This window comes from Magnetospirillum fulvum MGU-K5, assembly GCF_000442515.1.
Lineage (GTDB): Bacteria > Pseudomonadota > Alphaproteobacteria > Rhodospirillales > Magnetospirillaceae > Phaeospirillum > Phaeospirillum fulvum_B.
The window spans coordinates 57,672-112,415 of the sequence record NZ_AQPH01000002.1 but is presented as its reverse complement, the minus strand read 5'-3'; the positions used below and the strand labels follow the sequence as shown (position 1 = coordinate 112,415).

Annotated in this window: 58 protein-coding genes and 2 pseudogenes (2 of these 60 running past the window's edge); 28 read left to right on the top strand and 32 right to left on the bottom strand. The window is 64.6% G+C overall.

Features of this window, described 5'->3' with window-relative positions:
* The 7 genes from nusA to pnp form a co-directional block, all read left to right on the top strand.
* Window positions 1-436: the 3' portion of a transcription termination factor NusA gene (gene nusA / locus K678_RS01210; protein ID WP_021130632.1), read on the top strand. The gene continues 1,082 nt to the left of window position 1, outside the view; 436 of the gene's 1,518 nt are visible here — the last part of the coding sequence; its start codon lies off the left edge, out of view; the stop codon is at window positions 434-436.
* Window positions 437-453: 17 nt separating this feature from the next.
* Window positions 454-1,092 carry an RNA-binding protein gene (locus tag K678_RS01205; protein WP_021130631.1) on the top strand — a complete coding sequence of 213 codons (639 nt, stop codon included), beginning with the start codon at window positions 454-456 and terminating at the stop codon, window positions 1,090-1,092.
* Window positions 1,093-1,227: 135 nt separating this feature from the next.
* Window positions 1,228-3,837, top strand: coding sequence for a translation initiation factor IF-2 (gene infB, locus K678_RS01200; RefSeq protein WP_021130630.1), 2,610 nt, complete (start codon window positions 1,228-1,230; stop codon window positions 3,835-3,837).
* A gap of 44 nt (window positions 3,838-3,881) precedes the next feature.
* On the top strand, window positions 3,882-4,277 hold the full coding sequence (gene rbfA, locus K678_RS01195; protein WP_021130629.1) for a 30S ribosome-binding factor RbfA: 396 nt from the start codon (window positions 3,882-3,884) through the stop codon (window positions 4,275-4,277).
* 152 nt (window positions 4,278-4,429) lie between these two features.
* Window positions 4,430-5,392 (top strand): tRNA pseudouridine(55) synthase TruB, encoded by a 963-nt coding sequence (truB, locus tag K678_RS01190; protein WP_021130628.1) that lies wholly within the window; start codon window positions 4,430-4,432, stop codon window positions 5,390-5,392.
* Window positions 5,376-5,645 carry a 30S ribosomal protein S15 gene (gene rpsO, locus K678_RS01185; RefSeq protein WP_021130627.1) on the top strand — a complete coding sequence of 90 codons (270 nt, stop codon included), beginning with the start codon at window positions 5,376-5,378 and terminating at the stop codon, window positions 5,643-5,645. Before truB ends, rpsO begins: the two co-directional genes overlap by 17 nt.
* A gap of 144 nt (window positions 5,646-5,789) precedes the next feature.
* The gene (gene pnp / locus K678_RS01180; protein ID WP_021130626.1) at window positions 5,790-7,949 is read left to right on the top strand and encodes a polyribonucleotide nucleotidyltransferase; all 2,160 of its coding nucleotides are present in this window, start codon (window positions 5,790-5,792) and stop codon (window positions 7,947-7,949) included.
* Window positions 7,950-8,263: 314 nt separating this feature from the next.
* Here pnp and K678_RS01175 read toward each other — a convergent pair whose 3' ends face one another.
* Together K678_RS01175 and K678_RS01170 are read right to left on the bottom strand one after the other, a co-directional pair.
* Entirely contained in the window at window positions 8,264-8,731 is a 468-nt protein-coding gene (locus K678_RS01175; RefSeq protein WP_021130625.1) for a PH domain-containing protein, read from the bottom strand.
* Window positions 8,732-8,986: 255 nt separating this feature from the next.
* Complete coding sequence (locus K678_RS01170; protein ID WP_021130624.1) at window positions 8,987-10,207, bottom strand: NADP-dependent isocitrate dehydrogenase; 1,221 nt, start codon at window positions 10,205-10,207, stop codon at window positions 8,987-8,989.
* 237 nt (window positions 10,208-10,444) lie between these two features.
* Between K678_RS01170 and K678_RS01165 the strand changes: the two genes are divergently transcribed.
* The 4 genes from K678_RS01165 to K678_RS01150 are packed head-to-tail and all read left to right on the top strand — an operon-like array spanning window position 10,445 to window position 12,985.
* Window positions 10,445-10,909, top strand: coding sequence for a cytochrome c (locus K678_RS01165; protein WP_021130623.1), 465 nt, complete (start codon window positions 10,445-10,447; stop codon window positions 10,907-10,909).
* Between the two features lie 54 nt (window positions 10,910-10,963).
* Window positions 10,964-11,803: a bifunctional DNA-formamidopyrimidine glycosylase/DNA-(apurinic or apyrimidinic site) lyase gene (mutM, locus tag K678_RS01160; RefSeq protein ID WP_021130622.1), complete on the top strand. Its 840-nt coding sequence runs from the start codon at window positions 10,964-10,966 to the stop codon at window positions 11,801-11,803.
* Window positions 11,804-11,813: 10 nt separating this feature from the next.
* Window positions 11,814-12,179: a hypothetical protein gene (locus K678_RS01155; RefSeq protein WP_231376182.1), complete on the top strand. Its 366-nt coding sequence runs from the start codon at window positions 11,814-11,816 to the stop codon at window positions 12,177-12,179.
* Window positions 12,180-12,208: 29 nt separating this feature from the next.
* Window positions 12,209-12,985 (top strand): enoyl-CoA hydratase, encoded by a 777-nt coding sequence (locus K678_RS01150; RefSeq protein WP_021130620.1) that lies wholly within the window; start codon window positions 12,209-12,211, stop codon window positions 12,983-12,985.
* Between the two features lie 140 nt (window positions 12,986-13,125).
* On the opposite strand, the gene nifK is transcribed toward K678_RS01150, so the two are convergent.
* The 3 genes from nifK to nifH all read right to left on the bottom strand — a co-directional run bounded on the left by nifK (window position 13,126) and on the right by nifH (window position 17,187).
* Window positions 13,126-14,661, bottom strand: a complete 1,536-nt coding sequence (gene nifK / locus K678_RS01145) for a nitrogenase molybdenum-iron protein subunit beta (protein ID WP_021130619.1) — start codon at window positions 14,659-14,661, stop codon at window positions 13,126-13,128.
* A gap of 105 nt (window positions 14,662-14,766) precedes the next feature.
* Entirely contained in the window at window positions 14,767-16,221 is a 1,455-nt protein-coding gene (gene nifD, locus K678_RS01140; RefSeq protein ID WP_021130618.1) for a nitrogenase molybdenum-iron protein alpha chain, read from the bottom strand.
* Window positions 16,222-16,308: 87 nt separating this feature from the next.
* Complete coding sequence (gene nifH, locus K678_RS01135; protein WP_021130617.1) at window positions 16,309-17,187, bottom strand: nitrogenase iron protein; 879 nt, start codon at window positions 17,185-17,187, stop codon at window positions 16,309-16,311.
* A 341-nt stretch (window positions 17,188-17,528) separates the two neighbouring features.
* Between nifH and K678_RS01130 the strand changes: the two genes are divergently transcribed.
* From K678_RS01130 to K678_RS01120, 3 genes are read left to right on the top strand one after another with little or no spacing between them, the layout of a single operon-like run.
* A complete protein-coding gene (locus K678_RS01130; protein ID WP_021130616.1) occupies window positions 17,529-18,356 on the top strand; it encodes an NAD(+)--dinitrogen-reductase ADP-D-ribosyltransferase in 828 nt (275 codons plus the stop codon).
* Window positions 18,357-18,416: 60 nt separating this feature from the next.
* On the top strand, window positions 18,417-19,352 hold the full coding sequence (draG, locus tag K678_RS01125; RefSeq protein WP_021130615.1) for an ADP-ribosyl-[dinitrogen reductase] hydrolase: 936 nt from the start codon (window positions 18,417-18,419) through the stop codon (window positions 19,350-19,352).
* Window positions 19,330-19,737: an ArsC/Spx/MgsR family protein gene (locus tag K678_RS01120; protein WP_021130614.1), complete on the top strand. Its 408-nt coding sequence runs from the start codon at window positions 19,330-19,332 to the stop codon at window positions 19,735-19,737. The genes draG and K678_RS01120 overlap by 23 nt, the downstream gene beginning before the upstream one ends.
* 188 nt (window positions 19,738-19,925) lie before the next feature.
* On the opposite strand, the gene modD is transcribed toward K678_RS01120, so the two are convergent.
* Window positions 19,926-20,777, bottom strand: a complete 852-nt coding sequence (gene modD, locus K678_RS01115) for a ModD protein (RefSeq protein ID WP_021130613.1) — start codon at window positions 20,775-20,777, stop codon at window positions 19,926-19,928.
* Window positions 20,778-20,930: 153 nt separating this feature from the next.
* Between modD and crcB the strand changes: the two genes are divergently transcribed.
* The gene (gene crcB / locus K678_RS01110) at window positions 20,931-21,317 is read left to right on the top strand and encodes a fluoride efflux transporter CrcB (protein WP_021130612.1); all 387 of its coding nucleotides are present in this window, start codon (window positions 20,931-20,933) and stop codon (window positions 21,315-21,317) included.
* A gap of 9 nt (window positions 21,318-21,326) precedes the next feature.
* The gene (locus tag K678_RS01105; protein WP_021130611.1) at window positions 21,327-21,662 is read left to right on the top strand and encodes a DUF190 domain-containing protein; all 336 of its coding nucleotides are present in this window, start codon (window positions 21,327-21,329) and stop codon (window positions 21,660-21,662) included.
* 109 nt (window positions 21,663-21,771) lie between these two features.
* Here the strand turns inward: K678_RS01105 and K678_RS01100 are convergent, their stop codons facing one another.
* From K678_RS01100 to K678_RS18465, 5 genes are all read right to left on the bottom strand, one after another.
* Window positions 21,772-22,485, bottom strand: a complete 714-nt coding sequence (locus tag K678_RS01100) for an RluA family pseudouridine synthase (protein WP_021130610.1) — start codon at window positions 22,483-22,485, stop codon at window positions 21,772-21,774.
* Entirely contained in the window at window positions 22,482-25,544 is a 3,063-nt protein-coding gene (locus K678_RS01095; RefSeq protein WP_021130609.1) for an efflux RND transporter permease subunit, read from the bottom strand. The genes K678_RS01100 and K678_RS01095 overlap by 4 nt, the downstream gene beginning before the upstream one ends.
* 74 nt (window positions 25,545-25,618) lie before the next feature.
* Window positions 25,619-26,734, bottom strand: coding sequence for an efflux RND transporter periplasmic adaptor subunit (locus K678_RS01090; RefSeq protein WP_021130608.1), 1,116 nt, complete (start codon window positions 26,732-26,734; stop codon window positions 25,619-25,621).
* Window positions 26,735-26,910: 176 nt separating this feature from the next.
* Window positions 26,911-27,216 carry a hypothetical protein gene (locus K678_RS01085; RefSeq protein WP_021130607.1) on the bottom strand — a complete coding sequence of 102 codons (306 nt, stop codon included), beginning with the start codon at window positions 27,214-27,216 and terminating at the stop codon, window positions 26,911-26,913.
* Complete coding sequence (locus K678_RS18465; protein WP_021130606.1) at window positions 27,213-27,395, bottom strand: CPXCG motif-containing cysteine-rich protein; 183 nt, start codon at window positions 27,393-27,395, stop codon at window positions 27,213-27,215. Before K678_RS18465 ends, K678_RS01085 begins: the two co-directional genes overlap by 4 nt.
* A gap of 262 nt (window positions 27,396-27,657) precedes the next feature.
* On the opposite strand from K678_RS18465, the gene guaB reads away from it, so the two are divergent.
* Window positions 27,658-29,118, top strand: coding sequence for an IMP dehydrogenase (guaB, locus tag K678_RS01080; protein ID WP_021130605.1), 1,461 nt, complete (start codon window positions 27,658-27,660; stop codon window positions 29,116-29,118).
* 228 nt (window positions 29,119-29,346) lie between these two features.
* Here guaB and K678_RS01075 read toward each other — a convergent pair whose 3' ends face one another.
* The 11 genes from K678_RS01075 to K678_RS01025 form a co-directional block, all read right to left on the bottom strand.
* Window positions 29,347-29,862, bottom strand: coding sequence for a DUF6803 family protein (locus K678_RS01075; RefSeq protein WP_021130604.1), 516 nt, complete (start codon window positions 29,860-29,862; stop codon window positions 29,347-29,349).
* A gap of 87 nt (window positions 29,863-29,949) precedes the next feature.
* Window positions 29,950-30,279, bottom strand: coding sequence for a hypothetical protein (locus K678_RS01070; protein ID WP_021130603.1), 330 nt, complete (start codon window positions 30,277-30,279; stop codon window positions 29,950-29,952).
* 155 nt (window positions 30,280-30,434) lie between these two features.
* On the bottom strand, window positions 30,435-31,289 hold the full coding sequence (locus tag K678_RS01065) for an OmpA family protein (protein ID WP_039851774.1): 855 nt from the start codon (window positions 31,287-31,289) through the stop codon (window positions 30,435-30,437).
* A 124-nt stretch (window positions 31,290-31,413) separates the two neighbouring features.
* On the bottom strand, window positions 31,414-33,285 hold the full coding sequence (gene cysC / locus K678_RS01060; protein WP_021130601.1) for an adenylyl-sulfate kinase: 1,872 nt from the start codon (window positions 33,283-33,285) through the stop codon (window positions 31,414-31,416).
* An 18-nt stretch (window positions 33,286-33,303) separates the two neighbouring features.
* Complete coding sequence (cysD, locus tag K678_RS01055; RefSeq protein ID WP_021130600.1) at window positions 33,304-34,104, bottom strand: sulfate adenylyltransferase subunit CysD; 801 nt, start codon at window positions 34,102-34,104, stop codon at window positions 33,304-33,306.
* Entirely contained in the window at window positions 34,101-34,844 is a 744-nt protein-coding gene (locus K678_RS01050; RefSeq protein ID WP_021130599.1) for a phosphoadenylyl-sulfate reductase, read from the bottom strand. Before K678_RS01050 ends, cysD begins: the two co-directional genes overlap by 4 nt.
* Window positions 34,841-36,880 carry a nitrite/sulfite reductase gene (locus tag K678_RS01045; RefSeq protein WP_021130598.1) on the bottom strand — a complete coding sequence of 680 codons (2,040 nt, stop codon included), beginning with the start codon at window positions 36,878-36,880 and terminating at the stop codon, window positions 34,841-34,843. The genes K678_RS01050 and K678_RS01045 overlap by 4 nt, the downstream gene beginning before the upstream one ends.
* Window positions 36,881-37,130: 250 nt before the next feature.
* The gene (locus K678_RS01040) at window positions 37,131-38,180 is read right to left on the bottom strand and encodes a sulfate/molybdate ABC transporter ATP-binding protein (RefSeq protein WP_021130597.1); all 1,050 of its coding nucleotides are present in this window, start codon (window positions 38,178-38,180) and stop codon (window positions 37,131-37,133) included.
* 8 nt (window positions 38,181-38,188) lie between these two features.
* Window positions 38,189-39,022 carry a sulfate ABC transporter permease subunit CysW gene (gene cysW, locus K678_RS01035; protein ID WP_021130596.1) on the bottom strand — a complete coding sequence of 278 codons (834 nt, stop codon included), beginning with the start codon at window positions 39,020-39,022 and terminating at the stop codon, window positions 38,189-38,191.
* On the bottom strand, window positions 39,022-39,870 hold the full coding sequence (cysT, locus tag K678_RS01030) for a sulfate ABC transporter permease subunit CysT (RefSeq protein ID WP_021130595.1): 849 nt from the start codon (window positions 39,868-39,870) through the stop codon (window positions 39,022-39,024). Before cysT ends, cysW begins: the two co-directional genes overlap by 1 nt.
* Window positions 39,857-40,903 (bottom strand): sulfate ABC transporter substrate-binding protein, encoded by a 1,047-nt coding sequence (locus K678_RS01025; protein WP_039851763.1) that lies wholly within the window; start codon window positions 40,901-40,903, stop codon window positions 39,857-39,859. The genes cysT and K678_RS01025 overlap by 14 nt, the downstream gene beginning before the upstream one ends.
* Window positions 40,904-41,116: 213 nt before the next feature.
* Here K678_RS01025 and K678_RS01020 point away from each other — a divergent pair, with 213 nt between their 5' ends.
* From K678_RS01020 to K678_RS00990, 7 genes are all read left to right on the top strand, one after another.
* Window positions 41,117-41,362 carry a hypothetical protein gene (locus tag K678_RS01020; protein ID WP_021130593.1) on the top strand — a complete coding sequence of 82 codons (246 nt, stop codon included), beginning with the start codon at window positions 41,117-41,119 and terminating at the stop codon, window positions 41,360-41,362.
* A gap of 103 nt (window positions 41,363-41,465) precedes the next feature.
* On the top strand, window positions 41,466-41,699 hold the full coding sequence (locus K678_RS01015; RefSeq protein WP_021130592.1) for an FmdB family zinc ribbon protein: 234 nt from the start codon (window positions 41,466-41,468) through the stop codon (window positions 41,697-41,699).
* A 116-nt stretch (window positions 41,700-41,815) separates the two neighbouring features.
* On the top strand, window positions 41,816-42,871 hold the full coding sequence (locus tag K678_RS01010) for a methionine ABC transporter ATP-binding protein (protein WP_021130591.1): 1,056 nt from the start codon (window positions 41,816-41,818) through the stop codon (window positions 42,869-42,871).
* A complete protein-coding gene (locus tag K678_RS01005) occupies window positions 42,840-43,502 on the top strand; it encodes a methionine ABC transporter permease (protein ID WP_021130590.1) in 663 nt (220 codons plus the stop codon). The genes K678_RS01010 and K678_RS01005 overlap by 32 nt, the downstream gene beginning before the upstream one ends.
* Window positions 43,503-43,531: 29 nt before the next feature.
* Window positions 43,532-44,872, top strand: coding sequence for a phenylacetate--CoA ligase family protein (locus K678_RS01000; protein WP_021130589.1), 1,341 nt, complete (start codon window positions 43,532-43,534; stop codon window positions 44,870-44,872).
* 36 nt (window positions 44,873-44,908) lie between these two features.
* On the top strand, window positions 44,909-45,694 hold the full coding sequence (locus tag K678_RS00995) for a MetQ/NlpA family ABC transporter substrate-binding protein (RefSeq protein WP_021130588.1): 786 nt from the start codon (window positions 44,909-44,911) through the stop codon (window positions 45,692-45,694).
* Window positions 45,695-45,764: 70 nt separating this feature from the next.
* Window positions 45,765-46,265 (top strand): disulfide bond formation protein B, encoded by a 501-nt coding sequence (locus tag K678_RS00990; protein WP_021130587.1) that lies wholly within the window; start codon window positions 45,765-45,767, stop codon window positions 46,263-46,265.
* Between the two features lie 3 nt (window positions 46,266-46,268).
* Here K678_RS00990 and K678_RS20005 read toward each other — a convergent pair whose 3' ends face one another.
* Both K678_RS20005 and K678_RS20000 read right to left on the bottom strand, forming a co-directional pair.
* Window positions 46,269-46,601 (bottom strand): malonic semialdehyde reductase, encoded by a 333-nt coding sequence (locus K678_RS20005; RefSeq protein ID WP_462442545.1) that lies wholly within the window; start codon window positions 46,599-46,601, stop codon window positions 46,269-46,271.
* A 65-nt stretch (window positions 46,602-46,666) separates the two neighbouring features.
* Window positions 46,667-46,735: pseudogene (locus tag K678_RS20000) on the bottom strand (malonic semialdehyde reductase); the annotation flags it as partial.
* Between the two features lie 221 nt (window positions 46,736-46,956).
* Here K678_RS20000 and K678_RS00980 point away from each other — a divergent pair.
* Entirely contained in the window at window positions 46,957-47,973 is a 1,017-nt protein-coding gene (locus K678_RS00980) for a polysaccharide deacetylase family protein (protein WP_021130585.1), read from the top strand.
* A 127-nt stretch (window positions 47,974-48,100) separates the two neighbouring features.
* On the opposite strand, the pseudogene fliP reads toward K678_RS00980, so the two are convergent.
* The 4 genes and pseudogenes from fliP to K678_RS00960 all read right to left on the bottom strand — a co-directional run bounded on the left by fliP (window position 48,101) and on the right by K678_RS00960 (window position 49,790).
* Window positions 48,101-48,857, bottom strand: a pseudogene (gene fliP, locus K678_RS00975) (flagellar type III secretion system pore protein FliP).
* A complete protein-coding gene (locus K678_RS00970; RefSeq protein ID WP_021130583.1) occupies window positions 48,857-49,165 on the bottom strand; it encodes a FliO/MopB family protein in 309 nt (102 codons plus the stop codon). Before K678_RS00970 ends, fliP begins: the two are co-directional and overlap by 1 nt.
* The gene (locus K678_RS00965; RefSeq protein WP_021130582.1) at window positions 49,165-49,470 is read right to left on the bottom strand and encodes a hypothetical protein; all 306 of its coding nucleotides are present in this window, start codon (window positions 49,468-49,470) and stop codon (window positions 49,165-49,167) included. The genes K678_RS00970 and K678_RS00965 overlap by 1 nt, the downstream gene beginning before the upstream one ends.
* The gene (locus K678_RS00960; RefSeq protein WP_021130581.1) at window positions 49,467-49,790 is read right to left on the bottom strand and encodes an EscU/YscU/HrcU family type III secretion system export apparatus switch protein; all 324 of its coding nucleotides are present in this window, start codon (window positions 49,788-49,790) and stop codon (window positions 49,467-49,469) included. The genes K678_RS00965 and K678_RS00960 overlap by 4 nt, the downstream gene beginning before the upstream one ends.
* Before the next feature lie 178 nt (window positions 49,791-49,968).
* On the opposite strand from K678_RS00960, the gene K678_RS00955 reads away from it, so the two are divergent.
* Window positions 49,969-50,166, top strand: a complete 198-nt coding sequence (locus K678_RS00955; RefSeq protein ID WP_021130580.1) for a CCE_0567 family metalloprotein — start codon at window positions 49,969-49,971, stop codon at window positions 50,164-50,166.
* On the opposite strand, the gene lipB is transcribed toward K678_RS00955, so the two are convergent.
* Window positions 50,147-50,794: a lipoyl(octanoyl) transferase LipB gene (gene lipB / locus K678_RS00950; RefSeq protein WP_021130579.1), complete on the bottom strand. Its 648-nt coding sequence runs from the start codon at window positions 50,792-50,794 to the stop codon at window positions 50,147-50,149. The two genes, K678_RS00955 and lipB, sit on opposite strands and share 20 nt — an antisense overlap.
* Before the next feature lie 6 nt (window positions 50,795-50,800).
* A complete protein-coding gene (locus tag K678_RS00945) occupies window positions 50,801-51,454 on the bottom strand; it encodes an outer membrane protein (protein ID WP_021130578.1) in 654 nt (217 codons plus the stop codon).
* Window positions 51,455-51,566: 112 nt separating this feature from the next.
* Here K678_RS00945 and queA point away from each other — a divergent pair, with 112 nt between their 5' ends.
* Both queA and tgt read left to right on the top strand, forming a co-directional pair.
* The gene (gene queA, locus K678_RS00940) at window positions 51,567-52,610 is read left to right on the top strand and encodes a tRNA preQ1(34) S-adenosylmethionine ribosyltransferase-isomerase QueA (RefSeq protein WP_039851762.1); all 1,044 of its coding nucleotides are present in this window, start codon (window positions 51,567-51,569) and stop codon (window positions 52,608-52,610) included.
* Window positions 52,597-53,724 carry a tRNA guanosine(34) transglycosylase Tgt gene (gene tgt, locus K678_RS00935; protein WP_021130576.1) on the top strand — a complete coding sequence of 376 codons (1,128 nt, stop codon included), beginning with the start codon at window positions 52,597-52,599 and terminating at the stop codon, window positions 53,722-53,724. The genes queA and tgt overlap by 14 nt, the downstream gene beginning before the upstream one ends.
* A 54-nt stretch (window positions 53,725-53,778) precedes the next feature.
* On the opposite strand, the gene K678_RS00930 is transcribed toward tgt, so the two are convergent.
* A complete protein-coding gene (locus K678_RS00930) occupies window positions 53,779-54,108 on the bottom strand; it encodes a hypothetical protein (RefSeq protein ID WP_021130575.1) in 330 nt (109 codons plus the stop codon).
* Window positions 54,109-54,291: 183 nt separating this feature from the next.
* On the bottom strand, window positions 54,292-54,744 hold the 3' portion of the coding sequence (locus K678_RS00925; protein WP_021130574.1) for an EF-hand domain-containing protein. 267 nt of this gene lie beyond the right edge of the window; the window shows 453 of its 720 coding nt (coding positions 268-720); its start codon lies beyond the right edge, outside the window; the stop codon is at window positions 54,292-54,294.

The following is a 54,744-nucleotide window of genomic DNA, read 5'->3' as shown; positions in this document are numbered from 1 at the left end:
CTCCAACATGTTCATCCAGGCGCTCGACGTCGATGACGTCATTGCCCACCTGCTCGTCACCGAAGGGTTCTCTTCGGTCGAGGAAGTGGCCTATGTGCCGCTGGAGGATCTGGCCAGCATCGAAGGCTTTGACGAAGGCGTCGCCGAAGAGCTTCAGAATCGCGGTCGTGTGTTCCTGTCCGAGCAGGACGAGCGTTATACTCAGATGCGCCGGGATATCGGTGTCGTCGACGAGGTTGCCGCGATCGAGGGGCTGACCCCGGCGCTGCTGGTCAAGCTGGGCAATCGCGGGGTCAAGACCCTGGACGATCTCGGCGATCTGGCCAGTGACGAACTGATCGACATCGTCGGCAAGGACGTGATGAACGAGGATCAGGCCAACGCCGTCATCATGGCTGCCCGCGCTCACTGGTTCGAGGACGGGGCCGAGGGCTGACGGCCCGGAAAGGATTGATGATGCCGGACCCCGAGGCGGAATTCGACCCGCCGGGCGACGAGGACGAGGAGACCGGACCGAACCGCCGCTGCATCGTCACCGGCACGGTCCGGCCCAAGGCCGAACTGCTGCGTTTCGTCATCGCGCCTGACGATTCGGTGGTTCCCGACCCTAACCATCGTCTACCTGGGCGGGGAATCTGGTTGAGCGCAGGCCGGGATGTGGTAAATACGGCCGTGGCCAAGCGCTTCTTCTCCCGCGCCGCCCGCCGCCCGGTCACCGTACCGGACGATCTGGCGGGTCGGATCGAGACGATGCTGGTGCGCCGCTGTCTCGACGGCTTGGGACTGGCTCGTCGCGCTGGACGGGCGGTCTGTGGTTTCGAGAAGGTGTGCGCCGAGGTTCGTTCCGGACGCGCCGCTCTAATTCTAGCCGCTCGCGATGCTTCCCGCGATGGACGCGAAAAAGTCCGGGCATTGGCGGCGGGGCATGGCGGAGCCGGGACTATCCCGGTGATCGAACTGTTCGACGGAACCGAGTTGGGATCCGTTTTCGGCCGCGATACGGCCGTGCATGTGTGTTTGTCGCCGGGAAAACTGGCTAGCCGTCTTGTTGGGGAGTCGGCTTTGTTGGCGGGTTTTCGCCAGGGCGACTAGGGGGGAGGAACCGGCGGGCCGCAAGGTCTGACGGGACGAAGGGGGAAAACCGGCTTGTCCGGTGAGGTTGACCGAAATCGGATTACCGGTGGCAATCCGGCCGCCATTCAGGCCGCGAGAGAGACGAAGTCATACATGAGCGATTCCAAGGATCAAGACCGTAAAGCCCCGCTGAAGCTGCCCCAGCCGGGCAAGCTGGAGCTCAAGAAGACCGTCGAGACCGGTCAGGTCCGGCAGAGCTTCTCGCATGGCCGTTCCAAGACGGTGACCGTTGAGGTGCGCAAGAAGCGGACCTTCAGCAGCGTCGGCGGTGCCATGCATGAGGTCAAGGACGGGGTTCACTCCGCCGCAGAGGCCGATCTCGCCGCCGCAGTGGCCAAGGTCGAAGCCGCCGCCCGCGCCGTCAATGCCCATGATCTCACCAATCATGAGAAGCAGGCGCGCGCCAAGGCGTTGCAGGAAGCCCAGCGTGCCGCCGAGGACGCTCGCCGTCGTGCCGAGGAAGAGGAAGTCCTCCGTCTCGCCGAGGAAGAAGCCGCTCGTCGCCGTGCCGAAGAGGAAGAGGCTGCCCGCCGCATCGCCGAGGCCGAGGCGCTGGCCGCCCAGCCCGAGCCGGTTGCCGCCGAGCCCGAACCCGTCGCTCCGGTCGAAGCCGCTGCTCCGGTCGCCGCTCCCGCTCCGGCGGTTGCTGCCGCTGCTCCGGCTACCGCCGCTGCTGCTCCGGCTGCTGCCGCCCCCGCCGGGGACGCCGCCGCTCGTCCGCGCACCGAGGAAGAGGAAGAGGAAGAGGCCCGCGCCAAGAAGCGCGCCGCCGCCCACAAGCCCGCCCCGGTTAAGCGCAACGAGCCGCGTCGCCGCACTGGCAAGCTCACCATCACCGACGCGCTGACCGACGATGACCGCTCCGAGCGCGGCCGTTCGCTCGCCGCCGTCAAGCGGGCCCGCGAGCGCGAGCGCCTCAAGCACCAGCAGACCGGTGCCGAGAAGGTGATCCGCGACGTCATCATTCCCGAATCGATCACCGTTCAGGAACTGGCCAACCGTATGGCCGCCCGCGGCTCCGACGTCATCAAGGCGTTGATGCGGATGGGCGTGATGGCCAGCATCAATCAGGCGATCGACGCCGACACCGCCGAACTGGTGGTGACCGAGTTCGGTCACAATTCCCGCCGCGTCTCCGAAGCCGACGTTCTGCTCGGCCTGGGTGGCGAGGCCGACGAAGAGGAAGTGCTGGAAGCCCGCGCTCCCGTCGTCACCATCATGGGTCACGTCGATCACGGCAAGACCTCGCTGCTGGACGCCCTGCGCGAAACCGACGTGGTGTCGGGCGAAGCCGGTGGCATCACCCAGCATATCGGCGCCTATCAGGTGATGATGAGCGGCGGTGGCCGGATCACCTTCATCGACACCCCCGGCCACGAAGCGTTCACCGCGATGCGTGCCCGTGGTGCCAAGGTCACCGATATCGTGGTCCTGGTGGTTGCCGCCGATGACGGCATCATGCCGCAGACGGTCGAAGCGATCCGCCATGCCAAGGCCGCCGGTGTGCCGATCATCGTTGCGATCAACAAGATCGATAAGCCCGACGCCAACCCCGAGCGGGTTCGTCAGGAGCTGTTGCAGCACGAGCTGGTGACCGAAGATCTGGGCGGCGACGTGCTCGCCATCGAGGTCTCGGCCAAGAAGCGGATGAATCTCGACAAGCTGGAAGAGGCGATCCTCCTCCAGGCCGAAATCCTCGACCTCAAGGCCAATCCCGACCGTACCGCCCAGGGCGTGGTGATCGAGGCCAAGATGGAAAAGGGCCGTGGCTCGGTCGCGACCGTCCTGGTTCAGAAGGGCACCCTGCGGGTCGGCGAAGTGTTCGTCGCCGGGTCGGAATGGGGCCGCGTCCGCGCCCTCGTCGACGATCGTGGCAATTCGATCCAGGAAGCCGGTCCGTCCAGCCCGGTCGAAGTTCTCGGTCTTCAGGGGACCCCGGCCGCCGGTGACGATTTCGTCATCGTCGATGACGAGGCTCGCGCCCGTGAAGTCGCCAATTACCGCCAGCGCGTCGAGCGCGAGGCCCGGGCTCGTCTGGCCCAGCGCGGGACGCTGGAACAGATGTTCTCGGCGATCAAGGCGGGCGACGCCAAGGAACTGCCGATCGTCATCAAAGGCGACGTGCAGGGTTCGGTCGAAGCGATCGCTGCCACCGTCGAAAAGATCGGCAACGATTCGGTCAAGGTGCGGGTGCTGCACTCGGCCGTCGGCGGCATCAACGAATCCGACGTCACCCTGGCGAAGGCTTCGGGCGGTCTGATCATCGGCTTTAATGTCCGTGCCAATCCGCAGGCCCGCGACATGGCCCGCCGTGACGGCGTCGATATCCGCTATTACTCGATCATCTACGACGTCACCGACGATCTGAAGAAGATGCTGTCGGGGATGCTGGCGCCGACGTTGCGCGAACGGTTCCTCGGTTACGCGTCGATCCGCGAAGTGTTCTCGATCACCAAGGTCGGCAAGGTTGCGGGCTGCATGATCACCGAAGGTATCGTCAAGCGTGGCAGCAAGGTCCGTCTGCTCCGCGACGACGTGGTGATCCACACCGGCGATCTCGCCCAGTTGAAGCGCTTCAAGGAAGACGTGAAGGAAGTCCGCGACGGCTACGAATGCGGTATGTCCTTCACCAATTACGAAGACATCCGTGCCGGCGACGTCATCGAATGCTTCGAGATCGAGGAGGTTGCGGCGACCCTGTAAGGGGCGTCGCGGCCACTTTCGATCCAGCCGGAAGGAGCGCGTCCATGCCGAGGGGAAACAAACCGCCGTCGCAGCGTCAGCTGCGCGTCGGTGAGGAACTTCGCCACATCATCGCCGCCGTGATCGAGCGCGGTGAGTTCCGCGATCCCGATCTGGTCGGGCGGGGCATCACCGTCACCGAAGTCCGGGTCAGTCCCGATCTGCGCAACGCCACCGTCTTCGTGGTGCCGTTGGGCGGGGGCGACACCACCCCGATTCTGTCGGGACTGAAGCGGGCCAAGGCGTTCCTGCGCCACGAAATCGGCAAGTCCGCTTTGTTGCGGACCGTGCCTGATCTGTGGTTCCAGCCCGATACCACCTTCGACGAAGCGTCCCGCATCGACGATATCCTCCGCAGTCCCGAAGTCCTGCGCGACCTCGAAGGCGGCGAGGGGGCCTAAGTCAGGCTGTGGGCTCCGCCCACACCCGCCAGGGGCGAAAGCCCCTGGACCCCGGTTCTTACGATGGGGATCAAAGGGGCTTTGGCTCTTTGCGGGGAGAGCGGGGCCGTGTACGCGCGCGCCCTGCATTCTTTCCTCCGAAAGCGACATCAATGGCACGCAAGCGCAAGGGCCGTCCGATTGACGGCTGGCTGTCGATAGACAAGCCGCTCGGTCTGTCCTCGGCCCAGGTAGTGGGCAAGGTCCGCCGTCTTCTCGACGCGGACAAGGTCGGCCATGGCGGCACGCTCGATCCGCTGGCGTCGGGGGTTCTGCCGATCGCGCTGGGCGAAGCGACCAAGACGGTTCAGTACGTGATGGATGGGGCGAAGACCTATCGCTGCACGGTGCGCTGGGGCGAGGCGACCTCGACCGAAGACCGTGAGGGCGAGGTGATCGCGACCTCGGATGTCCGCCCCGACGAGGCGGCGATTCTGGCGGTACTGCCCCGCTTTACCGGCGAGATCGAGCAGGTTCCGCCCGCTTTCTCGGCGATCAAGGTCAATGGCGAGCGCGCCTACGATCTTGCCCGCGCCGGAGAAGCGGTGGAACTGAAATCGCGTCTGGTGCGGATCGACCGGCTGAGTTATCTCGGTTCGAGCGATCCCGATCATGCCGAATTCGAGGTGCATTGCGGCAAAGGCACCTATATCCGCTCGCTGGCCCGCGACATCGCGCTGGCGCTCGGCACGGTCGGCCACATCGCCGCTTTGCGCCGCACCGCCTGCGGCCCGTTTACCGAGGCCCAGTCGATTTCCCTTGAAACTCTGGAGACCGTCGGGCAAGGTCCGACCCTTCGGAGCTGTCTGCTCCCGATCGCGACCGCGCTGGACGACATCCCGGCCCTGGCCTTGAGCGAAGCAGACGCCCGCCGCCTCCAGAGTGGCGGCCCCGTGCCTCTGGCACGCGCGGCTTCCTCGCATCCGCAGGCCGAAATCGCGTCAGGCATTCCGTGCCGGGCGATGGTCGGCGAATTGCTGGTGGCACTGGTACGCATCGAGAGCGGGATGATCCGCCCGGTGCGCGTAATGACTTTAGATCGAAGCGAAGGAGCTGACGATGTCGATCACCCCTGAACGCACCCAAGAGCTGGTGAAGGAATTTGCGACCACCGAAGGCGACACCGGGTCGGCCGACGTGCAGGTCGCGATTCTCTCCGAGAGAATCCGGAACCTCACCGAGCATCTGAAGGAGCACAAGAAGGATTTCCATTCGCGTCGCGGACTGCTGATCATGGTCGGCCAGCGTCGTCGGATGCTCGATTACTTGAAGAAAAAAGACCAGAAGCGGTACGAGGGGCTTATTGCTCGCCTTGGCCTCCGCAAGTAAGCGGGCTTCTCGGAAAGACGGCCGGACGTCGGCCAAGACGGTACCCGCGTGGGGATGGCTTCACGCGGGTTGCCGTGTTTTTATTTCACGACGTCGGGGTTGCCGCAATCCGGCGGCAATTCTAGGGATAAGGAACTGACGAGAATGTCGCTGTTCAACGTACACCGCAAGGAGCTCATCTGGGGCGGGCGCAAGCTGACCCTCGAGACGGGCAAGGTTGCTCGCCAGGCCGATGGCGCCGTGCTGGCCACGTATGGCGAAACCTCGGTGCTCTGCACCGTGGTCGGGGTCAAGACCCAGAAGCCGGGAATCGATTTCTTCCCGCTCACCGTGAATTACCAGGAAAAGGCGTTCGCCGCCGGCAAGATCCCGGGTGGCTTCTTCAAGCGCGAAGGCCGTCCGAGCGAGAAAGAGACCCTGGTCTCCCGCCTGATCGATCGTCCGATCCGTCCCCTGTTCGTCGATGGCTTCCGCAATGAAGTCCAGGTCGTTTGCACCGTGCTGTCGCACGACCTCGAAAACGATCCCGATATCGTGTCGCTGGTCGGTACCTCGGCCGCGCTGACCCTGTCGGGTCTGCCCTTCATGGGCCCGGTCGGTGCCGCCCGCGTCGGCTATATCGACGGTCAGTACATCCTGAACCCGAAGGCCGACGAGCTGCCCAAGAGCGCGCTTGATCTGGTCGTCGCCGGGACCTCCGAAGGCGTGCTGATGGTCGAGTCCGAGGCGCAGCAGCTTTCGGAAGAGATCATGCTGGGCGCGGTCACCTTCGGTCATACCGAATTCCAGCCGGTGATCAAGGCGATCATCGAACTGGCCGAAGCCGCCGCCAAGGAGCCGTGGGAACTCGCTCCCCCGCCCGCCGAGATCGCGATCGTCCGTTCGAAGTTCGAAGCCGCCGGCATCCCCGCCGCGCTGGCCGAGGCCTATAAGATCGTCAAGAAGCAGGACCGCTACGCCGCCGTCGGCGCCGTCAAGAAGTCCGCTCTCGAGGCTCTGACCGAAGCGGCCGAACTGGCCGTCGCCCCCGGCATCCTGAAGGACCTCGAGTCCGAAGTCGTCCGTGGCAACATCCTCAACACCGGCATCCGTATCGACGGCCGCGACACCAAGACCGTCCGTCCGATCGAAGTCGAAGTCGGCGTGCTGCCCCGCGCCCATGGTTCCGCCCTGTTCACCCGTGGCGAGACCCAGGCCCTGGTGGTCGCCACGCTGGGCACCGGCCAGGACGAGCAGATCATCGATGCGCTCTCGGGCGAGTACCGCGAGCACTTCATGCTCCACTACAACTTCCCTCCCTACTCGGTCGGCGAAGCCGGTCGTATGGGCTCGCCCGGTCGCCGCGAAATCGGCCACGGCAAGTTGGCGTGGCGCGCGGTCCGTCCGACCCTGCCGGCCAAGGAAGCCTTCCCCTACACCATCCGCGTCGTCTCCGAGATCACCGAGTCGAACGGTTCGTCCTCGATGGCGACCGTCTGCGGTTCCTCGCTGGCGCTGATGGATTCCGGCGTGCCGCTGCCCCGTCCGGTGGCCGGTATCGCGATGGGTCTGATCAAGGAAGGCGACAAATTCGCCGTTCTGTCCGACATCCTGGGTGACGAAGATCACCTGGGCGACATGGACTTCAAGGTGGCCGGTACCGCCGATGGCGTCACCGCCCTCCAGATGGACATCAAGATCACCTCGATCACCCGCGAGATCATGAAGATCGCCCTGGATCAGGCCAAGGACGGCCGTATCCACATTCTGGGCGAGATGAGCAAGGGCCTCGATTCGGCCCGTGATTCGGTCTCCGGCAACGCGCCCCGCATCACCACGATCTCGATCCCCAAGGAAAAGATCCGTGAAGTGATCGGCACCGGCGGTAAGGTCATTCGCGAAATCTGCGAACAGACCGGCGCCAAGATCGATATCGATGACGACGGCACCATCAAGGTCGCCTCGGTCGATGCCGATGCCGCCCAGCGCGCGATCGATTGGATCCGGGGCATCGTCGCCGAACCCGAACTCGGCGTGATCTATACCGGTAAGGTCGTGAAGGTCGTCGATTTCGGCGCGTTCGTGAACTTCCTCGGCTCCCGCGACGGTCTCGTCCACATCTCGGAACTGTCGCGCGAGCGCGTTGCCAAGGTCGCCGACGTGATCAAGCAGGGCGATTCCGTCAAGGTCAAGGTGCTGGGCTTCGACGATCGCGGCAAGGTTAAGCTGTCGATGAAGCAGGTCGATCAGGCCACCGGAGAAGACATCTCCGCCCAGATCGAGGCCGAAAAGGCCGAGCGCCGCAAGGACCGCCCCGAGGCGTAAGCCTTAAGCGCGATCCGACGTGACGAAGGCGCGGTCCCCACCAGGGGCCGCGCCTTTTTCGTTGGGGGGCAAGTCTTTGGGGCGCTGCCCCGATCCCCGCCAGGAGGCAGGGGCCTCCTGGACCTCGGGGGCTAGAGTTTGTCTGGGTTAAGTGGATACACTCAATCCGTCATGGCCGGGCTTGTGACCCGGCCATCCCGATGGCGCCGCCCAATCCAATGTTTCCAATGACTTTTGGGCTCTCCACATCGACCCCCGGGTCAAGCCCGGGGGTGACGGCCCCCAAAAGCGATCCCGTTAGGCTCTGACAAACTCTAGGATTCGATCCGGGTTTGCACTTGGCGCCGGAATTCGAGCGGATCGTCAATCTGAGCGAAATGCTCCTTCGATCCTCCCGTGCCCGAGACGGTAATGGTCCCAAAGCCTAAAATGCGTCCGAGAATGCCCTGATTGACGCCGATCCCTTCGATTTTATTGAGAATGATTTCGAGGGAGTGGCGGCGGATGAAGCCGATCTTGATCAGAACCCGCTTGTTGGTAACCCCAAACTCGGATGTCTTCAGATCGATCCATCGGATAAAAAATGAGACTATTCCGTAGGCGAGCGCGGCCAGTCCAGACCAGATCAATATTTGGTTCGATAGATTCTGCAAATATCCGGCGACTATTAACGCAATCCCAACCGTAAACACGATGGCGGCTGGAACGAAAATGAACCAATGAAGATTGGTTTTGTAAACGATTTCCTCGTTGGGAAGCAGATTGCTTTCGATGAAGCTCATGGTTCGCTCTTTCCATCCGCCGAGTGAAATCAACGGCCTGCGTCTGACGACGGTGATACCGGTGAAGTGTATCGGTAAATGATGGGTTCGAACAGAGAGGGCGAAAGCAACGAACGGGGTCCGGGGCTGTGCCCCGGGCGGGTACGGGCGGCAGCCCGCAAAGATCGTAAGGTGGTGCGCCAGACATGAAAACGGCGCGGCTCCTTAAAGGGAACCGCGCCGTCGTCAGCGTTCAGAGCCGTGGCCGGGCAGGCGTCAGGCGCTGGCTTCCATCTTGGCGCGCAGACCCTCGTCAAGCTTGTCGAGGAACTGGGTGGTGGTGAGCCAGGGCTGATCGGGACCGATCAGGATGGCGAGATCCTTGGTCATGAATCCAGCTTCGACGGTATCGATGCAGACCCGTTCCAGGGTCTCGGCGAAGCGGGCGACCTCGGGGGTATTGTCGAACTTGGCGCGGTAGGCGAGGCCACGGGTCCAGGCGAAGATCGAGGCGATCGGGTTGGTCGAGGTCGCCTTGCCCTTCTGGTGCTCGCGGTAATGGCGGGTGACGGTGCCGTGGGCGGCTTCGGCTTCGACGGTCTTGCCGTCGGGCGACAGCAGCACCGAGGTCATCAGGCCGAGCGAACCGAAGCCCTGGGCAACGGTGTCGGACTGGACGTCGCCGTCATAGTTCTTGCAGGCCCAGACGAATTCACCCGACCATTTGAGCGCGCAGGCGACCATGTCGTCGATCAGGCGGTGTTCATAGGTGATGCCGAGCTTGTCGAAATCGGCCTTGAACTCGGTCTCATAGACGTCCTGGAACAGATCCTTGAAGCGGCCGTCATAGGCCTTGAGGATCGTGTTCTTGGTCGAGAGATAGACCGGCCACTTCTTGTCCTTGCCGTAATTCAGGCAGGCGCGCGCGAAGCCACGGATCGATTCGTCGAGATTGTACATTCCCATCGCGATACCGGCGCTGGGGAAGGCGAACACCTCGTGCTCGATCACCTGACCGTCGGCGCCTTCGAACTTCATCGTCAGCTTGCCGGGGCCGGGCACCTTGAAATCGGTGGCGCGGTACTGGTCGCCATAGGCATGGCGGCCGATCACGATCGGCTTGGTCCAGCCGGGGACGAGGCGCGGCACGTTCTTGCAGATGATCGGCTCGCGGAACACGGTGCCATCGAGGATGTTGCGGATGGTGCCGTTGGGCGACTTCCACATCTTCTTCAGATTGAACTCGGTGACGCGGGCTTCGTCGGGGGTGATCGTCGCGCATTTGACGCCGACGCCATACTGCTTGATCGCCTGGGCGGCTTCGACCGTGACCTTGTCGTCGGTGGCGTCGCGGTTTTCAACGCCGAGATCGTAATATTTCAGGTCGATATCGAGATAGGGCAGGATCAGCTTGTCTTTGATGAACTGCCAGATGATCCGCGTCATCTCGTCGCCGTCGAGCTCGACGATCGGATTGGCGACATTGATTTTTTTCATCGACGTCCTCCCGGTTATTGGGCAATTCTGGGATGTGTCGGGACGCGCGTTGTCCCGCGCGCGGTGCCGCCCCGAGCGGCGGCGACGATACCATCCGCACCGGCGAACGCAAACCGTAATCCTACTCGTTGGGAGGGGGAGCGGGCAGGACCGGAAACACTTTGTTACTGGGCATGGCGGTTTACGTTCCCCATAGTGTCGCGCGGATACCCCACTTATCACGGGAGAATCATCATTATGCGTTTCAGCCTAAAATACGCGGCGGTTGCCGCCGTCGCCGGTGCCATTGTCGCGGCCTCTGTCCCCGCCGTGGCCCAGCAGTCGAAGCCGGAAGACCTGCTGAAGCTGCGTCAGGGCCTGATGCAGACGTTGAAGTCGCAGTGGGTTCCGATCGCGGGCTTCGCCGCGGGCAAGGCCGATCTGCCTGCCGATGCCGCCCAGCGCGCCGAGAACATGGCGATGGTGGCCAAGCTGGCTCCGATCGGCTGGGCCAAGGGCACGGAGGCCCTGCCCAATGGTGAGACCAAGCCCGAGGCGTTCGGGGCGAAGTCGGCTGAGTTCCTGGAGGGCTGGAAGGCCCTGGCCACCGAATCGACCAAGCTGGCCGCCGCCGCCAAGGCCGGTCCCGATGCTCTGAAGGCTCAGGCCGCCGCCACCGGCAAGGTGTGCAAGGCTTGTCACGAAGAGTTCAAGCAGGATTAATCTTCGGGACGGCGGCGGGAACGGTCCCGCCGCCGGTTCTGGAGACGGTTTTCAATGCCGGAATTACCCGAGGTCGAAACGGTTGCCCGTGGTCTGGAGCGGGTCTGGCTCGACCGCACCCTGACGTCTGTCACGGTTCGCCGCGCCGGGCTGCGTCGCCCCTTCCCCACGGATTTTGCCGAACGCCTGACCGGCCGCCGCTTTGTCGCGGTGGGGCGGCGGGCGAAATATCTGTTGGCTCATTTCGACAGCGGGCTGGTTCTGCTCGGCCATCTCGGCATGTCGGGGCGGATGGTGATCTCGGGCCTCGTCAACACGCCCCCCGGCCCGCATGACCATGTCGCCTTCGTCACCGACAACGCGACGATGGTGACGATGACCGATCCGCGCCGGTTCGGTCTGCTCGATCTGACCACCGAGGCCGAGCTTGCGACCCATCCGCTGCTGGCCGGGCTGGGGCCGGAGCCGTTGGAGGATTCCTTCGACGCCGACATCCTGGGCGCGGCGTTGGCGGGCAAGATGACCGCGATCAAGCTGGCGCTGCTCGATCAGAGCCTGGTGGCCGGGCTGGGCAACATCTATGTCTGCGAAAGCCTGTTCCGCGCCGGGATTTCACCGCTGCGCCCGGCAGGCGCGGTCAGCGGGCCAGAGTTGGTCGCGCTGGTCGCGGCGATCAAGGCGGTGCTGCGCGAAGCGATCGCCGCCGGGGGCTCGTCGCTGCGCGATCACGTCCGCCCCGACGGCGAACTGGGCTATTTCCAACATGGCTTCAAAGTCTATGGCCGCGCTGGGCAACCTTGCCCCGACTGCGCCGGTCCGCCCAGTTGTCCCGGCATTGAACGGATTGTCCAGGGGGGACGGTCCACTTTCTATTGTGCACGGCGGCAAAGGTGATGGTATAGCCATGTCTATGGCACCTATCCGGTTCCTTGCGCTTGTTCTTGCCGTTTTCGTCGCCACCGCTTCCGGCCCGGCGTGCGCTGGGGGATTCCTCGGGACTTACGAGGACCTTCCGCTGGCGCCCGGATTGACCGAAATCGAGGGCGCGGGGGTGTCGTTCGACTCCCCCAACGGCCGCATCGTCGAAGCCTATGCCCGGGGAACGGCGCCCATCGCCGACATTCTCCGCTTTTACGCCGCCACGTTGCCTCAGTTGGGTTGGACCCGCGAGAGCGACACGGTCTATCGCCGCGAGTCCGAAGTGTTGCGCTTGGCTCCCGCCGCCGATCGGGGCGGCGTCACCATTCACTTCGCCGTCGCGCCGGAATGACCCCATCCGCAGGGAAGGATTCTTCATCCATGGCTTACGAAAACATCACCGTCGAAACCCGCCGTCATGTCGGCCTGATCACCCTGAACCGGCCCAAGGCGTTGAACGCGCTGTGTTCCGCGCTGGTCCGCGAATTGGGTCAGGCGCTCGACGCCTTCGAGGCTGACGACGAGATCGGGGCAATCGTCCTGACCGGCTCGGAAAAGGCGTTCGCCGCCGGGGCCGACATCAAGGAAATGGCGTCGAAGACCTTCATCGATGCCTATCTCGCCGATTTCATCACCAATGGCTGGGAACGGATCACCACCTGCCGCAAGCCGGTGGTGGCGGCGGTCGCCGGGTTCGCCCTGGGTGGCGGCTGTGAAGTGGCGATGATGTGCGATTTCATCCTGGCCGCCGACAATGCCAAGTTCGGTCAGCCCGAGATCACCATCGGCACCATTCCCGGTGCGGGCGGAACCCAGCGTCTGGTTCGTGCCGTCGGCAAGGCCAAGGCGATGGAAATGGTCCTGACCGGCCGGATGATCGACGCGGTCGAGGCCGAGCGCGCCGGTCTGGTCAGCCGGGTCGTCCCCCTGGCCGAACTGATCGACGAGGCGGTGAAGGTCGCCGACAAGATCGCGTCCCTGAGCCGTCCGGTGGTGCTGCTGGCCAAGGAAGCGGTCAACGCCGCCTTCGAAACGCCGTTGTCGCAGGGCATCCGCTTCGAACGCCGCCTGTTCCACGCCACCTTCGCCACCGAGGATCAGAAGGAAGGAATGGCCGCCTTCATCGAGAAGCGCAGCCCGGCCTTCCGCAACCGATAACGGCCTCGCTTTCTCGTCGTGCGCGGGCTTAACCCGCGCATCTCTGCCGCCTGACCCGATTTCACCTCTGACACAAAGCGAAAGCCCCGGAGCTGTTGGCTCCGGGGCTTCCCGTCCTTACGCGCGAGAGAAGAGAGGAATTAGCGCGTAAGGTCGTAGGAGATGTCGCTCGAGGCGTCGGTCACTTCGAAGATCCGGTCGAGGATTTCGACCAGCACCCGCAACGCGCCCTGATAGCCGAAGATCGGGAAGCGGTGGTGGTGGTGACGGTCGAAGATCGGGAAGGTCAGACGGACCAGCGGAATTCCGGTGTCCTTTTCCAGATACTTGCCATACGAGCTGCCGATGATGAGGTCGGTCGGCTCGGTGAACAGCAGCGAGCGGAGGTGCCACAGATCCTTGCCGACCCACACCTTGGCGTCAGCGCCGAAGGGGTTGGAGGCGAGAAGCTCCTTCATCTTCGCTTCCCATTCCTTGCCGGCGTTGGTGCACAGGCAGTGGGTGGGTTCGCAGCCCAGTTCCATCAGGAACACGGCCATCGCGTAGACGAAGTCGGGATCGCCGAACAGGGCGACTTTCTTGCCGTGCAACCAAGCCTGGCTGTCGGCGATGGCATCGACCAGACGGCCGCGTTCCTTTTCGATGCTCTCGGGGATCGGCTTGCCCGACAGTTCCGAAATCTTCATCAGCAGGGCGTCGGTCGCGCTGATGCCCAGCGGATAGTTGAAGGACGCGGTCGGCTGACCCTTCGACTCGATGTATTCGACCGTCTTCGCCGAGCAATATTCCTGCAGGGCGATGGTGGCCTTGGCGTTGATCGCGTCGCGGACGTCGTCAAGCTTGGTGCCGCCATCATACATCCGGTAGACGCCGTCGGTCGGCGTGTCGAACACGTCGGAGACGTCGCTGATCACGGTGTAATCGACGCCCATCGTGTCGAGATACCGCTTCAGTTCCCGGTTGTTGGCGGTGGCGTACCCGTCGAAGCCGGGGATGATGTTGATCTTGCCGTTCGATTCGCCCCGGGTCACTTCACCCTGGGCCCGATCCCAGAAGTAGTTGAGAACGCCCTTGATCATGTTGTCGTAGCCGACGACGTGGCTGCCGACGAACGAGGGGGTGTGGGCGAAGGGAACCGGGAAGTCGGCCGGAACCGATTCCTTTTCCTTGGCGGTGCCGATGAAGGCGGACAGATCGTCGCCGATGACTTCGGCCATGCAGGTGGTCGAAACCGCAATCATCTTGGGCTTGTAGAGCTTCAGAGCGTTCTGAAGGCCCTCGACGATGTTGTTGAGGCCGCCGAACACCGCCGCGTCTTCCGTCATCGAGTCGGACACGCAGGCCGAGGATTCCTTGAAGTGACGGGCGAGGTGCGACCGGAAGTAGGCGGCGCAGCCCTGCGAGCCGTGGACGTAGGGCAGGGTCTCTTCGAACCCGGCGGCGGCGAACACCGCGCCCAGCGGCTGGCAAGCCTTGTGCGGGTTGATGACGGCGTGCTCACGGGCGAAGTTCTTTTCGCGATATTCCCACGACTTGGAATATTCGAGCTGGGCCGCAACGGCGTCGTCGGTCGGACGGCACTCGAACTGGGCCTTCTTTTCCGCCAGCAGCTTCGTGTACTCGGGCTCCGAGAACAGGGAGATGTGGTCTTTGATGTTGTCGGCGCTCTGGGGCATGACAAACAAACTCCTTCCCGCCTCCCCGCGCCCCCGGATATTGGGCGACACGCGGGGAGGGAATTTACGTGCGAACGATCGTAGGTCGGAACCTGGGGAGGCGCTTTACGCGGCCTTCCACGGGGCCTTCAGCTTGCTCCAGATCGGGGCATTGACGGCCATGTCCATGTCACGGGCAAAGATGGCGAAGCCGTCATAGCCGTGATAGGGGCCGGAATAATCCCACGAATGCATCTGGCGGAAGGGCACGCCCATCTTCTGGGTCGAGTACTTCTCCTTGATGCCGGAGCCGACCAAGTCGGGACGCAGCTTTTCGATGAACTTCTCCAACTCGAATTCGGAGACGTCGTCGTAAATCAGCGTGCCTTCCTTCAGGTAATGGCCGGTGCGCTGATAATCGTCGTTGTGGGCGAATTCGTAGCCGGTGCCGACGATGACCATGCCGAGATCGTCATAGGCGGTCGCGGTGTGACGAGGGCGCAGGCCGCCGACATACAGCATGACGGTCTTGCCTTCGAGCCGGGGCTTGAAGCGGGCGAGCACGCCATCGACCAGCGGCTGGTACTTGGCGATCACCTTCTCGGCATTAGCCTGGATGGTCTCGTCGAACTGAGCAGCGATCTTGCGCAAGCTGGCGGCGATCTGGGTCGGGCCGAAGAAGTTATATTCCACCCACGGAATTTCGTACTTCTCTTCCATGTGGCGGCAGATGTAGTTCATCGACCGGTAGCAGTGGATGAGGTTCAGCTTGGCGCGGGGGGCGCGCTCGATTTCGGCCAGGGTCGCGTCGCCGGACCACGAGCCGATCACGCGCAGACCGATCTCTTCCAGCAACTTGCGCGACGGCCAGGCGTCGCCGCCGATGTTGTAGTCGGCGATCAGGTTGACGTCGTAGGGGGTGCCTTCCCACTCGGGGATACCCTTGTCGAACACCCAATCCCGGATCGCGTCATTGGCGATGTGGTGGCCAAGCGACTGGGACACGCCGCGGAAGCCTTCGCAGCGGACCGGAATGACCTTCTTGCCGAGTTCCTTGCCCTTCTTCTTCGACACGGCCTCGATGTCGTCGCCGATCAGACCGATCGGGCATTCGGACAGGATCGAGATGCCGTTGTTGAGCGGGAACAGGACCTCAAGCTCGTCGATCATCTTGTCCAGGTTCTTGTCGCCACCGAAAACGATGTCGCGTTCCTGGAAGTCCGAGGTCACCTGCATGGTGACGAAGCTGTCGATGCCGACGGTGCCGGTGAAGTAGTTGCGGCGCTGAGACCAGGAATACTGACCGCAGCCGATCGGGCCGTGCGAGATGTGGACCATGTCCTTGACCGGACCCCACACCACGCCCTTGGCACCCGCATAGGCGCAGCCACGGACGGTCATCACGCCGGGGACGGATTTGATGTTGGATTTGACGCCACAGGTCGGGTTGCCTTCGGCGTCGGACTTGACGGTGCCGAGGTGGCGCGCACGCTTCTTCGCAGCCTTTTCGGGATACTGATCGAGGACTTCCTTGATCAGGGCCTCGTTGGCGGCGGTGTCGTTGATGTTGTCGAGGCTCATGCCCCTTCTCCTTTCCGCGTGTTCTTTATCCTCCGCCTGTCCCACCGGCCGGATCGCAACCGGTGGGACGGGCGGAACGGTCCGGCTTTACCCGACCGACTTTTCCTTGGCCTCCAGCTCGGCCAGGGCCTGGTCGTCGGACTTCATGATGCCGAATTCGAGCAGCAGGTCTTCGAGCTCTTCCATCGTGATCGGGGTCGGGATGGTGCCCTTGCCGGCGTTGGCGTGGATCTTGGTCGCGAGCTGGCGGTATTCGGCGGCCTGCGACGAGTCCGGGGCGTACTGGATCACGGTCTGGCGACGCAGTTCGGCGTGCTGGACGATGTTGTTGCGCGGCACGAAGTGGATCATCTGGGTGTTGATCCGCTTGGCCAGGGTCTCGGCGAGGTCGAGCTCGCGGTCGGTCTGACGCTCGTTGCAGATCAGGCCGCCGAGGCGGACGCCGCCCGAACCGGCGTACTTCAGGATGCCCTTGGCGATGTTGTTGGCGGCGAACAGCGCCATCATCTCGCCGGACATGACGATGTAGATTTCCTGGGCCTTGTTTTCGCGGATCGGCATCGCGAAGCCGCCACACACAACGTCGCCCAGCACGTCATAAGAGACGTAATCGACGTCGTCGTAAGCGCCGTTTTCTTCGAGGAAGTTGATCGCGGTGATGACGCCGCGACCGGCGCAGCCGACGCCCGGCTCCGGCCCACCGGCCTCGGTGCACTTGATGCCCTTGTAGCCGATCTTCATCACGTCTTCGAGTTCGAGATCCTCGACCGAACCCGCCTCGGCGGCGAGGTGCAGCACGGTGTCCTGCAACTTGGTGTTGAGGATCAATCGGGTCGAATCGGCCTTGGGATCGCAGCCGACGATCAGAATCTTCTGATCCATTTCGACCAGCGCCGCGAGGGTATTCTGCGAGGTGGTGGACTTGCCGATACCGCCCTTGCCGTAAAATGCGATCTGACGAGGCATGTTGGAGTTCCTTTCTGTCTGCCTTCCGAAACCGTCGGCTGAGGGTCTCGCCTCCGCCACGACCCTACTCATGCATGGGCTGTGCCAATCGTTTCGGCGGGGTGTGGACAGGGGTGATTGCGGCGCGTCGCATCTATGTATCATTTTAAATCAATTACTTATCGAGTGTCGCGAGGCAGATGCCTAAAAAACAGGCGGCTGTTCGGAACGCGACAACCCGACGAACGAGTGTTCGAAGCCGAACAGCGGCGGTCCGACAGGGGTGTCTGGGCGGGATCGGTGTGGGTATGCTTCTTGCATTGTCGGATCGGCCCCTTTTGATAGAGAGCCCTTCGCCCGCCATGGACCAGCCGACACATCGCCGACTTGGACACAGCACCAATCTGGTGGGACTTTCCACCAACCTGTTGGGCAGTGATGCCTTTAACGAGGACCCGCGCGAAATTCATCTGTCCGGCGTGCTTGAGATGAATCGCCGCCTGTTCGAAATGCTGGCCCGGTCCGAGGGTTTGGCCGACGCGGGCGATGCCTTTTTAAAATATATGCAGGCGATGTTCGGGATCGATCCCGAGCAGCATGAGACCGGGACAACGAAGGGTGAGGGCGGGCCGCGCCGCTATCGTTCGAGCTTCCTGCGCCTGTTGAAAGGCTGGGGCTACGATTCGAATGGCCCCGAAGGCGCGGTGTTGAAAGGCTGGGTCGAAAGCAGGTTCGGTCTGTTCCCGACCTATCATAAAGAGATGATTACGCGCTTTTCGACGCCGGGCTGGATATCCTATGTCGAAGAAAAGATGTCCAGCAGATTTCATAATAATTCAATATATTGTCAGCTCGATATTCTCTACGAATTCTGTCAATGGGCGCTCGCCGTTCATTATTCCCCCGGCGAGCGCCATATCACTCTCTTTCGGGGGGTCAATTCGTTTGAAGAGCATCAGATCGTCGAGCGGATCGACCGCAAGACCGTGGTGATGCGTCTCAACAATCTGGCGTCTTTTTCCAGCGACCGGGGGGTGGCCGATTGTTTCGGCGACACCATCCTGACCGTGCGGGTGCCGGTGGTGAAGGTGTTGTTCTTCAACACCCTGCTGTCGCTCCACCCGCTGAAGGGCGAGGGCGAGTTCCTGGTGATCGGCGGCGATTACCGGGTTCGCGCCGATTACCTGTGACGGCTTGGCGGCGCGGCCGGTGAGCCACCACTTGATTCCGATGATGACCGAGAGGCCCTGATGACCGAACCTTCCCTGATCGAACGTGCCCTGGGGGCCTATCTGGGCTTTGCCGTCGGCGATGCGCTGGGGGCGACCGTCGAATTCATGACGCGGGGCGAGATCGAGGCGAAATATCGTCTCCACCGCAAGATGATCGGCGGCGGCTGGCTGCATCTGGCTCCCGGACAGGTCACCGACGATACCGAGATGTCGCTTTGCCTGGGGCGGTCGTTGATCCGCCGCCAGGGATTCGACCTGCCCGACATTTGCGACGAGTTCGCCGCCTGGCTGAAAAGCGGTCCGGTCGATGTCGGCAATACCTGTCGGCGCGGCATCCGCCGCTACATCACCAATGGCAGCGTCGAGGGAGCCTATTGCGACGGCGATGCCGGCAACGGCGCGGCGATGCGCAACCTGCCGCTGGCGCTGGCGACGCTGGGGCGGCCCGATCTGCTTGACCGCTGGTCGATCGCTCAGGCGCACATCACCCACAACCACCCGCTGTCCGACGATGCCACCCTGGCCCTTGCGCGGATGACTCAGGCGCTGGTCGAAGGGCGGGGAATGCGCGAGGCGCGCGACGTCGCCCGTCAGTTGGTCGAGACGCACAAGACTTTTCGCTTCGAAGTCTTCCACGGGCAATCGACCGCCTACATCGTCGATACGATGCAGACCGTGCTGCATTTCTACTTCCTGACCGATTCGTTCCGGTCCTGTCTGACCGAAGTGGTCAACCAGGGCGGCGATGCCGACACCACCGGGGCGATTGCCGGGATGTTGGCCGGGGCGACCTATGGGGTGCGGGATATCCCCGCCGCCTGGCTCGGCAAGCTCGACAAAACTGTTGCCGAGGAAATCCGGGCTCAGGTCACCGGGCTGTTGGCTCTGTCGAACGTCTTGAAAACACAAAATGAAGAAGGAGACGCAGGGAATGGCCGTGATCGTGTTCTATGAGAAGCCGGGATGCATCAACAACACCCGGCAGAAGCAGATCCTGATCCAGTCGGGTCATGATGTCGTTGCCCTCGATATCCGGGTTCAGGCCTGGACGCCCGCGACGCTGCGCAGCTTCTTTGGCGACCGGCCGGTGGCCGATTGGTTCAACCGTGCTGCGCCGCGAGTCAAATCGGGTGCCCTGGTGCCCGAGACGATCGCCGCCGACGAGGCGCTAGCCCAGATGTGCCTCGACCCCCTGCTGATCCGCCGCCCGCTGATCGAATGCGACGGGCGGCGGCTGGCCGGGTTTGACGAGGCGGTGCTGGGCAATTGGGTCGGCCTGGAGCCACAAGATCCCCCCGCGCCCCAGGTCTGCCCCCGCACCGAGGGGGTTTGCCCGTGATGGGTTAAAGCGTGATCCGCATCACGTTTTAATTCGCTGCGGAAATTTCGCTGCGCGACCGGGCGACCGCCCGGACCCGTTCAGAGGCGAGCGCCCTTTTAGCTTGCAAAACTGGAGGGTCGGGAGGCTGTGCCTCCCGATGGGGGCGGGGGCAAAGCCCCGAAACCCATCCAATCCCGCGCAGCTTATTATTCAGGCGTGATCGTCACCGCGACATCGGCGGGCGGGGCCCAATAGGGCGACGAGGTGACCAGCACGTCGGCTCCGGCGGCGGCATAGGCGGCGGCGTTGCTGGCATTCACCCCGCCCGCGGCGGCGATGACGCAGGCGCGTTTGCCGATCGCGTTGATGACCCAGGCGACGGCGTCGGGTGAGAATTTTTCGAGCTGCACCACGTCGGCGCGGGCTTCGGCGGCGGCGACCGCGCTTTTGGCGTCGGTGACCTCGACGACGATCTTGCGTTCGGGGCAGGCGGCCTTCAACTCGGCAATCATCGTATCAAGCGGCTGGTCGGGGAAAAAGGCGCGGTGTTCGGGAAACAGCAGCACGCTGTCCGACAGGCCCAGCCGGTGCGGCGAGGCCCCCCCGGCCAGGATCGCCTTGACCGCGACGGCGCGGCTTCCCGGCAGGGTCTTGCGGGTGCAGGCGACACCGATGCCGGGGGCGACGGCGCGGGCCATCGCGACGATGGTGGCGGCGGCGGTGGCGATCCCCGAAGCGGTCTCGACCAGGGTTTGCGCAACCTTCCAGGCGGCAAGCAGACCGGCGGCGGGGCCGGTGGCGCTCAACAATTCGTCGCCGGAATTGCGCGGGCTGCCGCTGGGGACGCAACGATCGACCCGTCCACCCGCCCGCTCGATCAGCCGGGCCGCCTCTTCGGTGCAGCAGGCGACCATCGCGCCGCGCGCCTGGAACAGAATCCGTCCCGGCTGGTGCCCCAGCCCCAGTGTCCGGCTGGTCAGGTCACCGAACGGCACGTCCTCGGCGTAGAAGCGGTCAAGCTCGGCATCTTGCAGAATATAGGGACAGGACGGACTCACGGGCGGACCTCCGGGGGGAAACAGCGGCGGCCAGGGTGGTCCGACCGCTCTGCCATCGTCAAGTCCGTTCCTGGTACGATTTGCGGTTGACCCGGGCGGGGATGTGGGAGGACAAGCCCTTTGTGGGGCATCACCACCAGGAGCCGTGACCGAATGCTTGCCTATGCCTTCGTCGCCCTTGGCAGCGCCATTGGCGGAACCCTGCGATACTGGCTGTCGGGGCTGATCGCCGATGCGACCGGCGGCACCTTTCCGTGGGGAACGCTGGTCATCAACATCGTGGGATCGTTCGCGATCGGCCTGTTCGCCACCTTGACCGGCCCGGACGGGCGGTGGTTCGTCCCCGCCGAAGGGCGTATCTTTTTCATGGCGGGGGTCTGCGGCGGCTTTACCACCTTCTCGTCTTTCAGCCTCCAGACCCTGACGCTGGTGCAGGAAGGCGAGTGGCTGCCCGCGCTGGCCAATGTCGGGCTATCGCTGGCGCTGTGCCTGGGGGCGGTGGTGCTGGGCCATGTCGGGGCCCAACTGATCAATCGATAGGAGGCCGCGATGAGCCATGTCGAAGAGGCGGCGTTGCTGCGTGTCTATATGGGGGAATCCGACCGCGAGGACGGTCATCCGCTGCATGAGGCGGTGGTGCTGGCGGCGCGTGGCGCCGGTCTGGCCGGGGCGACGGTGCTGCGCGGGGCATTGGGGTTCGGGCGGTCGTCGCGGCTGCACAGCGCCAAGATTCTGCGGCTGTCGGACGATCTGCCGCTGGTGGTCGAGATCGTCGATCGTCCCGACCGAATCGAGGGCTTTCTCGACCGGCTGACCGCGCTGGTGGGCGAGCGGGGGCTGATCACCCTGGAAATGGTGCGGGTGGTCAAAGCAGGGTTGGTATAATACCGGCGAACCGTTGAAATGCCCTGTTCGCCGGTATCAGGCCGCCATTGCGGCGGCGGCCAAGCGCCCGGATGGGCGCGCCCGGCGAGGGACAATGAGGCGGGTCAAGTTATTGACCCGCCGGTATAGCAACGCTCTCGTCTGCCCAGCCGCATCCGCTCAGCAGGGCGCGGAGATGGTCCGGCACCGGGGCGGTGACCGACACAGGCGGTCGCTTCGGCTGGAATGGCAGGGTGACGGCGCGGGCATGGAGCGCCAGCCGGTCCCCGGCCAGGGTGCCGGTGCCGCGCCCGTAGATCACGTCGCCGACCAGCGGATGGCCGATCGCGGCGCAATGGGCGCGAATCTGGTGGGTGCGGCCGGTCAGCGGCCGACATTCCAGCCAGGACAGCCGCCCGTCACAGCCCAGCAGCCGCCAGCGGGTCGCCGAGGGCAGGCCGCCGCGCTCATCGACCTCCATCCGCCAGCCGAATTTCGCCTCGCGCTTTTTCAGCGGCAGTTCGATCAGTCCCTCGTCCTGGCGGGGGCGGCCGACGACGACGGCCCAATAAACCTTGTCGGCGTCGCCTTGGGCGAAAATCTCACCCAACCGGGCCAGGGCGCGGCGATGGCGGCCCAGCACCAGACAGCCCGAGGTATCGCGGTCAAGCCGGTGCGCCAGTTCGGGCGAGCGCGGCAGGCCAAAGCGCAGGGCGTCGAGATAAAGCCCAAGATGATCGTCGCCCGCCCGTCCGGCATGAACCGCCAGACCGGCGGGCTTGTCGATCACCAGAACCGACGCATCGCGGTAGAGAACGCGGGCCTCTATCTCCTCGGGACTCATGCCGTGTGCTCGGACGACGCCACCGCTTCGGGCGCGACATGGCGCTGGGTCGCGATCAGGGTATAGATCACCGGCAGCACGAACAGGGTGAACAGGGTGCCGATGCTCATCCCAGCGACGATCACCAGCGCGATCGAGAAGCGCGACGCCGCCCCGGCCCCGCTGGCGAACAGCAGCGGCAGCAGGCCGGTGACCATCGCGGCGGTGGTCATCAGGATCGGGCGCAATCTCATCCCGGCGGCGATCTTCACCGCCGCCTTGCGGTCAAGCCCGTGGTGTATCTGCTGCTCGCGGGCGACTTCGCAGATCAGGATGCCGTGCTTGGTGATCAGGCCGATCAGGGTCACCAGACCGATCTGGGTATAGATGTTCATGCTGGCGACGCCCAGCGCCAGCGGGATCAGCGCGCCACAGATCGACATCGGCACCGACACCATGATCACCAGCGGATCGCGGAAGCTTTCGAACTGCGCCGCCAGCACCAGGAAGATGATGATCAGGGCGAAGACGAAGGTCATCACCAGGGCGTTACCTTCCTGGATGAACTGACGCGACTGGCCGCCGTAATCGATCGCGGCATCCTTGGGCAGCACCTCGGCCGCGATGTTGCGCAGCAAAGCGAGCGAATCGCCCAAGGTCGCGCCCGGCATCGGGAAGGCGGTGATGGTGATCGAGTTCAACTGGTTGAACTGGTTGAGCGAGACCGGCTGGACCTCCTGGCGCTGAGTCACCAGCGAGGACAGCGGAATCACGGTGTCGCCGGTGCCGCGGATATGGAAGCGGCCCATCTGGGAGGGATCAAGGCGGAATTCGCGCGGCACCTGCGGAATCACCTGATAGGACCGGCCCTGAAGATTGACCAGATTGATGTAATTGCCGCCGGTCATCGTCGCCAGGGCGTCGCCGATCTGCTGCATCGAGATGCCATAGGCGGCGGCCTTATCGCGGTCGATCACCACCTTGGTCTGCGGGCTTTCGTATTTCAGGTCGGAATCGATGAAGGCGAACAGTCCGGCGGCCTGGGCACGGCGGACCATCTCTTCCTGGAGCTCGTTCAACTGGGGATAGTCGGTGGTCGAGGAGATCACAAACTCGACCGGCAGACCATCGACGCCGGGCAGAGGCGGCGGCGGGAACACCGAGGCCTTGACCCCCGACACCGTGTTGAGAGTCTTCTGATAGGCGGCGGTCAGGACGTTGGCGGCGCGGGTCCGCTCGTTCCATCCGGTCAGGACGACACCGCCAAAGCCCGAGCTGGCCCCATCCATCCCGTTGATAAGAAAGGTATTCTCTGTTTCAGGAAACGCCCCGACCTTCTGGTTGATCTCGGAGGAGAACACATCCATGAAATCGATATTGGCCGAGGCCGGGCCATGATAGGAGGTGAACACCACCCCCTGATCCTCTTCGGGGGCCAGTTCGGCCGGGACCGCCAGGAACAGGAACGGCAGGCAGACCTGCACGATCAGGGCAAAGATCAAGGTGGTCGGCCGGTCGTCGAGTGACGCCGACAGCCAGCGTTCATAGCGGTCGCGGACCTTGTCGAAGGTGCGGTCGATCAAAGCGGGCAGCCCGCCTTTGTTGCTGTCGTGGCGCAGAATGCGCGAACACATCATCGGCGACAGCGTCAGCGCGATCACGCCCGACACCACCACCGCTCCGGCCAGGGTCAGGGCGAATTCCTTGAACAAGGTGCCGGTCAGACCGCCCATGAAGGCGATCGGGGCGTAGACCGCGGCCAGGGTGATCGTCATCGAGATCACCGGCCCGGCAATTTCGCGGGTGCCGACCAGGGCGGCTTCGACCGGACTTTTCCCTTCTTCGATATGGCGGTGGACGTTCTCGACCACGACGATCGCGTCATCGACGACCAGACCGATCGCCAGCACCATCGCCAGCAAGGTCAACAGGTTGATCGAAAATCCCAGCGCCAGAAGAAAGATTGCGACACCGACCAGCGACAGCGGGACCGTCACCACCGGGATCGCCACCGAGCGCAGGCTGCCCATGAAGAAGAAGATCACCACCATCACGATCAGCGCCGCTTCGACGATGGTGGTGGCAACCTCGCGGATCGCCGCCTCGATGAACAGGGTCGAATCGTAGGAGATCCGGGCGGTCAGGCCGGTGGGGAGCTGTTCGATCAGCTCGGGCAGGGTTTGGGTGCGAATCTGGCGGATCACCGTCAGCGGGTTGGCTTCGGGCGTGGTGAAGATGCCGAGGAACACGGCGCGTTTGCCATTGGCGAACACGCTCATATCCTCGCTTTCCGGCCCCAGTTCGACCTTGGCGACATCGCCCAGCCGGACCAGCCGCGTCCCGTCATGTTTGATGACCATCTGGCGGAATTCCTCGACCGAACGCAGATCGGTCGAGGCCTGGGTGCTGACGACATCGAACGAGCCTTTGGTCGAGCCCGCCGCCGAGGTGTAATTGTTGGTGGTCAGCGCGGTGCGCAATTCATCGGTGCCAAGGTCATACTGCGCCAGCTTTTCCGGGTCGATCCAGACCCGGATCGAGAATTTCTGGCCGCCATACAATTCGGGATTGGCGACGCCCGGCACCGCCGACAGCTTGGGCTGGACGACCCGCATCACGTAATCGGTGATCTGCTGCTGGCTGAGGCGGTCGGAGGAAAAATCAAGATAGGCCGAGGCGAAGGATTGCCCGGTTTCCTTCTTGATGACCGGATCGTTGATGCCGCGCGGCAACAAGGTACGGACCTCGTTGGCCTTGCTCATCACCTCGGTCATTGCCGCCTCGGGGTCTTCGTTGAGGCGGATATAGGCTTTAATCATGCTCGTGCCCGGCAGCGAGCGCGAGGTCAGGTAATCAATGCCTTCGGCGGTGGCTACCGCCTTCTGAATCGGCTGGGTGACGAAGCCCTGGATCAGTTCGGCATCGGCCCCGGGAAAGGTGGTGGTGATGGTGATGACGGTGTTGGTCATCGCCGGATATTGCCGTACCGGCAGGCTGGTCAGGGCCCGCAGGCCGATAAACAGGATCAGCAGGCTGACCACCATCGCCAGAACGGGTCTTTTGATGAAGATGTCGAACATGGTGGTCTTCTCCTGGCCTCAGGTGCAGCGCATGACGTTCCGCGCACCTGATTGTCGGGGATTATGGGCGGGGATCAGGGCGTGGCGGCGGGCTTCAACGGATCGGTCGCGGCGATATCGACCAGGCTGCCGTTCTCCAGCTTGACCTGACCCGAGGTCACCACCAATTCGTTCGCCTCGACGCCCTGGCGCACCATCACCAGACCGTCGCGCCGGTCGCCCAGCAGCACGACCCTGCGCTCGACCGAGCGGACGGTCTTGCCGTCGGCCCCGGCGGTTTCCTTCACCACGAACACCGCATCGCCGTGCAGATTGTATGACACCGCCGAGTTCGGCACCGTCACCGCCCGGTCGATTTCGGCCCGCGCGATCTCGATCTTGGCGAACATGCCGGGACGCAGGCGACGTTGGGCGTTGGGGAAGCTGGCCTGGACCCCGATCATGCCGGTCTTCGCATCGATCAGCGGTTCCAAGGCGGCGACGGTGCCTTCGAACACCTCGCCCGGCCAGGAATCAGTGGTCATTCGCACCGTCTGACCGACCGACACCACCCCCAGCTCTTTTTGCGACACCGTGAAATCGCACAGCATCCGGGACAGGTCCTGGAGATTGACGATGGTGGTGCCGGGTTCGAGATATTGCCCCAGATCGACCTTGCGGACCCCTAAGGTTCCGTCGAACGGGGCCAGGATCGATTTCTTGGCGATGGTGGCGCGCAAACCGGCGACACGGGCGGCCTTGACCTTCAGTTCGGCCTCGACCTTGTCCAACGCCGCCTGACTGACGGTATCCGAGCGCAGCAGCGCCACGTTGCGGTTATAGGTGACCCGGGCCAGCGCCATTTCCGCCTCGGCGCTGCGCAGATCGCCCAGTTCAACATCGCTGTCGAGGGTCAGCAATTGCTGACCCCGGCGGACATCCTGCCCCGACTGGAACCCGATCGTCCGCACCAGCCCCGAGACCGAGCTGCTGATATCGACGCCGTTGACCGCCTGAAGTGTACCGACGGCGGGCACCACCGCGCGCCAGTCCCGGAGGACCGCTGGCGTTGCGGTTACTGTCAAAACCGGCTTCGGCGCATTGGCGAAAAAGGATTTGATCATGTTCTGCCGGAACTGGACGAAGCCCAATACGCCACCGAACACCACGCCGCTGACGACCAGCACGATGATTATCCGTTTGATTCTCATGGAAACTCCGTCACAAGGCGGGGCCGAGGGCTTGGACAAGCGGCAATTGCGAGGACATGGTCACGATCAGACCCGTCCCCGTCCAGCATTAATCTATTGTGGCTTGGTCTGTCGCGACAGACCAGCCGAATCCGCAAAAGCCCGGCCCATCGCTCAATCCCACCCGGCCCGAGGGATTAGCGCCGTTCGGGTTGGTCTCCGCGCGACGCCGGGACATAGCCGAGATCGGTCATGCACAAGGCCAGCGATCCGTCGGCCTGCCGCTTGGCGCGCTGGCGGTCATACTCGCGAAACGGGCTGGCGCTGGCATTATCGTCTTCGCGCCAGCCGGTGTCGCGCTCGGCCTGACGGCGGCAGGACGAATAATCCTGGCCCCATTGCTCGCGCGGCAGGGTGGGGTGGCGCCACGGCACCGAAGCCGAGACGCACCCCGTTAGGCACAGCAGGGCCAGACCGACGACGATCGGGGCGGCGCGGCTCATTCCGCCGCCTGATCGGTCTTGTCGGGGTTGCGCTGACGCAATTGGGCGACCAGAAGCTCGTTAGGGTTATGGCAGACACTGCACCAGGAGACGGCGGTGCCGTCCCCATAGGCCATGACCCGGTGCGCGGCGGTTTCTCCGCAATGCGGGCAATTGAGGACGGCGTTGAATAATCTCATTCGCGTCTCCTGGGGCCGGATATTTTCCGGACCAGTTACCCCTCAAGCTAAGGAAATCTATACGGTAAGGGGCACAATGGCACAACCCCGACGAAGGTCGCATCCCTGTTCAGCGCATCGGGATACGTGGAATCCTTGAGAGCAGCCTCGGATTGTGTATGATAGCTCGCCACACGGGTTTCCATAGCCGATATCGGCACCGGGGGCGGTCCACAGATGCGGGGCCGTCCACCGGCTTTATCTAATTCCTCCCGGAGGTGGTATGGTCATCAAGGAAGCGCTGACGTTCGACGACGTTCTGCTTGTCCCGGCAGAGTCCGCAGTTTTGCCGGCTCAGGCCGATACCCGGACATCGCTGACCGCTTCGATCGAACTCGGCATCCCGCTGCTGTCGGCGGCGATGGATACCGTCACCGAATGTCGGCTCGCCATCGCGTTGGCGCAGAATGGCGGCATCGGCGTTCTTCACAAGAACATGTCGATCGAGGCACAGGCCGCCGAAGTCCGCAAGGTCAAGAAGTTCGAGTCCGGCATGGTGGTCGATCCGCTGACCATCCATCCCGACCAGCCGCTGGCCGATGCGCTGCGGCTGATGTCCGATCACAAAATTTCCGGTATTCCGGTGGTCGAACGCGACAGCGGGCGCCTCGCCGGCATTCTGACCAACCGCGATGTCCGCTTTGCCTCCGACCCGTCGCAGCCGGTGCACGAGCTGATGACCAAGGAGCGTCTGGTCACCGTTCGCGAAGGGATGGTCAAGGACGAAGCGAAGCGGCTGTTGCACCAGCACCGGATCGAAAAGCTGCTGGTGGTCGATGCCGATTACCGGTGTATCGGTCTGGTGACGGTCAAGGACATCGAGAAGGCCGAAGCTCACCCCAACGCCGCCAAGGATGAAAAGGGCCGCCTGCGCGTCGCCGCCGCCACCGGCGTCGGTCCCGACGGCTTTGCCCGTGCCCTGGCCCTGTTCGAGGCCGGAGCCGACGTGATCGTGGTCGATACCGCCCACGGCCATTCGCGCGGCGTGATCGAAACGGTCCGCGAGATCAAGCAGGCGATGCCGACCGCCCAGGTGATCGGCGGCAATATCGCCACCCCCGAAGCCGCGAGCGCCCTGATCGCGGCGGGCGCCGACGCGCTGAAGGTCGGCATCGGTCCGGGCACCATCTGCACCACCCGGGTGGTTGCCGGTGTCGGCGTGCCGCAATTGTCGGCGGTGATGGAAGTGGCCGAGGTCGCCCACCGTCACGGCGTCAAGGTGATCGCCGATGGCGGCATCAAATATTCGGGCGATATCGCCAAGGCGATTGCCGCCGGTGCCGATTGCGTGATGCTGGGGTCGCTGTTCGCCGGAACCGAGGAAAGCCCCGGCGACGTGTTCCTGTATCAGGGCCGCTCGTACAAATCCTATCGCGGCATGGGCTCGATCGGGGCGATGGCGCGCGGCTCGGCCGATCGCTATTTCCAGGCCGAGGTCGGCGACAAGCTGAAGCTGGTTCCCGAAGGCGTTGAAGGCCGCGTCGCCTATAAGGGGCCGGTCAGCACCGTGATCCATCAGTTGATCGGCGGCCTGCGCGCCGGGATGGGCTATACCGGCAATGCCACGATTGCCGAGATGCAGACCCGCTGCACCTTCCGCCGCATCACCGCTTCGGGCCTGCGGGAAAGCCACGTCCACGACGTGTCGATCACCAAGGAAGCGCCGAACTACAAGAGCGAATAGACGGTCTGATCCGTCGCTTCGCTCCGGCTGGTGTCCTGGCCGGGCGACGATCTTTAAAAAGGCCCCGGGGGAAATCCCGGGGCCTTCGTCGTTAATATCCGGCCCGGATCGGTTCCGATCCGGGCCGGCCCTCATTCGCCGGGCGCGGCCCATCCGGGCCGCTTGGCTCCGCGCCATGAGGCGCGCGGCCCCTTGGGCCTAAGACCAAGCTCTCAATGCCGCTTGGTCTTAATGAGACATCATGTGCCCGGAATGGGGCATGTCTGTCATCGCGGCGGAATCCGTGCCCAGGGTGGGGTCGAGCATCCCGAAGATCATTGCGACATGGGCGACGGCCAGGAACAGCCCGACCAACCCGGCATGGATCATCATCCGAGCGTGGGCGTCGCGGCCGCGCGCGATCAGCCCGAGGTCGAGCAGGGCAATGCCGCCCAGCGGGACCACACCCAGCAGATAGGCCCCGACCGCCAGCACGTCGATCCATCCCCGCCAGCCGCCGGTGGCGGTCAGCGGCACGACCGCGTTCTGGACGAGGTGGACGAACACGCCGATGAAGTAAATGCCGACCGCGATTCCGGCGATGCGGTTGATCTTGCGGATGATCCCGTCATAGGCGCGGGTGGCCAGCAGATACAGTTCGGTGATCGCGACGGTTTCCGCCAAAACGACCGGCACGGCCATGAAAAGCAACAGGTTCCAGGGCTGGTTGGTCGCCAGCAATTCCATGTAATGGGTCATGTTCATTGAACACGTCTCCTCGATACCCGCCGTCGAGCAGGGACGGCAGGCGATGCGTGGGTAATAAGTGATAAGGCTACGAGAGAGAGCGTGTCAGGACAGCGGGGGGCGGAGCGGCGGCGGCCAATCCAGCCGGGCCGGGGCGTGGGTCGCGCTCGTCACCGCCTGGGCGACCAGGACGAGTCGGGTATGGTCCTTCAGGACCGGCGCGAACAGGACGGTCGGGGCCGCGCAGTGGCAGATGGCGGTGGCGCAGGCTGTTTTGCCGGTGTGATGGTCCGGCTGGGGCGAATCCGGATGGTGCTGGGCGAGATGGGCGGCACAGTGAGACATCGGCCCGGAAGGCATCCGGTCCGCCATCACCCCGCTTGCGCTGAAAAGCTGGGCCAGGAACAGGGCCAGGGCGACCAGAACAGCCTTCACATCACCTCTCCGGAACCGCAATGGGTCACGTTAGCCGATCTGGTGACGGAACGGAAGCGGATGCCGTCATAGTGCCGCCCCGCTCCAAGACCGCATAAAAAACCTCCCCCGACCGATGCGGCGGGGGAGGCCTGATTTAACGACGTCCGTCGATCCTACTTCACGAGCAGGATTTCGACGCGGCGGTTGCGCAGTTCGGTCACGCCGTCGCCGGTGGCGACCGCGGGCTGAGTCTTGCCCAACGCCTTCTGATCGGCGGTGACGCCCAGGTGAGCCAGGGCCTCGGCGACCGTGCTTGCCCGCTTGGCCGACAGACGATCATTCAGCGCCGCGTTGCCCGAGGTATCGGTGTGGCCGATGACGTGGATCGCGGCGGGGGAAAGCTCGGTCCGCGCCGCGGCGACGTCGGCCAGGGTCGCGTGGGCCTTCTTGCTCAGCGTCGATTTGTTGAGATCGAAATAGACCACGAAGCTGCGGATGACCTTCGGCTCGGCGGCAACGGGCTGCGGCGCGGCGGCCGGGGGCGGCGGCTCCAACTGGGCGACGGTCTTGACGAAGTCGGAGCGGCATTCCGACAGGCTGTCACCTTCGGATTCCTCTTCAACCCAGCAATCGAACGAGGCCTGAGCCCGGGCGGACAGTTCGGGGACGCGGTCGGTGGTCCCGCCCGCCAGCGCCGCAACCAGCTTGGCGCGGGCGGTGGTCAGTTCACCGATGCGGTCGGCGGGGATATCCCACGCGGCGATCTCTTCCGGGGCGACGACTTCGCCGGTCGCGGCGCGCAGCCCCTTGCGGGCGAACACGGCGGCGTTGATCCAGTCGTATTCTTCCAGAGCTTCGAACTTGGCAAGGCCGCGATATTCGTCGAACAACGCCCGCGTGAATGCCGGGCCGGTCGAGGCGGGCGGAGCTTCGATTGCCGTCTGGACATCAGCCACTTCCCACGGTGTGGCGCAGGCCGCAGCCAGGGCGGCCGTACCGATGGCGCAAACGATACGTAGCCTTCTCATAAAGCCTGTCTCCTCGTCAGTGACCCAGATTCCGCACAGGGGCGGCGGTTCGTTATCGTACCGAAACAGCATATAACGAGGGAACCGCCCGGTCGAGTCGCTGCGTGTTCTTAACGGTTGATGTCTACAGGCCCCATCTCTCTGCCTGTTCCTGTGCCGAGAGCGAGAATTTATCGTCGATGTAATGCAGCAATTCGGTCACGCTGTCTTCGATCGAACGGCCCTCGGTGATCAGGGCGAGGTCCGGAGTCTCCGGCGGTTCATAGGGCGCGGTCAGCCCGGTGAAGTTCGGAATCGTTCCGGCACGGGCCTTGCCGTACAGGCCCTTGGGGTCGCGCCGTTCGCATTCGTCGAGGCTGGTGGCGACGTGGATTTCGTGGAACGCTTCCGGGTTGATCGACCGCACCCGGTCGCGGTCTGCGCGATAGGGCGAGATGAAGGCGGCTAGCACGATCAGGCCGGATTCGGCCAGCAGATGTGCCACTTCGCCCGAACGGCGGACGTTCTCGGCCCGGTCCTCGGGCGAGAAGCCGAGGTCGGAATTGAGGCCAAGCCGCAGCGCATCGCCGTCCAGGATCGTCACCTGCCAGCCGCGCAGGAACAGGCGGCGTTCGACCTCGGCGGCAATCGTCGATTTGCCCGCGCCAGACAGGCCGGTCAGCCACACCACCCCGCCGCGATGGCCGTTGGCCAGGCTGCGGGCGTGCAGATCGACCGGCTGGACACCGCTGCTCAGCGCCGCGCCGTTCCGCTCGCTTTCAGCGTGGGCGATGACGCCGCCGCCGACGATGTCATAACCCTCGACCAGGACAAAGCGGCCGAGGCGAGGGTTCTCGACGAACGAATCGTGGGCGATGGGGGAGCGGGTGCGCAGCTCGATTTCGGCCACCGCGTTGCGGCCGACTTCGATCCCGTCATGATGGCCAAGATCAACGACGTCGATCACCCGGCGGATTGCCGACACTTCGACGGTGTGCTCGGCGGTGGCCAGCTTCAGCCGATACCGCGCGCCCACCTTCAGCGGATTGTTGCCCAGCCAGAACAGCCGCGCCGCGATCGTGTGCGACAGGATCGGCGGGGTGTCGGCGTGGCTGGCGATCTGGCCGCGTTCGACGAAAATCTGCTCGTCGAGCGTGATCGCGACCGAGCGCCCGGCATCAGCCCGGTCCGACACCTCGCCCGCGCCCCAATGTTCCAGGCTGGCGACCCGCGCTGTCTTGCCCGAGGGAGCGAACACCAGGGTATCGCCGACACTCAGCCGACCGGATTCGATCCGTCCGGCGATCAGGCGGCGATGGTCGAACTTATAAACGTCCTGGATCGGAAAGCGCAGCGGCAGGGCGGTATCCGGCAGCGCCGGGGCAAAGCCGTCGAGCGCGCCCAGCACGGTCGGGCCGGTGTACCACGGGGTCTCGGTGGCGTGGGTCGCGATGTTGGCTCCGCTGCGCGCCGCGACCGGAATGACATGGGTGGGGGCAAGGCCGATCGAGCCGAGATAGGCGACGATCTCGGCCTTGACCTCGTCGAAGCGGGATTGATCGAACCCGACCAGATCCATCTTGTTGACCGCGACGGCGACCTGACGCAGCCCCAGCAAATGGAGCAGATAGCCATGGCGGCGCGATTGCTCGCGCACCCCTTCGGCGGCGTCGATCACCAGCAGCGCGGCCTCGGCCGAGGCCGCGCCGGTGATCATGTTCTTCAGGAATTCCTTGTGGCCGGGCGCGTCGATGATGACATAGGGCCGGGCCGGAGTGCGAAAGCGGATGCGGGCGGTGTCGATGGTGATGCCCTGGTCGCGCTCGGCCTGAAGCGCGTCCATCACAAAGGCCCATTCGAACGGCATCCCGCGCCGGTCGCACACTTCGCGCAGGGTCTCGACCTTGCCGTCAGGCAGGGCGCCGGTTTCGTGGAGCAGGCGGCCGACCAGCGTGGATTTGCCGTGATCGACGTGACCGACGACGACGATGTTCATCGGAGAGGTGGTGGAGGTCATTGCACTGAGCTTCCTGAACTACATGTAGCCGCCGGTCCGCAGACGCTCGAACGCGTCCTCGGACTCGCGATCCTGGGCGCGTCCCGACCGCTCGGAAATCCGCGTTGTCTCCAGTTCCTCGATGATCTCGTCAACCGTGGAGGCGGTGGACTCGATCGGGCTGGTGCAGGGGGCGCAGCCCAGCGAGCGGTAGCGCTTGCCGTTCTTCGAGAAATACAGGCTGACCACCGGGATCGATTCGCGGCGGATGTAGCGCCAGACATCCAGCTCGGTCCAGGCCAGCAGCGGATGAATGCGGATGTGGGTCCCGGCGGGGAAGTCGGTCTTGAACTGGCCCCAGAATTCCGGCGGCTGGTCCTTGACGTCCCATTCCGCCGTTTCCGAGCGGGGGCTGAACACCCGTTCCTTGGCGCGGGTGCCTTCCTCGTCGCGGCGAATCCCGGCGATGACGCCGGTCAGCTTGTTGTCGGCGATCACCTGCTTCAACCCTTCGGTCTTCAGCGCGGTGCAGCACTCGACCCGGCCCCGATGCGGCCCCATCCCCGCCGCCAGCGCGGCATCGTTCTGGCCGATCAGCATCGGCAGGTTCCATTCGCGGGCGACCCGGTCGCGGAACTCGATCATTTCGGGGATCTTGTGATGGGTATCGACATGGATCACCGGGAAGGGAACGTGGCCGAGGAAGGCCTTGCGCACCAGCCACAGCAATACGTTGGAATCCTTGCCGATCGACCATAACAGGGCGATCTTGTCCAGGCGGTTGAACGCCTCACGCAGGATATAGATCGACTGACTTTCCAGGGCGTCGAGATCGTTCATGACAATCCGTTCGGGTTTCCGGGTTCAAGGGGGGACGCCGCCGCGTCGGGCGCGAGCGAGCGGGTGTGAATGCCGCATTCGGTTTTGGCCGCTCCGGCCCAACGACCGGCGCGGGCCGGTTCACCGGGCTTGACCGGGCGGGTGCAGGGCCAGCAGCCGATCGAGCGATAGCCGTGCTGTTCCAGTGGATGGCGGGGCAGACCGCGTTCGGCGAACGCGGCTTCGATATCGGCATCGCTCCATCCGGCCAGAGGGCTGAGTTTCAGCACGCCGCCACTGACTTCGACCGTGGGCATCCCTGCCCGTTCGAAGCCGTGGGCGCGGCGACGGCCGTCGATCAGGGCATCGAAGGGCGCGGCGGCACGGATCAGCGGAGCGACCTTGCGCAGGCCGCAGCAGCGGTCGGCGTCGGTCTCCCATAAGGTTTCGGCCTCGCGCCGCTCGGCCTCGGTCGGTCCGCTCACCGTCACCCGGGTCAGGCCGAGATGGGCCGTCAGGGTGCGGATATAGTCGGTGGTCTCGTCGAACAACTCGCCGGTATCCAGCACGATCACCGGCAGACCGGGATCGATCCGGGCGACCAGATCGAGCAGAACGGCGGATTCGGTGCCGAACGAGGTCAGCGCCGCGATGGCGACCGCCTCGGGGCCGCGAATCGCCGCGTCCAGCAACTCTAATCCCTCCAACGCGGACCAGCGTTGCGCCAGTCGCGCCGCCGTTTCGCTGTCGATCCGGCTCATGCCGCCCGCCCGGTCGGGTTCAGGATCGACTGAATCAGCCAGGACAACGCTTCGCGATAGGATTGAGCGCTGCCGGTGACCAGGGCCGAAGTCCGTTCGGCCAGCACGGCATCGAAGGCTTCGAGCGCGCGGCCGGTGGCGGCGGGGCTGGCGCGGAAGCGGGCGAACACCGCTTCGGCCTCGTCATCTTCGGCAACGGAGACACCGTGCCCGGCCAGCAGGCGGCGGATCGCCAGAACCGAGGCTTCCTCGCCCGCCTTCAACGCCTCGGGCCAGCGGCCGACCGCCAGGAAGCGGTCGAAATTGGCCAGCGCGTCAAGGGCGAGATCGCCCAGGTGAGCGGTCGGAGCCTGGGGCGCGGCGCACTCGCCGGTGGCCCGCGACGGGCCGGTAAAGGCCCGGGTCTCGCCCCAATCGACGAACCACTCGTCGGTGGGGGCTTCGGCGGCCAGCGGTTCGAGCAGGGCGGCAATCCCCTCCGGCCCCAGCCGGACGGCCCAGTCGCGGACACTTTCGCCGGGGGTGCGGTCGTTTTTCAACGCCCGGCGCAGCAGGGTGACGGCGCGGTCGGCCAACTTGGAGGGCACGATCGGGCCTTCGACGGCAAAGGCACCGTTGCGGACATCGCCGCCCAGATGCAGCCGGTAATGCGGCGCGGGGCGGCCGTTGACGGTCTTGGTCAGGCCGTGCAGGCCGATCTCGGCGGCGTGATGCAGGGTGCACGAATTATGGCAGCCCGAGACGCGGATCAGCACCGGGGCGCGGTCTTCGGCGGGCTCGGCATCGATATCCTCGACCAGCTTGCGGCCAAAGGCCCGCGCGTTGTTGATGCCGATCCGGCAGGTGGAGATGCCGGGGCAGGTCACCACCGACGCCTTGGCCGCGCCGATGTCCGGGCTGTCCAGCCCGATCGCCGCCAGCGCTTCGGCCAGCCCGGCCAGGGCGTCCTGGGTCAGTCCAAGCAGAACGATATTCTGTTCGCGGGTCAGCCGGGCCTGGGTGGCACCGACGCTTTCGGCAATCGCGGCCAGCCCGTCCAGTTGATCGGCGCTCAATTGCCCGAGCGGGACCGGGATGATTGCGGCGATGGTTCCGTTCGGCGCGGTAACCAGACCGTTCGGCGCCAGTGGGCCGGTCTCGGTCTCGGTGGGACGACGCCAGTCAAGCGGCTGCCACGGCCGCTGGCCAAGCCCGCGCAGACGGTCGAATTCGGTGCGGAACTGGGCCAGGAATGCCTCGGCCCCCAGCCGCTTGATGGTAAAGCGCAGCCGCGCCCGCGCCCGCTCGGTCCGGGTAGAATGACGGATGTGGAGACGGATCACCGCCTCGAACAGCGCGGGTACGTCTTCCTCGACGACGAAATCAGACAGTTCGATCGCGATGCCGGGCACCGCGCCCAGCCCGCCGCCGACCAGGGCGCGAAAGCCGGGACGACCGTTCTTTTCCACCGCGATCAAGCCCAGATCGTTGATCGTCGCCCCGCCGCAATCGGTGGCGCAGCCCGATACCGTCAGCTTCAGCTTGCGCGGCATCGCCTGGACCAGCGGATGGCGCAGCCACAGCCGCGACAGGCGGTTGGCGACCTCGCCCGCATCGACCCGTTCGCGCGGGCAGGTTCCGGCCAGGGCACAGGCATTGACGTTGCGGACGGTGTTGCCGCCCGCCTCGCGCGAGGTCATGCCGCCCGCATTGAGGCGGTCCAGCGCGTCGGCGGTCCGTTCCAGCGGCACATGATAAATCTGGATGTCCTGGCGGGTGGTGATGTGGGCCGGACCCTGGCCGAAATCGCGGGTCAGACCGGCCAGAACCTTCAGCCAGGGCAATGCCACCACGCCGCCGGGAATCTTGATCCGCAGCATCTGAACCCCGGTCTGACGCTGGCCATAGACGCCGTGGCTGAGGCGAAACGAGGACCAGCGCTCTTCTTCCCAGCCACCACCGCGATAGCGGCGCAGACCGTCCCGGTACTCGCTCGCATCCGAGGCGCGTGCCAGCGGTTCGCCGGATTCGATATGTGCGTGGTTCGCGTCGCTCATCCCTAGGCCCTTTCTCGTCGACCCGAATCGCTGTCGGGTCCTGCAACTGACCCCAGGCAATACCGTCTCCACCCGTGGAGTGTCAACACGGATTGTGTAAAATAGGACGATAGGACAAAAAATAAATGTATTTTAAGGGCGCGATGACGGGGATGGCGGATCGAGGGGGCTAAGGGGTGAGACAGACCAACCCAGCCATATCTGGGTAGTCTGTCTCGGAAAATCTACCGCATATGGGCGGGCGGGGCGGTCAGGCCCCGGCGAAAACGCGGGCTCGGCGCAACGAGAGACCGACCGGCGAGCCTTTCGCCAGCGACAGATGATTTTGCTGCTCGCGGGTCAGTTCGACCTCGATCGAGATGTTGCCGGGCAACAGCAGGTCGGCGCGAACCACCGGGCCCAGGATCGCCAATTGCTCGACGACGGCGCGGGGCAGGCCATCACTGGGGGGGCGCACTTCGACATCGTGGGGACGGACAAAGGCGATCCCGTCGCCTTCGCCTCCGGAATTGGGCGCCTCGATCGCGAGGCTGAGACCGGCGATTTCGGCCCGTCCGTCATGGATGGCGCAAGGCAGCGAATTGACATTGCCGAGGAAGCGATAGACGAACGGAGTGGCGGGCTGGTCATAGATCGCGGCGGGGCTGCCGACCTGTTCGATCCGGCCCTTGTTCATCACCACCACTTCGTCGGCGACTTCCAGCGCCTCTTCCTGATCGTGGGTAACGAACACTCCGGTCAGGCCGAGTTCGTCATGGAGGCGACGGAGCCAGCGGCGCAATTCCTTGCGGACCTGGGCGTCAAGCGCCCCGAACGGCTCGTCCAGCAATAACAGGCGGGGTTCGACCGCCAAAGCGCGGGCCAGGGCGACGCGCTGACGCTGCCCGCCCGACAATTGGGTGGGGTAGCGTCCGGCCAGACCGCTCAATTGCACCAGATCAAGCAAGGCGCCAACGCGGCGGTCGATCTCGGCGCGCGGCGGCCGGTCCTTGCCTTTACGCACGGTCAGGCCAAAGGCGATGTTGTCGGCAACACTCATGTGGCGGAACAGGGCGTAATGCTGGAACACAAAGCCGATGCCGCGATCGCGCGCCTTCTGTTCGGTCGCCTCGATCCCGTCCAGGATCACACGACCGTGATCGGGGGCTTCCAGCCCGGCGAGGATCCTGAGCAGCGTCGTCTTGCCCGAGCCGGACGGCCCCAGCAGTGCCACCAGCTTTCCTTTCGGGACCACCAGCGAGACGTCGTCAAGCGCCCGGAACGCGCCGAAATGCTTGGTAATGTTCTGAACTTCGATCATTTCGGCCTCTATGACTGGCGAAGGGCGGAGATTTCGTCCCGCAACCGCCATTCCAGCGCCGATTTGGCGACCAGGGTCAGCAAGGCGAGCAGGGCAAGCAGCGACGCAACGGCGAACGCGCCGACGAAATCGTATTCGTTGTAGAGAATCTCGACATGGAGCGGCATCGTGTTGGTCAGGCCGCGAATATGGCCCGACACCACCGACACCGCGCCGAATTCACCCATGGCGCGGGCGTTGCACAGCAGCACGCCGTGGAGCAGGCCCCATTTGACGTTGGGCAGGGTCACGGTCAGAAAGGTCTTGAACCCGCCAGCCCCCAGCACGATCGCGGCTTCTTCCTCTTCGCGGCCTTGTTCCTCCATCAACGGGATCAGTTCGCGGGCGACGAAGGGGAAGGTGACGAACATCGTCGCCAGCACGATCCCCGGCACCGCGAACAGCACCCGGATGTTGTGGTCGCGCAAGGTCTCGCCGAACCAGCCCTGAAGCCCGAACAGCAGGACGAAGACCAGACCGGAAATCACCGGCGAAACCGAGAAGGGCAGGTCGATCAGGCTGATCAGCAGGCTCTTGCCGCGAAAGTCGAACTTGGCGATCGCCCACGATGCCACCAGCCCAAAGCCGATATTGACCGGCACCGCGATCGCGGCGACCAGCAGGGTGAGGCGGATCGCGGCCCAGGCGTCGGGCTGGGTCAGGGCGGCGAAATAGGCGCCGGTGCCCTTGCCCAGGGCCTGAGCCAGCACGGCGGCCAGCGGCAGCACCAGGAACAGGCCGAGAAAGCCGAGCGCCAGCGCAATCAGCAGCCAGCGGATCAGGGAGGACTCGTCACGGCGCATCAGGCGGCTCCACGGGACAGGCGGTCACGGTTCCAGCGTTGCAGGCCGTTGATCGCCAGCAGCAGCACGAACGACGCCACCAGCATGATCGCGGCGATCGCGGTGGCCCCGACATAATCGTATTGTTCGAGCCGGACCACGATCAGCAGCGGCACGATCTCGGACAGGCCGGGGAAATTCCCGGCGATAAAGATCACCGAACCGTATTCGCCGACGGCACGGGCGAAGGCCAGGGCGAACCCGGTCAGCAGCGCCGGGGCCAGGGTCGGCAGGATGACGCGGGTAAAGGTCTGCCAGCGCCCGGCGCCCAGTGACGCCGCCGCTTCCTCGACCTCGGAATCAATGTCTTCCAGCACCGGCTGGACGGTACGAACGACGAAGGGCAGCCCGACGAACACCATCGCGACGATCGCGCCAAGGGGGGTAAAGGCGACCTTGATTCCCAGGGGCTCGATCAGTTGGCCGATCCAGCCCTGGGGGGCATAGAGCGCGGCGAGCGCGATACCGGCCACTGCGGTGGGCAGGGCGAAGGGCAGATCGACCATCGCGTCAATCAGACGGCGTCCGGGGAAGTCGTAGCGGACCAGCACCCAGGCGACCAGCAAACCGGCGGCGGCATTAATCAGCGCCGCCACCAAGGCGCCGCCGAAGCTGAGACGGAACGCCGCCTGAACCCGGGTGTCGGCCAAAATCGCCAGCCATTGGTCGAGACTGAGGCCCGAGGCCATCACGAACAGGCTGGTCAGCGGAATGAGGACCAGAACCGAGAGCCACCCCAGGGTCAGGCCCAGCGTCAGGCCGAACCCCGGGATCACCCGCCAAGGTTTGGCGGGATTATTTTTTGGCATTGACGATGATCCTGTCGAAAATCCCGCCATCGGCGAAGTGAGCCGTCTGCGCCTTGCCCCAGCCGCCGAACACGTCGTCGATGGTGAACAGACGGACCGGCGGGAACTCGGCCGCGTGCTTCTTGGCGATATCGGGATCGCGCGGGCGGTAATGGTTGCGGGCAATGATCTCCTGCGCCTCGGGGGTATAGAGGAAGGAGAGATAGGATTCGGCCAGGGCGCGGGTGCCGTGGCGGTCAACCACCTTATCGACCACCGCGACCGGCGGTTCGGCCAGGATCGACAGCGGGGGAGCGACAATCTCGAACTGGCCGGGGACTTCCTTCAGGGCCAGGATCGCCTCGTTCTCCCAGGCGATCAGGACGTCGCCGATGCCGCGCTGGGTAAAGGTGGTGGTCGAACCGCGCGCGCCGGTATCGAGCACCGGGACGTTGTGGAACAAAGCGGTGGTGAAGGCCTCGGCCTTGGCCGCGTCATTGTTGGAGCGGTTCAGTTCATAGCCCCACGCCGCCAGATAGTTCCAGCGCGCCCCGCCCGAGGTCTTGGGGTTGGGGGTGATCACCGACACGCCGGGGCGGACCAGATCGTCCCAATCCTTGATGGCCTTGGGGTTGCCCTTGCGGACCAGGAACACGATGGTCGACGTATAAGGCGCGCTGTTGGCCGCCAGCCGGGACTGCCATTTGGGGTCGATCTGACCGCGCTGGGCAATCGCGTCGATATCGTAGGCCAGCGCCAGGGTGACGACGTCGGCTTCGAGCCCGTCGATCACCGCGCGGGCCTGCTTGCCCGAACCGCCATGCGACTGGTTGATGCGGAGATCCTCGCCCGTCTTGGCCTTCCACGATTTGACGAAGGCGGCATTGAGATCTTGGTATAATTCACGGGTGGGGTCGTAGGAGACGTTGAGGAGGGTTCGGCTTTCCGCCGCGCCCGCGCCGGGGATCGCCGCAGCAAGGGCCATCGCCGCTCCAACCACCAGCGCCGTGGCCAGAACCAGCCGCATCGCGTCTCTGCTCCAATCGCTTGTCATCCGTGCTCTCCCCATCGGCGCCATGTGATATTCAGCAAGCCTATAGATTACTGGATTTTAGGCGTCAAGCCGAATTCTCCACAAGCATGTGACAAAACCCACTCATTCTATAGATAATTATTGACTTCACCGCGCTCCGTCGCTAGGGTTGCTCGTATCCGGAACGCTGCCTGTCGTGGTGGGCGTCCGGTTTTTGACGTGAAGGAAACGGCAATGACGATTACGACCCTTCCTTCCTCTGCCCGTTATCATGCCGCCCCGGCGGCGGTTTCGACGCGACGCACTCAGGACCTGTGGCGCAGCGGCGAACCGGCCTTGGCCGAACTGATGGCCGATCCCATCGTCCATCTGCTGATGGCCCGCGATGGGCTGACCGCCGCCGACGTCTGGCCGCTGCTGGCCCAGGCGGGCCGCGACCTCGCGAGGCGGCTTTGCCCGCTGACGGCGGCTGCGGCCTAATCCCAAGCGTGGGGAGCGGCGGCATCGATCGCCGCTTTTCCCCCGCCGCCGCTTGGCGCTATTGTTTCCTCACACAGTTTCATCCAATTGATTGTGAGGAATCATGCCTATTTTTTCGTTTCGATGCACCAAGTGCAGTGAGGAATTCGAGGCCCTGGTGATGGGCTCGGATGCTCCGACCTGTCCGTCCTGCCAGGCCTCCGAGTTGGAACGGCTGGTGTCCGCCCCGTCGGTCGGCGGCAAGACCGAGGCGGCGCTGGGCCGGGTGCGGCAGCAGGCCGCCCGCGAAGGCCATTTCAGCAATTACAGCCGGTCGGAATTGAAGGGTCGGCTGTAACCTCCCCGGCTTAAAATCTATAAAGCGACAACCTTAGTAGATAAATAGGATTGACAGGCCGGGTCGCCCGCCTCTAGCCTGAAATCTGTCTATTCGGCAGATTTTGGAGGCTCGGGGTGATCGTCATCGACGACCTGGAAAAGGAATTCGGTGGCCCGTCCGGTCCGAACCCGGTGCTTCGCGGCATTTCGCTCACGATTGAGAAGGGCGAAGTGTTCGGGATCATCGGCCGGTCCGGGGCGGGTAAAAGCACCCTGGTCCGTTGCATCAATCTGTTGGAACGCCCGACCCGGGGACGGATCACCGTCGCTGGGCGCGAGTTGTCCGGCCTGTCCGGCGCGGCCCTGCGGGCGGCGCGCCACGACATCGGGATGGTGTTCCAGCACTTCAACCTGCTGTCGTCGCGCACGGTGCAGGGCAATGTCTCCCTGCCGCTCGAACTGGTCGATATGCCGCGCGGCCTGCGCCTGCGCCGGGTCGATGAAATGCTGGAACTGGTCGGACTGACCGACAAGCGCGATGCCTACCCGGCGCAATTGTCGGGCGGGCAGAAACAGCGCGTCGGCATCGCCCGCGCCCTGGCCTCGCGTCCCTCGGTGCTGCTGTGCGACGAGGCGACCTCGGCGCTGGACCCCGAGACGACCAAATCAATCCTGGCCCTGCTGGCCGAGATCAACCACACCCTCAATCTGACCATCGTTCTCATCACCCACGAAATGCAGGTGGTGCGGGAAATCGCCGACCGGGTGGCGGTGCTCGATCAGGGCCGGGTGGTCGAGCAAGGCGCGGTGTTCGACGTCTTTACCCAGCCCAGCCATCCCATCACCCGCTCGCTGGTGCGCGAGGTGCTCAATCTCGAACTGCCGGAACGGGTCAGTTCGCGGCTGCGCCATTCGCCGCAGACCTCGCCGGGTCTGGTGATGCGGATCACCTTTACCGGCCCGTCCGCCAACGAGCCGATCGTGTCCGAGATGGTCCGCCGCTTCGGCGTCTCGTTCAACATCCTGCACGGCCACATCGACTACATCCAGAACGCCCCCTATGGGACGCTGACGGTCGAGGCCGGTGGCAGCGAAGCCGGATTGCAGGCGGCGCTTGATTTCCTGCGCGTCAAATCGCTCAAAGTGGAGATTCTCGGCCGTGTCGCAGCGCCTGATCGAGCTGTTGCTTGAAGCTTTGTGGGAAACCGTGGCGATGGTCGGCGTTTCCGCCGTCCTCGCCGCGCTGATCGGTGTGCCGCTCGGGATTTTGCTGCTGGTCACCCAGCCCGGCAACATCCTGGCCCGACCGACCTTCAACCGGATCGTCGGCGCGGTGGTCAATGCCGCCCGCTCGACCCCGTTCATCATCCTGATGGTCGCGATCATTCCGCTGACGCGGGCGCTGGTCGGAACCTCGATCGGGACGGCGGCGGCGACGGTGCCGCTGGTGGTCGCCGCCGCGCCGTTCATCGCCCGTCTGGTCGAAGCCTCGTTGCGCGAGGTCGATTCCGGTCTGGTCGAAGCCGCCCAGGCGATGGGAGCCTCGCCCCTTCAGATCGTCGTCAAGGTGCTGGTGCCCGAGGCGCTGCCCGGCATCGCCGCCGGTCTGACCATCACCGTGGTCAGCCTGATCGGCTATTCGGCGATGGCGGGGGCGGTCGGCGGCGGCGGGCTGGGTGATCTCGGCATCCGCTATGGCTATCAGCGCTTCCAGGGCGAGGTGATGGTCGCGGTTGTCGCCGTGCTGATCGTGCTGGTCCAAGTGGTCCAGAGCGTGGGCGATTACGCCGCGCACCGCCTGAATAAGCGCGAACGGACTTAAAGACCAATCGGGAAGAAGGAACCGTCGCGATGACCATTGATATCGCCGCCGAACGCCGATTTTGGGCCCCCGCGCTGGAAACGCAATCCCGTGCCGAATGGGACGCGTTGAAGCTGTCGCTGCTGCGGACCCATCTGGCGCACGCTCAGGCTGGTTCGCCCTATTACCGCGCCAGCTTCGCCGCGGCTGGAGTGGGGCCGGACAGCCTGAAAAGCCTGGACGATCTGCGCCGCTTCCCCTTCATCAACAAGCAAATCCTGCGCGAACGGCAAGAGGCGGTGCCGCTGCTGGGCGATATCGCCGCCGTGCCGGAAAGCGAGGTCGTTTATGTCTCGGCCTCGTCCGGCTCGACCGGGGTGCCGACCCTGTCGCCCTTCACCGCCAGCGATTTCGACGCCTGGATGGATTACGAGGCGCGGCAATTCTGGTCCTCGGGGCTGCGTCCGACCGACCGCTATTGCCACTCGCTGAATTTCTCGCTGTTCGTCGGCGGGCCGTGCGTGCTGGGAGCGCAGAAGCTGGGGGCGCTGTCGATCCATGCCGGAACGGTGCCGTCGGAACGGCTGCTGACGATCTTGAAGCAGTTCCAGGCGACGGCGATCTGGACCACGCCGTCTTATGCCTGGTACTTGGGCGAGACGGCGCAGAAGCAGGGGATCGACCCCGCCCGCGATCTGGCGGTGCGGCGGATTTTCGTCGCGGGCGAACCGGGCGGTTCGATCCCCGAGACGCGGGCGCGGATCGAAACCCTGTGGGGGGCGTCGGTCTATGATTATTACGGTCTGTCCGACATTTTCGGCTCGTGCGCCGGAATGTGCGAGGAAAAGGACGGGCTGCACTGGGCCGAGGACCATATCCTGGCCGAGGTGCTTGATCCCGCCACCGGCGAGCCGGTCCGCGAGGGCGAGCGCGGCGAACTGGTGCTGACCACCCTGCAAAAGCGCGCCCGGCCGCTGATCCGTTTCCGCACCGGCGATATCGTCTCGTTCACCTCCGAACCGTGCCGGTGCGGCCGGACCTCGCAACGTCTGCTCGGCGTGCACGGTCGGCTTGATGACATGCTGATCGTCCGGGGCGTCAACCTGTTCCCCAGCGATATCGAGGCGGTGGTGCGTCAGGACGGCGACTTCACCGGCGAATACCGGCTGGTGCTCGATCGCGAGAACCACCTGGATACCGTAACGGTCGAGGTCGAACGCCGCTGGGGATGTGCCGTGCCCGCTGGCGACCTCGCCGCCCGTCTGACCCGCCGGATCAAGGCGGTCACCGGGGTTGGTCCCAAGGTGGCGGTGCTGGAGGCCGACAGCTTGCCGCGCGCCACCCACAAGGCCAAACGGGTCGAGGACCGGCGCGGGGCTGTCTGGGCCTGATCCCACCTCATTTTCGCGACAAGGAACCGAAACGACATGACTCGATTGCGCACTTTGCTCGGGGCCGTCCTGATTCTCGCCGGAAGCAGCCTCGCCCAGGCCGCCGAGCCGCTGAAGATCGGCGTTTCCGCCGGGCCGTACAGCGAGATTCTCGACTTCGCCGCCAAGCTGCACAAGCAAAAGACCGGGGCCGATATCAAGGTGGTCGAGTTTTCCGACTACACCCAGCCCAACGCGGCGCTGGCCCAGGGGGATATCGACTTCAACAATTTTCAGCACAAGCCCTATCTCGACAACCAGATCAAGACGCGCGGCTATGATCTGGTCGCGGTCGAACGCAGCATCGTCGTGCCCCTCGGCCTTTATTCCAAGACGCTTAAATCGCTGGATGAGCTCAAGGACGGGGCCAGCATCGCCATTCCTAACGATCCCGCCAACGGGGCGCGGGCTCTGTTGCTGCTGCAACAATCCGGGCTGATCACCGTCGATCCCAAGGCGGGCAATGCCGCGACGCCGCTCGATATCGTCGCCAATGCCAAGAAGCTGAAGTTCCGCGAAATCGACGCCGCCCAATTGCCGCGCTCGCTCGACGATGTCGATGTGTCGGCGGTGCCGCTCAATTACGCGGTCGCCGCCGGGATCAATCCCAAGACCGCTTTGTTCCGCGAGGGGATCGACACCCCCTGGGGCCTGTGGTTCGTCACCCAGACCAAGCGCAAGGACGATCCGGCGATCCATTCCTTCATCGCCACCTATCGCTCGCCCGAGGTCAAGGCCTTCATCGAGAAGCGTTTCGACGGCACCATCATCCCGACGTGGTGATCAGCACCATGGTTTTGGCCGGGTGGAAGTCCGCTTCCGCCCGGCTGGAAAGGGAGCTATAGTTCGTGGGATGAGCCGATTCCCGCGCCAGCCCTTTCCCGCTTTCACGGCCGTTTTTTTGCTTGTGGCCTGTTTGGCGGCCTTGGCTTCTGCCCTGTACGCTCAGTATGGGCTGGGGATGCGGCCTTGCGTCCTGTGCGTGACTGAACGAGTTCCCTTTGCCCTGGCGGCTCTGTTCGCCGCGATGGCGCTGGGTACCGCCCGGCTGGTGTCCACCCGCCGCACGTTGATGGGACTGGCGGCGCTGGCCTTGGCGGTCAATGCCGTGATCGCCGCCTATCATGTCGGGGTCGAACAATTCTGGTGGACTTCGGCGGTGTGTTCCGCTGGGGCACCGGCGGCCGCACCCGAGACGTTCGACCTTGCCGCCGCGATGAGCCGCCCGGTCGAAGACGCTCCTTGCGATCAGCCCGCCTGGGCTTTTCACGGTGTGACGATGGCGGGGCTGAACGTCGCCTTCTCCGGCCTGCTGGCCTTTCTGGTCGTTCTGTCGCTCCGCCGTCGCCGCTAAACCCTACAGCAGGGTGCACCCCTCTTCGAACGACAGACGCGGGCCGCGCGGGCGCAGGGCCGCGACGTCGCCATAGCCGATATTGACCAGCAGATTCGAGCGTAGCCGGGTGCCCGCGAAAAATTCGGCATCGACCTTGGCATTATCGAACCCGCTCATCGGTCCGGCATCAAGCCCGACCGCCCGGAGCGCCAGGATGAAATATCCGGCCTGAAGGCTGCCGTTGCGGAACGCGGTTTCGTCGGCCAGGGCGGGATTGTCGGCATACCAGGATCGGGCGTCGGCATGGGGATAGAGCACCGGCAGGCGCTCGAAGAAATCGAGATCGTGCGCCAGGATCGCAGTGACCGGGGCGGCGATGGTTTTTCGACATTGTTGGGGGCCAGCGCCGTCAACAGACGTTCGCGCGCCTTGGCCGAACGGAGGAAAATGACGCGCAACGGCTGGCCGTTGGCGGCGGTCGGCCCCATCCGGGCCAGATCCCAGGCTTTGCGCAGCGTCTCTTCGCTCACTGGTTTGTCGAGGAAACGACCATAGGTACGGCCTTGATAGAACAGCACATTCTGTCCCACTTGGTCGATTTCATGGCTCATGATGACATGCCCTTTCCCGCTTTTTCTTGTACTCCGCCGCCCGGATGCGGCAAACATCCCCCTATATTGGGGCACGACGCCGAGGAGACCAGGGGGCGATGAGGACGGGTAAGGTTGCCTCGGCAGCGATGATCTGGGTTCTGGCGTTGCTTGCGGCGGCTCCGGAACCGGCGCATGCGGCCGAGTCCGCCGTGGTGCTGATGTATCACCGCTTCGACGATGATCGTGTCGCGGCGCTCAACACCACCTCGGAGCAGTTGACCACACATATCGAGGAATTGAAAAGCGGCGGATTCTCCGTATTGCCGCTGCCCGAGATCGCTCGTTCGATGCGGACCGGGGCCGCGCTGCCCGACAAGGCGGTGGCGATCACCGTCGATGATTCCTCGACCGGATTTTATACTCGGGCGTGGCCGTTGCTGCGCCGGGCCGGGCTGCCGGTGACCCTGTTCGTCGCCACCGACGAAATCGATCGCGGCGGCGAAACGATGAATTGGGAGCAATTGCGCGAGTTGCGCGCCGCCGGGGTCACCATCGCCAGCCAGGGCGCGGCACGGCTGCGCTTTCCCCGTGTCGGGGCCGAGGCCGCCGCCGCCGATCTGGCCCGCGCCCGCGCCCGTTTCGAGCGCGAGTTGGGGCAAAACCCCGATCTGTTCGCCTGGCCGGGGGGCGAGGCGGATTCGGCTTCGATCGCCCTGGTGCGGCAAGCGGGCTTCACCGCCGCGTTCGGCCAGCATTCCGGGGCGTTGTGGACGAAGTCCGAGCCGTTCTTCCTGCCCCGCTTCGCCCTGACCGGGCCGCATGGCGATCCCGACCGCTTCCGGCTGGCGGTCCGTTCGCTGCCGCTGCCCGCGATCGACATCACCCCCGACGATCCGGTGATCCGGTCCAACCCGCCGTCATTCGGCTTTACGTTGGCGGAGGATGTCGCGGGGATCGCCGCATTGTCCTGCTTTGCCTCGCATGAGGGGCAGGTCCGGGTCGAACAGCTTGGTCCCCGGATCGAGGTGCGGATGACCCGCCCGATCCCGCAAGGGCGCGCCCGGCTGAACTGTACCGTTCCGACCCTGGACGGGCGCTGGCGCTGGTTCGGCTGGCAGTTCGCGACGCCTTAATCAGGTGGGCCAAAAACTTGGCCCACCTGTTGCCCCTCGCCGGGCGCGGGCATCCGCCCGCTTGGCCGCCGCCGCAATGGCGGCTGAATGTAGGTGAGCCGCTCATTTCAACGGCTCGCCTTTTGCTCTATCCGTAGCTCTGCACCAGCGAGCCGACCACCAGATACCAGCCATCGACCATCACGAAAAAGAATCAGCTTGAACGGCAGCGAGATCATCGCGGGCGGGATCATCATCATGCCCATGCTCATCAGCACCGAGGCGATCACCATGTCGATGATCAGGAACGGCAGGAACACCAGGAAGCCGATTTCAAAGGCGCGGCGCAGCTCGCTGATCATGAAAGCGGGGATCAGCGCCTTCAACGGCACGTCCTCGGGATTGACCACTTCCTTCGCCCGCGACAGATCCATGAACAGCTTGAGGTCCTGGGGCCGGACATGCTGGCTCATGAAGGCGTGGAACGGTTTGACGGTGCGTTCGAACCCTTCCATCTCGTCGATATGGCCGTCCATCATCGGCTGAATGCCGGTGTCCCACGCTTTGTCGAAAGTCGGGGCCATCACGAAGGCGGTCAGGAACAGCGCCAGACTGACCAGCACCATGTTGGGCGGGCTTTGCTGGGTGCCCAGCGCCTGACGCAGAAAGCTCAACACCACCACAAAGCGGGTGAACGAAGTCACCATCACCACGATCGACGGAGCCAGCGACAGCACCGTGGTCAGGCCGATCAACTGGATGATCCGGCTGGTGGCGCTGCCGCCCCCGCCGCCCAGGTCGAGGTTCAGCGATTGGGCCAGCACCGGACCGGCCACCAGCGCCGTCGCCACTCCCGCCAGCAGGGCAAGGATCAGGCGCGAACGCGACACGGGCAGGGCTGTCATCAGGGGGTCTCCGGCTTCGAAACGGTCGGGGTGAACCGAGGGGGCGGGCAATCGCGCTCGATCACCGTGCTGGTGCCGTTGCCCAGCAGCAGCAGATGTTCGCAATCGTCGCGGCGGATCAACACCAGCCGGTGGCGGGCGTCAAGCTGCAACACGTCCTGGACGGCAAGGCGGCGGTGGCGACGGCTGGCGGCATGGGGGCCCATCATCCCCAGGCCCCAGCGCCGCGCCGCCCACAACAGGCCAAAAATCATCGCCAGCACCGCGACCAGCGACATGATGAAACGCAGATAGGAAACGGTCTCCATCACCCCCCGGCCTTTTCTTCGCTTCCCCGGCTCCAGCGGCCGTCGGCATAGGGTCCGGCATCGCGCAGGGCGAGGTCAAGGCGGTCGAGATCGGTGATCAGCGCCTCGATGCCGGGACGGAAGGCCCGCCCGGTTTCCGGGGTCAGTCCGGCGATCCCGTCGCAGATCAGGCGCACCCGCCCCTCCAGCGCGGCCAGATCGACCATCGTGCCGGTGGCGAGCAGACGCCGTGCCGCGCCGACCAGCGAACTCGCTTTTTCGATCTCGGCTTGCAGGCGGTCGGATTCAGGGGGCAGGGCGGTCATGACGGCATCTCGCGTCCGTTGGCGCGATAGACATAGGCTAGAATTTCGGCGACGGCGACAAAGGCTTCGACCGGGATCACGCTGTCGACATCGACGGCGGCCAGAACCTCGGCCAGATCGGGGTCGGTGCGGACCTTGACCCCATTGGCGAAGGCGAGATTGAGAATCTGCTCGGCGACCGAGCCCCGGCCCGAGGCAACCACCGTTGGGGCGCCGTTCTCGCCGGGATCATAGTGCAAGGCCACCGCGATCTGACGCCGGGTGGGCGTCTTCGGTCCCGGTTCCCCGGTCTGCTCGTTGAAAAGATCGGTGCCGCTCATGCCTTCCCCCGGCGGTTCGGCCAAGGATCAACAGTGGCTCCGGCCCTTTTAAGAAACGCTTAATCCCGACACGAAGACATGCTCTGTCTGTAAAATAGGCAAATTCGTCTCTTGCCCAAATTCAAGGCAAAGGTTAGACTCGTTCCATCTTGCCGTCCCCACCGACAAAGGGCGAACCATGAGCGATGTCGAAACCCTGAAAGCCGAGATCAAGAAGCTGTCCGCCCAGGCGGTGCAGGCCAAGATGGACCTGCACGATCTGTCAGAAGAACTCCCCATTCAGTGGGAGACGATTCCGGCGGTGGCGCAGAAATGCCACGAGGCCTACGCCCGGCTGACCGAGGCGCGGGCGCGGCTCAAAGCGGCGGAGGGCTGAACACCTCGGCAAAGCTGGCGATCAGGGCGGAATCGACCTCGTCCATCGTCGGGGTCAGGCCCAGATCCCACAGCGAGGTGACCCCGTGGGCGGCCAGACCGCAGGGGACGATGCCGCGAAAATGATCGAGGACGGGATCGACGTTTAGCGCCACGCCATGGAAGGTAACCCAGTGGCGGACGCGAATGCCGATCGCCGCGATCTTTTCTTCCCGGCCCGCGCCGCGATCGACCCACACGCCCACCCGGCCCTCGCGCACTTCGCCTTTGACCGCGAAATGGTCGAGGGTACGGATCAGCCACTCTTCCAGCGCGACGACAAAGCGGCGCAGATCGGGACCGCGCCGCGACAGGTCCAGCATCACATAGGCGACCCGCTGGCCGGGGCCGTGATAGGTGAACTGGCCGCCGCGCCCGCTGGGAAACACCGGGAAGCGGTCGGGGTCCAGCAGATCGGCCGGGTTGGCGCTGGTTCCAGCGGTGTAAAGCGGCGGATGTTCCAGCAGCCACACCAGTTCCGGCGCGGTCCCGGCGCGGATCGCGGCAACGCGTTGTTCCATCGCCGCGACCGCGTCGGGATAGCTGACCGGGCGGTCGGAAATCCGCCACTCGACCGGATCGAAGGTCATCGCCACTCAGCGGAAGGGGAAGCGCAGCCCGACCTTGACCTGATGCAGGTTGGTGTCGTCACGACCGCCCACGCTGTCGAAGAGATGGACGAAGCGATAGGACGGCCCGACGCTGACCTCGCGGCCAAGGTCGTAATGCAGCCCGACTTCGCCATGCATTTCGAATGCATCGGTGCTGCCCTTGCCGAGGGTGCCTTCGGTTCCATCCGAATCGTTCAGGGTTTCGTGGACGCCGCCGAGACCGCCGCCGAAATAGGGCAGGAAGCGGGTGCCGGTGCTGATATCGTGATAGGCGTTCACCGAATAGAACAGATACTGCATGTCGCTCGACATGCTTCCCCGCTCGCCGCCGAACTTAACTTTGTTCAGATTGTTGGCCTGATACGACACCTCGAACTCGGTGCGGAGGTATTTCGGCCATTTGTAGCCGAGCGCAGCGGCAAAGACATAGCCACCTTCGACGCTGATCTGGCCCTTGTCGCCATCCGGGGTCTTGTAGCGGATGTCTTCGGCCATCCCATAGCCGCCACTGAGCGAGCCGTACCACGGCCCATGGGGCCGCCCGGGCGAGGGGGCGGTGTTCAGCAAATCCTGGGCGAAGCCGTCGGTCGAGGCCAGGGCAAGCACGGCCAGAACTGTCGACAGAACGGTTTTATTCATCAATTTACTCCCATTGCAACCTTCCCGATCATGTCGTGAAATCATTTCGGGTGCAATATGCGGTGGGTACAGGGCTTGACGCCGCGCGGTCCGGCAGCCTACATCCCCGACGATGAAAGTGGATATATTCGATTTTGATCTTCCGCGCGAACTGATCGCCGAACGGCCCGCCCGGCCGCGCGATTCCGCCCGGATGTTGCGGGTCGCCGCCGATGGCATCGGCGATGGTGGCGTGCGCGATCTTCCCGACCTGCTTTGTCCCGGCGACGTGCTGGTGTTCAACGATACCAGGGTGATTCCGGCGCGGCTGGATGGCAAGCGCGGCACCGCCTCGGTCGAACTGACCCTGCATCTGCGCGAGGACGAATCCTGCTGGCGCGCCTTTGCCCGCCCGGCCAAGAAGCTGCGGCCCGGCGACCGGATCGACTTTGCCGCCGACTTCTCCGCCAGCGTCGAGGAGAAAGGCGAGGCAGGCGAAGTTCTGCTCCGCTTTGACCGTGGTGGGCCTGCGCTGATGGCGGCGCTGGAAGCGCACGGCCGTCTGCCGTTGCCGCCCTATATCCGCCATGGCGAGGCCGACGAGACCGACCGTGCCGATTACCAGACCACCTTTGCCCGCACCGATGGGGCGGTGGCGGCGCCGACCGCCGGGCTGCACTTCACCCCCGAACTGTTGGCGGCGCTGGACCAGCGCGGGGTCAAGCGGGTCGCGGTGACTCTGCATGTCGGAGCCGGAACCTTCCTGCCGGTCAAGGCCGAGGACACCGACGATCACAAGATGCATGCCGAAATCGGGGTGGTCAGCGACGAAGCCGCCCGCGCCATCAACGTCGCCCGTGCCGCCGGCGGGCGGGTGATCGCGGTCGGAACCACCGCGCTGCGCCTGCTGGAAAGTGCGGCGGGCGAGGACGGGCAGGTCCGCCCCTTTGCCGCCGCGACCGATATCTTTATCGTGCCGGGCTATCGCTTCCGCGTCGTTGATCGGCTGATGACCAATTTCCATCTGCCCCGCTCGACCCTGTTCATGCTGGTGTCGGCCTTTGCCGGGCTGGATCGGATGCGGGCGGCTTATGCTCATGCGATGGCGTCGGGCTATCGCTTCTATTCTTACGGCGATTCCTCTCTGCTCGATCGGAATGACGATGACCAGCTTTAGATACGAGCGTTTCGCCAGCGATGGCGCCGCGCGCCTGGGCCGCCTTCACACCGCGCACGGGGCGATCGACACCCCCGCCTTCATGCCGGTCGGCACCGCCGCCACCGTCAAGGCGATGCAGCCGGAATCGGTTGCCGCGACCGGGGCACAGATCGTGCTGGGCAACACCTATCACCTGATGCTGCGGCCGGGGGCGGAGCGGATCGACCGGCTGGGCGGGCTGCACCGCTTCATGAACTGGTCGGGGCCGATCCTGACCGATTCCGGCGGGTTCCAGGTGATGAGCCTGGCCAAGCTCAGGAAGCTCGACGAAAACGGCGTCACCTTCCAGTCGCACCATGACGGGTCGAGCCACCATCTCAGCCCGGAACGCTCGATGGAGATCCAGCGTCTGCTGGGGTCCGACATCACGATGGCGTTCGACGAATGCACGCCGTTTCCCGCCACCCCCGCCCAGGCGGCCGAGAGTATGCGGCTGTCGATGCGCTGGGCGGTGCGGTCGAAGACGGCCTTTGTCGAACGGCCCGGTCACGGCTTGTTCGGGATCGTGCAGGGCGGCATCTATCCCGACCTGCGTGCCGAATCCGCCCAGGCCCTGATCGAGATCGGCTTTGACGGTTATGCCGTCGGCGGTCTGGCGGTCGGCGAAGGGCAGGAGGCGATGTTCGCGACGCTGGACGCGACCGTGCCGCTGCTGCCCGAAGACCGCCCCCGCTATCTGATGGGGGTGGGGCGTCCCTCCGACATCATCGGCGCGGTGCTGCGCGGCATCGACATGTTCGATTGCGTGATGCCGACCCGGTCGGGCCGTACCGCCCAGGCCTTTACCCGGCGCGGCACCGTCAATCTGCGCAATGCCCGCCACCAGGACGATCCGCGTCCGTTGGAAGAAGGCTGCGGCTGCCCGGCCTGCCGCTCCTATTCGCGGGCCTATCTCCACCATCTGATCCGCTCGGAAGAGATTTTGGGGCCGATGCTGCTGACCTGGCACAATATCCAGGCCTATCAGGATCTGATGCGTGACCTGCGTGCCGCGATCGGTGAAGGCCGGGTCGCCGCCTTTGCCGCCGAGGCGGCGGCGCGCGAAGCCCTGGGCGATATCCCGCCGCTGTAAGGATGCGAGAGGCGGCGTGGCTGGTCCGGCACCGGCCGCGTCGTCCCCTTGGCGCTATTTGCGGAAATAGGACGGTTCGACCCCGGTGACCTCGCCGATATGGTCGATGATGTAGCGCAGCAGCGGCATCGTCGGCATGAACTCGCCCCGGGTGATGGTTTCCTCGGCCGAGGTCACCGTCAACGTCGCGTCAACCCCGCCATTGAGGTCGAGCATCCTGGTGATTTTCATCCGGATCTGTTCGCCGACCTTGAAGCCGGTGGCCTGAAAGACCAATCCGGCGGTCGAAAGGGTGACGATAGGATAAATCCGCCGGTCGATCACCACGACAAGCCCCTGGCCGATCTTGCGGATCGGGTTCAGTCGGTCTTCGCTTTCGCCCATATCGGAAACAATCCCCTTAATCAAACCGCGTGCCCTCGTACCGGATCATATCGCAATGGCGCGTGGGTGTACTCCCGTTGTTGGCGAATGAGGCGGGACAGACAAAAAACTCCCCTGAACCGACGGTCCAGGGGAGAACGGGGGCGTCCGGCAAAAGCCTCTGGGGTCTTGATCCTCGGGGGATCAGGCCGCGACCGAACTGGCGCCGCTGATCCCGCCCGCGCCGTTTTTGGCGTAGGACTCGATCGCCCGCATCATGTCCTGGGCCAATTGTTTGGTGAAGGTCTGAGAGGTTGCGGCGGCGGTGGAGGTGGTCGTCGAATCGGTCTCGCTCGACGTGGTGGTCGCGGCGGCGGTGGTCGAATTCGAATTCGAGGACGACGTCGCCGAAGTCGAGGCGGTCAGATCGGCCAGAATCTTTTCCAGATCGGCGGCCAGGGTCTCGATGTCCGTGGCGGTCGAACTGCTGCTGGTGCTGTCACTGTCGCTCGACGCGGCCGCCGCAGGCGGCGGCGGGCGGGGGCGGTTCGCCGAAATCGTGGTGGAATCGTCGGTGGTGTCGGACGTCGCGGTGGTGTCGTCGCTCTGGGCGTTGATCAACGCCGCCTGCATCTGCTGGCTCATGAGCTGAAAGGC

Bases quoted from the DNA above. Each gene is read 5' to 3' on its own strand.
- K678_RS01205 (WP_021130631.1), top strand. From the start codon at position 454: ATGATGCCGGACCCCGAGGCGGAATTCGACCCGCCGGGCGACGAGGAC.
- infB (WP_021130630.1), top strand. From the start codon at position 1,228: ATGAGCGATTCCAAGGATCAAGACCGTAAAGCCCCGCTGAAGCTGCCC.
- rbfA (WP_021130629.1), top strand. From the start codon at position 3,882: ATGCCGAGGGGAAACAAACCGCCGTCGCAGCGTCAGCTGCGCGTCGGT.
- truB (WP_021130628.1), top strand. From the start codon at position 4,430: ATGGCACGCAAGCGCAAGGGCCGTCCGATTGACGGCTGGCTGTCGATA.
- rpsO (WP_021130627.1), top strand. From the start codon at position 5,376: ATGTCGATCACCCCTGAACGCACCCAAGAGCTGGTGAAGGAATTTGCG.
- pnp (WP_021130626.1), top strand. From the start codon at position 5,790: ATGTCGCTGTTCAACGTACACCGCAAGGAGCTCATCTGGGGCGGGCGC.
- K678_RS01175 (WP_021130625.1), bottom strand. From the start codon at position 8,731: ATGAGCTTCATCGAAAGCAATCTGCTTCCCAACGAGGAAATCGTTTAC.
- K678_RS01170 (WP_021130624.1), bottom strand. From the start codon at position 10,207: ATGAAAAAAATCAATGTCGCCAATCCGATCGTCGAGCTCGACGGCGAC.
- K678_RS01165 (WP_021130623.1), top strand. From the start codon at position 10,445: ATGCGTTTCAGCCTAAAATACGCGGCGGTTGCCGCCGTCGCCGGTGCC.
- mutM (WP_021130622.1), top strand. From the start codon at position 10,964: ATGCCGGAATTACCCGAGGTCGAAACGGTTGCCCGTGGTCTGGAGCGG.
- K678_RS01155 (WP_231376182.1), top strand. From the start codon at position 11,814: ATGTCTATGGCACCTATCCGGTTCCTTGCGCTTGTTCTTGCCGTTTTC.
- K678_RS01150 (WP_021130620.1), top strand. From the start codon at position 12,209: ATGGCTTACGAAAACATCACCGTCGAAACCCGCCGTCATGTCGGCCTG.
- nifK (WP_021130619.1), bottom strand. From the start codon at position 14,661: ATGCCCCAGAGCGCCGACAACATCAAAGACCACATCTCCCTGTTCTCG.
- nifD (WP_021130618.1), bottom strand. From the start codon at position 16,221: ATGAGCCTCGACAACATCAACGACACCGCCGCCAACGAGGCCCTGATC.
- nifH (WP_021130617.1), bottom strand. From the start codon at position 17,187: ATGCCTCGTCAGATCGCATTTTACGGCAAGGGCGGTATCGGCAAGTCC.
- K678_RS01130 (WP_021130616.1), top strand. From the start codon at position 17,529: ATGGACCAGCCGACACATCGCCGACTTGGACACAGCACCAATCTGGTG.
- draG (WP_021130615.1), top strand. From the start codon at position 18,417: ATGACCGAACCTTCCCTGATCGAACGTGCCCTGGGGGCCTATCTGGGC.
- K678_RS01120 (WP_021130614.1), top strand. From the start codon at position 19,330: ATGGCCGTGATCGTGTTCTATGAGAAGCCGGGATGCATCAACAACACC.
- crcB (WP_021130612.1), top strand. From the start codon at position 20,931: ATGCTTGCCTATGCCTTCGTCGCCCTTGGCAGCGCCATTGGCGGAACC.
- K678_RS01105 (WP_021130611.1), top strand. From the start codon at position 21,327: ATGAGCCATGTCGAAGAGGCGGCGTTGCTGCGTGTCTATATGGGGGAA.
- K678_RS01100 (WP_021130610.1), bottom strand. From the start codon at position 22,485: ATGAGTCCCGAGGAGATAGAGGCCCGCGTTCTCTACCGCGATGCGTCG.
- K678_RS01095 (WP_021130609.1), bottom strand. From the start codon at position 25,544: ATGTTCGACATCTTCATCAAAAGACCCGTTCTGGCGATGGTGGTCAGC.
- K678_RS01090 (WP_021130608.1), bottom strand. From the start codon at position 26,734: ATGAGAATCAAACGGATAATCATCGTGCTGGTCGTCAGCGGCGTGGTG.
- K678_RS01085 (WP_021130607.1), bottom strand. From the start codon at position 27,216: ATGAGCCGCGCCGCCCCGATCGTCGTCGGTCTGGCCCTGCTGTGCCTA.
- K678_RS18465 (WP_021130606.1), bottom strand. From the start codon at position 27,395: ATGAGATTATTCAACGCCGTCCTCAATTGCCCGCATTGCGGAGAAACC.
- guaB (WP_021130605.1), top strand. From the start codon at position 27,658: ATGGTCATCAAGGAAGCGCTGACGTTCGACGACGTTCTGCTTGTCCCG.
- K678_RS01075 (WP_021130604.1), bottom strand. From the start codon at position 29,862: ATGAACATGACCCATTACATGGAATTGCTGGCGACCAACCAGCCCTGG.
- K678_RS01065 (WP_039851774.1), bottom strand. From the start codon at position 31,289: ATGAGAAGGCTACGTATCGTTTGCGCCATCGGTACGGCCGCCCTGGCT.
- cysC (WP_021130601.1), bottom strand. From the start codon at position 33,285: ATGACCTCCACCACCTCTCCGATGAACATCGTCGTCGTCGGTCACGTC.
- cysD (WP_021130600.1), bottom strand. From the start codon at position 34,104: ATGAACGATCTCGACGCCCTGGAAAGTCAGTCGATCTATATCCTGCGT.
- K678_RS01050 (WP_021130599.1), bottom strand. From the start codon at position 34,844: ATGAGCCGGATCGACAGCGAAACGGCGGCGCGACTGGCGCAACGCTGG.
- K678_RS01045 (WP_021130598.1), bottom strand. From the start codon at position 36,880: ATGAGCGACGCGAACCACGCACATATCGAATCCGGCGAACCGCTGGCA.
- K678_RS01040 (WP_021130597.1), bottom strand. From the start codon at position 38,180: ATGATCGAAGTTCAGAACATTACCAAGCATTTCGGCGCGTTCCGGGCG.
- cysW (WP_021130596.1), bottom strand. From the start codon at position 39,022: ATGCGCCGTGACGAGTCCTCCCTGATCCGCTGGCTGCTGATTGCGCTG.
- cysT (WP_021130595.1), bottom strand. From the start codon at position 39,870: ATGCCAAAAAATAATCCCGCCAAACCTTGGCGGGTGATCCCGGGGTTC.
- K678_RS01025 (WP_039851763.1), bottom strand. From the start codon at position 40,903: ATGACAAGCGATTGGAGCAGAGACGCGATGCGGCTGGTTCTGGCCACG.
- K678_RS01020 (WP_021130593.1), top strand. From the start codon at position 41,117: ATGACGATTACGACCCTTCCTTCCTCTGCCCGTTATCATGCCGCCCCG.
- K678_RS01015 (WP_021130592.1), top strand. From the start codon at position 41,466: ATGCCTATTTTTTCGTTTCGATGCACCAAGTGCAGTGAGGAATTCGAG.
- K678_RS01000 (WP_021130589.1), top strand. From the start codon at position 43,532: ATGACCATTGATATCGCCGCCGAACGCCGATTTTGGGCCCCCGCGCTG.
- K678_RS00995 (WP_021130588.1), top strand. From the start codon at position 44,909: ATGACTCGATTGCGCACTTTGCTCGGGGCCGTCCTGATTCTCGCCGGA.
- K678_RS00990 (WP_021130587.1), top strand. From the start codon at position 45,765: ATGAGCCGATTCCCGCGCCAGCCCTTTCCCGCTTTCACGGCCGTTTTT.
- K678_RS00980 (WP_021130585.1), top strand. From the start codon at position 46,957: ATGAGGACGGGTAAGGTTGCCTCGGCAGCGATGATCTGGGTTCTGGCG.
- K678_RS00970 (WP_021130583.1), bottom strand. From the start codon at position 49,165: ATGGAGACCGTTTCCTATCTGCGTTTCATCATGTCGCTGGTCGCGGTG.
- K678_RS00965 (WP_021130582.1), bottom strand. From the start codon at position 49,470: ATGACCGCCCTGCCCCCTGAATCCGACCGCCTGCAAGCCGAGATCGAA.
- K678_RS00960 (WP_021130581.1), bottom strand. From the start codon at position 49,790: ATGAGCGGCACCGATCTTTTCAACGAGCAGACCGGGGAACCGGGACCG.
- K678_RS00955 (WP_021130580.1), top strand. From the start codon at position 49,969: ATGAGCGATGTCGAAACCCTGAAAGCCGAGATCAAGAAGCTGTCCGCC.
- lipB (WP_021130579.1), bottom strand. From the start codon at position 50,794: ATGACCTTCGATCCGGTCGAGTGGCGGATTTCCGACCGCCCGGTCAGC.
- K678_RS00945 (WP_021130578.1), bottom strand. From the start codon at position 51,454: ATGAATAAAACCGTTCTGTCGACAGTTCTGGCCGTGCTTGCCCTGGCC.
- queA (WP_039851762.1), top strand. From the start codon at position 51,567: ATGAAAGTGGATATATTCGATTTTGATCTTCCGCGCGAACTGATCGCC.
- tgt (WP_021130576.1), top strand. From the start codon at position 52,597: ATGACCAGCTTTAGATACGAGCGTTTCGCCAGCGATGGCGCCGCGCGC.
- K678_RS00930 (WP_021130575.1), bottom strand. From the start codon at position 54,108: ATGGGCGAAAGCGAAGACCGACTGAACCCGATCCGCAAGATCGGCCAG.